The sequence below is a fragment of the Nonomuraea sp. NPDC005983 genome (assembly GCF_040614375.1).
In the GTDB taxonomy this organism is placed as follows: domain Bacteria; phylum Actinomycetota; class Actinomycetes; order Streptosporangiales; family Streptosporangiaceae; genus Nonomuraea.
Genome location: NZ_JBEXUP010000080.1, coordinates 1 through 41,611 on the forward strand (window position 1 = coordinate 1; position 41,611 = coordinate 41,611).

At 69.5% G+C, this 41,611-nt stretch carries 39 protein-coding genes and 1 pseudogene; 21 read left to right on the forward strand and 19 right to left on the reverse strand.

Annotated features, from left to right (window positions below; translation table 11 throughout):
• Nucleotides 1-25: 25 nt before the first annotated feature.
• The gene (locus tag ABZ297_RS29515; RefSeq protein WP_355352456.1) at nt 26-505 is read right to left on the reverse strand and encodes a hypothetical protein; all 480 of its coding nucleotides are present in this window, start codon (nt 503-505) and stop codon (nt 26-28) included.
• On the reverse strand, nt 502-1,026 hold the full coding sequence (locus ABZ297_RS29520; protein ID WP_355352459.1) for a sigma-70 family RNA polymerase sigma factor: 525 nt from the start codon (nt 1,024-1,026) through the stop codon (nt 502-504). The genes ABZ297_RS29515 and ABZ297_RS29520 overlap by 4 nt, the downstream gene beginning before the upstream one ends.
• 200 nt (nt 1,027-1,226) lie before the next feature.
• Between ABZ297_RS29520 and ABZ297_RS29525 the strand changes: the two genes are divergently transcribed.
• Genes ABZ297_RS29525 through ABZ297_RS29535 form a run of 3 tightly spaced genes read left to right on the forward strand, consistent with a single transcriptional unit; the run spans nt 1,227 to nt 4,293 of the window.
• The gene (locus ABZ297_RS29525) at nt 1,227-1,817 is read left to right on the forward strand and encodes a TetR/AcrR family transcriptional regulator (RefSeq protein ID WP_355352462.1); all 591 of its coding nucleotides are present in this window, start codon (nt 1,227-1,229) and stop codon (nt 1,815-1,817) included.
• Nucleotides 1,814-2,569 carry an ABC transporter ATP-binding protein gene (locus ABZ297_RS29530; protein WP_355352465.1) on the forward strand — a complete coding sequence of 252 codons (756 nt, stop codon included), beginning with the start codon at nt 1,814-1,816 and terminating at the stop codon, nt 2,567-2,569. Before ABZ297_RS29525 ends, ABZ297_RS29530 begins: the two co-directional genes overlap by 4 nt.
• A complete protein-coding gene (locus ABZ297_RS29535) occupies nt 2,554-4,293 on the forward strand; it encodes a hypothetical protein (RefSeq protein ID WP_355352468.1) in 1,740 nt (579 codons plus the stop codon). Before ABZ297_RS29530 ends, ABZ297_RS29535 begins: the two co-directional genes overlap by 16 nt.
• Nucleotides 4,294-4,298: 5 nt before the next feature.
• Here ABZ297_RS29535 and ABZ297_RS29540 read toward each other — a convergent pair whose 3' ends face one another.
• Together ABZ297_RS29540 and ABZ297_RS29545 are read right to left on the reverse strand one after the other, a co-directional pair.
• Complete coding sequence (locus ABZ297_RS29540; protein ID WP_355352471.1) at nt 4,299-4,961, reverse strand: response regulator transcription factor; 663 nt, start codon at nt 4,959-4,961, stop codon at nt 4,299-4,301.
• Nucleotides 4,958-6,139: a sensor histidine kinase gene (locus ABZ297_RS29545; protein WP_355352474.1), complete on the reverse strand. Its 1,182-nt coding sequence runs from the start codon at nt 6,137-6,139 to the stop codon at nt 4,958-4,960. The genes ABZ297_RS29540 and ABZ297_RS29545 overlap by 4 nt, the downstream gene beginning before the upstream one ends.
• 154 nt (nt 6,140-6,293) lie before the next feature.
• Here ABZ297_RS29545 and ABZ297_RS29550 point away from each other — a divergent pair, with 154 nt between their 5' ends.
• Nucleotides 6,294-7,361 carry an FtsX-like permease family protein gene (locus ABZ297_RS29550; protein WP_355352477.1) on the forward strand — a complete coding sequence of 356 codons (1,068 nt, stop codon included), beginning with the start codon at nt 6,294-6,296 and terminating at the stop codon, nt 7,359-7,361.
• Complete coding sequence (locus tag ABZ297_RS29555) at nt 7,358-8,032, forward strand: ABC transporter ATP-binding protein (protein ID WP_355352480.1); 675 nt, start codon at nt 7,358-7,360, stop codon at nt 8,030-8,032. The genes ABZ297_RS29550 and ABZ297_RS29555 overlap by 4 nt, the downstream gene beginning before the upstream one ends.
• Before the next feature lie 74 nt (nt 8,033-8,106).
• Here ABZ297_RS29555 and ABZ297_RS29560 read toward each other — a convergent pair.
• A pseudogene (locus ABZ297_RS29560) lies at nt 8,107-8,250 on the reverse strand (putative Ig domain-containing protein); the annotation flags it as partial.
• Nucleotides 8,251-8,388: 138 nt separating this feature from the next.
• A complete protein-coding gene (locus ABZ297_RS29565; protein WP_355352483.1) occupies nt 8,389-8,631 on the reverse strand; it encodes an extracellular solute-binding protein in 243 nt (80 codons plus the stop codon).
• Between the two features lie 371 nt (nt 8,632-9,002).
• Here ABZ297_RS29565 and ABZ297_RS29570 point away from each other — a divergent pair, with 371 nt between their 5' ends.
• Complete coding sequence (locus ABZ297_RS29570; protein WP_355352486.1) at nt 9,003-9,725, forward strand: FCD domain-containing protein; 723 nt, start codon at nt 9,003-9,005, stop codon at nt 9,723-9,725.
• A 27-nt stretch (nt 9,726-9,752) separates the two neighbouring features.
• Complete coding sequence (locus tag ABZ297_RS29575) at nt 9,753-10,793, forward strand: enolase C-terminal domain-like protein (protein ID WP_355352489.1); 1,041 nt, start codon at nt 9,753-9,755, stop codon at nt 10,791-10,793.
• 43 nt (nt 10,794-10,836) lie between these two features.
• Here ABZ297_RS29575 and ABZ297_RS29580 read toward each other — a convergent pair whose 3' ends face one another.
• Nucleotides 10,837-11,067 (reverse strand): hypothetical protein, encoded by a 231-nt coding sequence (locus tag ABZ297_RS29580; RefSeq protein WP_355352492.1) that lies wholly within the window; start codon nt 11,065-11,067, stop codon nt 10,837-10,839.
• 166 nt (nt 11,068-11,233) lie between these two features.
• Complete coding sequence (locus tag ABZ297_RS29585; RefSeq protein ID WP_355352495.1) at nt 11,234-12,364, reverse strand: NAD(P)/FAD-dependent oxidoreductase; 1,131 nt, start codon at nt 12,362-12,364, stop codon at nt 11,234-11,236.
• A gap of 110 nt (nt 12,365-12,474) precedes the next feature.
• Here ABZ297_RS29585 and ABZ297_RS29590 point away from each other — a divergent pair, with 110 nt between their 5' ends.
• Nucleotides 12,475-13,173 (forward strand): TetR/AcrR family transcriptional regulator C-terminal domain-containing protein, encoded by a 699-nt coding sequence (locus tag ABZ297_RS29590; RefSeq protein WP_355352498.1) that lies wholly within the window; start codon nt 12,475-12,477, stop codon nt 13,171-13,173.
• Between the two features lie 99 nt (nt 13,174-13,272).
• On the opposite strand, the gene ABZ297_RS29595 is transcribed toward ABZ297_RS29590, so the two are convergent.
• Nucleotides 13,273-13,869 carry a TetR/AcrR family transcriptional regulator gene (locus ABZ297_RS29595; protein ID WP_355352501.1) on the reverse strand — a complete coding sequence of 199 codons (597 nt, stop codon included), beginning with the start codon at nt 13,867-13,869 and terminating at the stop codon, nt 13,273-13,275.
• 127 nt (nt 13,870-13,996) lie between these two features.
• Between ABZ297_RS29595 and ABZ297_RS29600 the strand changes: the two genes are divergently transcribed.
• The 4 genes from ABZ297_RS29600 to ABZ297_RS29615 all read left to right on the forward strand — a co-directional run bounded on the left by ABZ297_RS29600 (nt 13,997) and on the right by ABZ297_RS29615 (nt 18,023).
• Entirely contained in the window at nt 13,997-14,380 is a 384-nt protein-coding gene (locus ABZ297_RS29600) for a hypothetical protein (RefSeq protein WP_355352504.1), read from the forward strand.
• On the forward strand, nt 14,377-15,297 hold the full coding sequence (locus tag ABZ297_RS29605) for an NAD(P)-dependent oxidoreductase (RefSeq protein WP_355352507.1): 921 nt from the start codon (nt 14,377-14,379) through the stop codon (nt 15,295-15,297). Before ABZ297_RS29600 ends, ABZ297_RS29605 begins: the two co-directional genes overlap by 4 nt.
• A 162-nt stretch (nt 15,298-15,459) precedes the next feature.
• On the forward strand, nt 15,460-16,968 hold the full coding sequence (locus ABZ297_RS29610) for an MFS transporter (protein WP_355352510.1): 1,509 nt from the start codon (nt 15,460-15,462) through the stop codon (nt 16,966-16,968).
• Between the two features lie 170 nt (nt 16,969-17,138).
• Nucleotides 17,139-18,023, forward strand: a complete 885-nt coding sequence (locus ABZ297_RS29615; RefSeq protein WP_355352513.1) for a DMT family transporter — start codon at nt 17,139-17,141, stop codon at nt 18,021-18,023.
• A gap of 20 nt (nt 18,024-18,043) precedes the next feature.
• Here the strand turns inward: ABZ297_RS29615 and ABZ297_RS29620 are convergent, their stop codons facing one another.
• The 3 genes from ABZ297_RS29620 to ABZ297_RS29630 form a co-directional block, all read right to left on the reverse strand.
• Nucleotides 18,044-18,850, reverse strand: coding sequence for an SAM-dependent methyltransferase (locus tag ABZ297_RS29620; RefSeq protein WP_355352515.1), 807 nt, complete (start codon nt 18,848-18,850; stop codon nt 18,044-18,046).
• Between the two features lie 34 nt (nt 18,851-18,884).
• The gene (locus ABZ297_RS29625; RefSeq protein WP_355352518.1) at nt 18,885-19,094 is read right to left on the reverse strand and encodes a hypothetical protein; all 210 of its coding nucleotides are present in this window, start codon (nt 19,092-19,094) and stop codon (nt 18,885-18,887) included.
• 132 nt (nt 19,095-19,226) lie between these two features.
• The gene (locus ABZ297_RS29630) at nt 19,227-19,652 is read right to left on the reverse strand and encodes a DoxX family protein (protein WP_355352570.1); all 426 of its coding nucleotides are present in this window, start codon (nt 19,650-19,652) and stop codon (nt 19,227-19,229) included.
• A 467-nt stretch (nt 19,653-20,119) separates the two neighbouring features.
• On the opposite strand from ABZ297_RS29630, the gene ABZ297_RS29635 reads away from it, so the two are divergent.
• The 3 genes from ABZ297_RS29635 (at nt 20,120) to ABZ297_RS29645 (ending at nt 24,176) form a co-directional block, all read left to right on the forward strand.
• The gene (locus ABZ297_RS29635) at nt 20,120-20,827 is read left to right on the forward strand and encodes a poly-gamma-glutamate hydrolase family protein (RefSeq protein ID WP_355352521.1); all 708 of its coding nucleotides are present in this window, start codon (nt 20,120-20,122) and stop codon (nt 20,825-20,827) included.
• Between the two features lie 109 nt (nt 20,828-20,936).
• The gene (locus ABZ297_RS29640; protein WP_355352524.1) at nt 20,937-22,052 is read left to right on the forward strand and encodes a sulfite oxidase; all 1,116 of its coding nucleotides are present in this window, start codon (nt 20,937-20,939) and stop codon (nt 22,050-22,052) included.
• A gap of 99 nt (nt 22,053-22,151) precedes the next feature.
• Complete coding sequence (locus ABZ297_RS29645; RefSeq protein WP_355352527.1) at nt 22,152-24,176, forward strand: hypothetical protein; 2,025 nt, start codon at nt 22,152-22,154, stop codon at nt 24,174-24,176.
• Here the strand turns inward: ABZ297_RS29645 and ABZ297_RS29650 are convergent.
• The 3 genes from ABZ297_RS29650 to ABZ297_RS29660 form a co-directional block, all read right to left on the reverse strand.
• Nucleotides 24,161-26,113 (reverse strand): hypothetical protein, encoded by a 1,953-nt coding sequence (locus ABZ297_RS29650; RefSeq protein WP_355352530.1) that lies wholly within the window; start codon nt 26,111-26,113, stop codon nt 24,161-24,163. The genes ABZ297_RS29645 and ABZ297_RS29650 overlap by 16 nt on opposite strands.
• Nucleotides 26,114-26,279: 166 nt before the next feature.
• The gene (locus ABZ297_RS29655; RefSeq protein WP_355352533.1) at nt 26,280-27,134 is read right to left on the reverse strand and encodes an SMP-30/gluconolactonase/LRE family protein; all 855 of its coding nucleotides are present in this window, start codon (nt 27,132-27,134) and stop codon (nt 26,280-26,282) included.
• Entirely contained in the window at nt 27,134-27,916 is a 783-nt protein-coding gene (locus tag ABZ297_RS29660) for an SDR family oxidoreductase (RefSeq protein ID WP_355352536.1), read from the reverse strand. The genes ABZ297_RS29655 and ABZ297_RS29660 overlap by 1 nt, the downstream gene beginning before the upstream one ends.
• A 251-nt stretch (nt 27,917-28,167) precedes the next feature.
• On the opposite strand from ABZ297_RS29660, the gene ABZ297_RS29665 reads away from it, so the two are divergent.
• Together ABZ297_RS29665 and ABZ297_RS29670 are read left to right on the forward strand one after the other, a co-directional pair.
• Complete coding sequence (locus tag ABZ297_RS29665; RefSeq protein WP_355352539.1) at nt 28,168-30,186, forward strand: beta-galactosidase; 2,019 nt, start codon at nt 28,168-28,170, stop codon at nt 30,184-30,186.
• A 129-nt stretch (nt 30,187-30,315) separates the two neighbouring features.
• Nucleotides 30,316-31,323 carry a LacI family DNA-binding transcriptional regulator gene (locus ABZ297_RS29670; protein WP_355352542.1) on the forward strand — a complete coding sequence of 336 codons (1,008 nt, stop codon included), beginning with the start codon at nt 30,316-30,318 and terminating at the stop codon, nt 31,321-31,323.
• Between the two features lie 7 nt (nt 31,324-31,330).
• Here the strand turns inward: ABZ297_RS29670 and ABZ297_RS29675 are convergent, their stop codons facing one another.
• The 3 genes from ABZ297_RS29675 to ABZ297_RS29685 form a co-directional block, all read right to left on the reverse strand.
• Complete coding sequence (locus ABZ297_RS29675) at nt 31,331-32,404, reverse strand: mannonate dehydratase (protein ID WP_355352545.1); 1,074 nt, start codon at nt 32,402-32,404, stop codon at nt 31,331-31,333.
• Nucleotides 32,401-33,243 (reverse strand): fumarylacetoacetate hydrolase family protein, encoded by an 843-nt coding sequence (locus ABZ297_RS29680; RefSeq protein ID WP_355352549.1) that lies wholly within the window; start codon nt 33,241-33,243, stop codon nt 32,401-32,403. Before ABZ297_RS29680 ends, ABZ297_RS29675 begins: the two co-directional genes overlap by 4 nt.
• 107 nt (nt 33,244-33,350) lie before the next feature.
• Nucleotides 33,351-34,088 carry a GntR family transcriptional regulator gene (locus ABZ297_RS29685; protein WP_355352552.1) on the reverse strand — a complete coding sequence of 246 codons (738 nt, stop codon included), beginning with the start codon at nt 34,086-34,088 and terminating at the stop codon, nt 33,351-33,353.
• A gap of 273 nt (nt 34,089-34,361) precedes the next feature.
• Here ABZ297_RS29685 and ABZ297_RS29690 point away from each other — a divergent pair, with 273 nt between their 5' ends.
• From ABZ297_RS29690 to ABZ297_RS29705, 4 genes are all read left to right on the forward strand, one after another.
• The gene (locus tag ABZ297_RS29690) at nt 34,362-35,678 is read left to right on the forward strand and encodes an extracellular solute-binding protein (protein ID WP_355352555.1); all 1,317 of its coding nucleotides are present in this window, start codon (nt 34,362-34,364) and stop codon (nt 35,676-35,678) included.
• Nucleotides 35,679-35,715: 37 nt separating this feature from the next.
• On the forward strand, nt 35,716-36,612 hold the full coding sequence (locus ABZ297_RS29695) for a sugar ABC transporter permease (RefSeq protein ID WP_355352558.1): 897 nt from the start codon (nt 35,716-35,718) through the stop codon (nt 36,610-36,612).
• Nucleotides 36,613-36,704: 92 nt separating this feature from the next.
• The gene (locus tag ABZ297_RS29700) at nt 36,705-37,535 is read left to right on the forward strand and encodes a carbohydrate ABC transporter permease (protein ID WP_355352561.1); all 831 of its coding nucleotides are present in this window, start codon (nt 36,705-36,707) and stop codon (nt 37,533-37,535) included.
• 30 nt (nt 37,536-37,565) lie between these two features.
• Nucleotides 37,566-40,907 carry a chitinase N-terminal domain-containing protein gene (locus tag ABZ297_RS29705; RefSeq protein WP_355352564.1) on the forward strand — a complete coding sequence of 1,114 codons (3,342 nt, stop codon included), beginning with the start codon at nt 37,566-37,568 and terminating at the stop codon, nt 40,905-40,907.
• A gap of 86 nt (nt 40,908-40,993) precedes the next feature.
• Here ABZ297_RS29705 and ABZ297_RS29710 read toward each other — a convergent pair.
• A partial coding sequence (locus ABZ297_RS29710; protein ID WP_355352567.1) for a phosphatidate cytidylyltransferase occupies nt 40,994-41,611 on the reverse strand: 618 nt, incomplete at its 5' end.

Consider the following 41,611-nt stretch of genomic DNA (forward strand, 5'->3'; position numbering starts at 1 on the left):
GCCGCCTCTACCGACCCGCCGTGGCCTAAGCGGCGCCGGCCTGTTCGCGCTGGGGGCCCCGCCGCGGGGCCTGGGGGGATGGGGCGGGCCGGCCCCGCCCCCCCGCCCCCGCGACGAACAGGCCGCCGACCGCCAGGGCCACGCCCAGGCCGGCGCCGCGCTGGACGGAGACGGCGCCCAGGGTCGCGGTGGTGGCGACGGAGGCGGTCACGGCGATCCAGGCGGCGATCACCCGGTCGGTGGCGAACAGCGGCACCCTGCGCGTCAGCAGCCAGCCGCCGTAGCCGGCCCAGGCCAGGCAGAAGACAGTGAACAGCCCGAACGCCAGGTGGGTGCGGCCAGGCAGCGGACCGGGCTCGCTCCACCACAGCGCGGCCACGAACACCGTGCCGGCCAGCCCGGCCACCAGCGCCACCACCGCCCGGACGCGCTTGCTCAACGACAGCGACGGTTCAAGCCGCTCGATCATCTCGCGGGCCGACAGGCGCGGCTCTTCCTCGGTCATGGCCGGTATCCCTTCTCCTCCAGGTGCTCACGCAGCAGCCGACGGGCGCGGTTGAGCCGGGACTTGACCGTGCCGGTAGGAATCCGGCAGATCTGCGCACAGTCCTCCACCGACAGGTCTTCCAGGTAGAACAGGACGAGGATCTCCCGCTCCGGCAACGGCAGGCCCGACAGGGCGCTCACCAGCTCGGCGCGGTCTACTGTGGCCTCGGCCGGGTCATCGGCGGCCGTGTCGCCCGCCGCGAGCTCCTCCCTCTCCCAGGCGTACTCGCTGCGCAGGCGGTCGGTCACCGATCGGCGGGCGATCGTGAACAGCCAGGGGGCGAAGCGGGCGGGCTCTCGCAGCCGGGGCAGGCCACGGACCACCGCCAGCCAGATCTCCTGGGTCACGTCGTCGGCCCGTTCGGCGTCCAGCATGCGACGCACGTACGTCCACACCGGCACGCGCCAGCGGGCCACCAGCTCGGCCACCGCCGCCCGCTCGCCCAGCTGGGCGCGCACCACCAGCAGCTCATCGGTCATCTCATCCTCCCGTCACCCTGCTCAGTCGGACGAGAAGCCGATCAGGTTCACCGCTTCATCATCGGACGCCGGCGAGAGGCTGCGCGTCGGGCTTCAGGAAACCGTGGCGCTCCGAGGCCTGGGGGCCGCCAACCGGATCGCGGGCCGCTCGCTTTCGGGGCTGTTCGTCGATTTCTGAATGGGCGTTTAAACTTCTGATCGTGGCATCAGAAAGTCGAACGTTCATTGAGGAGGCCCGGCGGGCGCAGATCATCGACTGCGCCATCGAGGCGCTCGCGACGCTCGGCTACCAGCAGGCGTCGATGGCGAAGATCGCCAAGCTGGCCAAGGTCACTCCCGGGCTGATCTCGTACCACTTCGGCGGCAAGGACGAGCTGATCGAGGCAGTCGTCGCCCACGTGGTGAAGCTCGCCACGGATCTGATGCTGCCTCGCATCCTGGCCCAGACCACCGCCACCGACGCGCTGCGCGCGTACTTCGAGTCGAACCTCGAGTTCATGCACCGGCATCGAAAGCCCCTGCTGGCGCTCGTGGAGATCATCGTCCACGACCGTGACGGCCCCTACGCAGGCCAGCAGGACACCGCGCTCACCGACATCGAGAAGGTGCTGGCATGGGGGCAGCAGACCGGTGAGTTCAGGGAGTTCGAACTGCGGCCGATGGCGATCGCGATCCGCGGCGCTATCGACGCCGTGCCCAGCTACCTGCTGAAGGACCCCGACTACGACCTCGGCGGCCTGGCCGCCGAACTGGCCACGATCTTTTCCCTCGCCACCCGGAGAGCACCATGACGCCAGCGCTGGAGATCAGCGGGCTGACCAAGAGATTCGGCGACAACCTCGCCGTCGACGCCATCGACCTCAGCGTCCCCCAGGGCTCCTTCTTCGGGCTCGTCGGCCAGAACGGCGCCGGCAAGACCACCACCCTGTCCATGGCCGTCGGTCTGCTGCGGCCCGACAGCGGCAGCGCCAGGATCTTCGGCGAGGACGTCTGGTCGGCCCCGGAGCGGGCCAAGGCCATGGTCGGGGTGCTGCCCGACGGGCTGGCCATGCCCGAGCGGCTGACCGGGCGCGAGGTGCTCACCTACCTGGGCCTGCTGCGCGGCCTGACCAAGGAGGTGGCGGCCCAGCGTGCCGAGGAACTGCTGGCCGTCCTGGAGCTGGACGGCGCGGGCAAGACGCTGGTCATCGAGTACTCGACCGGCATGCGCAAGAAGATCGGGCTGGCCACCGCGCTGCTGCACGCGCCGCGGCTGCTGGTGCTGGACGAGCCGTTCGAGGCCGTGGACCCGGTGTCGGCCGCCACGATCAAGACGATCCTGCGCGGCTTCGTCGCGGGCGGCGGCTCGATCGTGCTGTCCAGCCACGTGATGGCGCTGGTGGAGCAGCTGTGCGACCACGTGGCGGTGATCGACAAGGGCACGGTGGCCGCGGCCGGCACCTTGGACGAGGTGCGTGGCGCGCGCTCACTGGAGGACACCTTCGTCGCACTCGTCGGCGACCAGGACCACGGCGTCAAGGAGCTGTCGTGGCTGTCGCGCTGACCATGGCCCAGATGAAGGTCGCGGTGCTGCGCCACGCCTTCCGCGGCGGGCGCGCGCAGATGGCGGGCACGGGCGCCGCGCTGGGCGTGCTGCTCGCGGCCGGAACCGTCTACCTGGCCTTCGCCGGCCCCGACCTGTTGGCGGCCGGGTACGCGGTCTGGCTGCTCGGCTGGATGCTCGGCCCCGTCTTCATGGGCGGCGGCGACGAGACGCTGCGGCCCGAGTACTTCTCGCTGCTCGGCCTCCCGCCGCGCCGCCTGGCGGCGGGCCTGCTGGTGGCGGCCTTCGTCGGAGTCGCGCCGCTGGTCAGCCTGAGCGCCCTGCTCGGGCTGCTGGTCGCGGGGGTACGGCTCGGCGTCGCGAACGCCCTGGTGGCCGTGCCCGCGATGGTGTTGCAGCTGGCCATGTTCGTCCTGCTGTCGAAGGTCTCCGTGGCGGTGGTCGGGCTGGCACTGCGCTCACGGCTGGGCGCGATCGCCTCGGGGCTGCTCAACGGCGCGATCCTGGCCGCGCTCGGGCAGATCTGGGTCTTCTTCTGGGCCTTCGGCCAGACAGGCGTGCCCGCCGCGGTGTGGTACCTGCCCTCCGGCTGGGGCCTGCTGGCCGTCCAGGGCGACTGGTGGGCGCTGGCGGCGCTGGCCGTCCTGGTGCTGCTGCTCCTGGGGGCGTGGGCGGTGCTGCTCGGCAGGCGCGCGGGCGCGACGCGGGTCTCCGCGCGGAGCAGGCGCCCGATGACGGCGGCCACCCCCAACGGCGCGATCGTCGCCAAGGAGCTGCGCACCTGGTCGCGCGACCTGGTGCGCAACCACCAGGTGACGTTCGCGCTGTCGTACGGCGTCTGCTTCGCGGCCAGCCCGCTGATTCTCGGCTGGGACGGCATGCTGCCCTACGCCGGCCCGATCTTCATCGTGATGGCCGCGGCCATGTCCGCCAACCTGTACGGGACCGACGGGACGGCGCTGTGGCTGACACTGATGACGCCGGGCGCGAGCGACGTACGCGGCAGGCAGCTGGCCTGGCTGTCGGCGCAGGCGCCGGTGGCGATCGTGCTGACCGTGGCGTTCACCGCGATCACCGGCGGCCCGTGGCCGCTGATCCTGGCGCTGCTGCCCGCCCTGCTGGGCGGCGCGGCCGGGCTGGTGCCGCTGATCTCGGTGTACGCGCTGGTGCCCGGCACCGACCCGCACCGCCGCGCGGGCAACCCGTTGCGAACCAGCGAGGACGAGGGCGGCCTGACCGGGCTGGCCTACCTGATGCTCGCGCTGGTGCTGGTCACGGGCGCGCCCGCGACGCTGGCGGCGATCTGGTACGGCTGGGCAGGCGTGGCCGTCGGCGTCGCGACCGGCGTGCTGTGCTACTGGGGCTTCGGCCTGCTCGCCGAGCGGCGGCTGCGCTCGCACGGCCCCGAACTGCTGGACACGATGCGGACCGGCCGCAAGCCGCGGACGACGGTGAAGTCCCGCTTCGACCAGCTGTCCAAGACGCAGAAGACGATCGCCTGGTGGTGCTTCGGCTTCGGCGCCATCCCGCTGGTCCCGCAGGGCATCGTCGCCGCCGTCTTCGTGTCCAACGGCATGCTGCGCCACAGCTGGTTCCTGGCCACGTACATGCCGCCCGGGCTGCGCTATCCGGTCGCCGCGTGCTTCGTCCTGCTCGGGCTGGCGATGTACGGCACGGGCGGGTGGATCGTCAAGCCGCGGCCGCCTCGACCAGGCCGAACGTGATGATCTCAACGGCGGTTGCGGGCAGGCGGGTCGCCCAGCTGGCTTTCGTCGAGGCGGATGAGCCCTCGCTTGGTGGCCGCGGCGACGGCGGCGGTGCGTGAGTCGACGCCGAGCTTGGCGTAGATGTGCACGAGGTGGGTCTTGACCGTCGTCTCGCTGAGGAACATCCGCTTGCTGATCTCGCGGTTGGAGTGCCCGGCCGCGACCAGGCTGAGGACTTCCAGCTCCCGCGGGCTGAGCACGGCCGTGCGGTCGCGGACCCGGCCGAGCAGGCGGAAGGCGACGCTCGGAGCCAGCGCGCTGGCCCCGCCGGCCGCCGACCTGATCGCGGCGTGAAGCTCTTCCGAGGGAGCGTCTTTGAGCAGGTAGCCGGTCGCGCCGGCCTCGATCGCGGTGACGATGTCGGCGTCGGTGTCGAACGTGGTGAGCACCAGGACCTTGGGGCCGCCGAGTTCGACGATCCGCCTGGTCGCCTCGCTGCCGTGGATGCCGCTGCCCAGTTGCAGGTCCATCAGCACCACATCGGGGCGCAGCCGCCCCGCCGCCTCGACGCCGTCCTCGCCGGAGGCGGCCTCCCCGACCAGCTCGAAGTCGGGCTCTCCCGCGAGCATCGCCCGCAGCCCGGAACGGACGACGGGATGGTCGTCCACCAGCACGATACGGATCATGGGGCTTCCTTGACTGGCAGCGGCAAGGTGGCGGCGACGGCGGTGCCCTCGCCCGGCGCGGACTCGACGGCCAGGGAGCCGCCGAGCGCCGTCACGCGTTCTCGCATGGCGCGCAGGCCGTACCCTACGGCCTGGTCCGGCCGGAATCCGCGGCCGTCGTCATAGATGTCCAGCACCACCACGTCGTCCAGATAGGTGAGGGTCACGCCCGCGTGCCTGGCCTGCGAGTGCCGGGTGACGTTGCCCAGCGCGCCCTGGGCGATGCGCAGGAGCGCCAGCTCGTGCTCGGCCGGTAGCGGTACGGGGGTTCCGGAGATCTCGAAGCGCACCCCGGTGTCCGAGCCCGCGGTGGCGGTGTCGCCGATCCTGCGCAACGCGGCGCCCAGCGAGGACTGCTGGAGCGCGGGAGGCGCCAGGCCGCGGACGAAGTGCCGCGCCTCCTCCAGGTTCTCGCGCGCGGTCTGCTCTGCTTCGGCGATGTGCCGGGTGGCGCGCTCAGGGTGGTCGCTCAGGTTCGCGCGTACGGCGCGCAGCAGCAGGATGATGCTCGACATGCCCTGGGCCAGGGTGTCGTGGATCTCTCTGGCGAGCCGCTCTCGCTCGGCCAGGCGTGCCGACTCGCTCTCCGCGCGCAGGAGCATGTCCTGGGTGCGTACCAGGTGGTCGATCAGCTCGCGGCGCTGCTCGCTCTCGGCGTGCAGGACCTTGTAGACCAGCGCCATCAGCGTGGCCACGATCGCGCCGATCATCGGCCCCACCACCTGCGCCGCGCTCAGGCTTCCGGTGTGCCAGGCGTCGGCTGCGACGGCGCCTGCGGTGAGCAGCGTCACCGCAGGAAGGGCCACGGCGAGCGGCAGCAGGTGCAGACAGGCGAAGAACAGCGGGAAGGCCAGCCAGACGAAGCGCGGAGAGCTCAGCGCGAGGACGGCCCAGCCGGCTGTGACCGTCAGGAGCCAGACCCGCCCCAGCGCCAGGTGGAGCCGGCCGCCGAAGTGGGGGAGCCGGGCCTCGATCGTCAGCCCGATCCCGTACAGCAGCCCCAGCAGGAGGCCGCCCCAGGCGGCGCCCGCCCTGTCCTCCCGCATCGCGCCGGCGATCGCGATGGCCAGCAGGATCGCGAACGTGCCGTGGATCACCCATCTGAGCAGTCTGAGCGCGGGCGGGAACGGAGTGTTCATCGCTCACTAAGTGTAATGTCCGGTTTCTTCCGGCGGCATCGTTCAAAAGGTGTATTCGGGAGCGACCGAAGGAGCGACCCGCGTCGGTGCGTTCCCACGATGTGCCGGGTCACGGCGGCCGCGCATGATGACGCTCGTTCACTTTCGTTGACCCGTGACAGGGGGACGCGCCGTGTTCGTGGCGCTCAGAGATCTGCGATTCGCCAAAGGACGGTTCGCCCTCATGGGGGCGGTCGTCTTCCTCATCACCTTGCTCGTGACCATGCTGTCCGGGCTGACGGCCGGGCTGGCCAGGGAGAACGTCTCCGCGATAGAGCAACTCCCCGCCGACCACATCGTCTTCTCAGGGACGGGCAAACCGTCGTTCGCCGACAGCAGGATCGACCGGAAGACGTGGGACGGGTGGCGCAGCGTGCCCGGCGTCACCGCCGCGCGGCTCGGGATATCCATGGGCCGCCTCACCCGCGGAAACGACGGGACGGCCGTCGCCGTCTTCGGCGTGGACGCCGGAATCCAGCGGGTGAAACCGGGGACGGTCGTCCTGTCCTCCGCCCTGTCCTCCACTGTGGCCGCCGACCGGGGAAGCACCGTGACGATCCTCGGACACGACTTCGTGGTCGACGGCGTCGGGGGTGAGGCCGCCTACAGCCACGCGCCGGTGGCGTGGATCGGCATCGACGACTGGACCGGCCTGGCACGCCGCAGCGGTGCGGACGGCGAGGCCACGGCCCTGGCCCTGCGCACCCAGGACGAGCCCGACCTGGCGGGCACCGACCGCCGCCTCGGCACGACCGCCGTTCCCCTGGACGACGCGCCGTCGGCGATCGGCTCGTTCACGTCCGAGAACGGGTCGCTGCAGCTCATGCGCGGGTTCCTGTTCGCCATCTCCGCGCTGGTGATCGGGGCCTTCTTCACGGTGTGGACCATCCAGCGACGTGGTGAGGTCGCGGTGCTCAAGGCGCTGGGCGCCAGTACCGGTTACGTTCTGCGCGACGCCCTGGCCCAAGCCCTGCTCGTGCTCCTGCTCGGCGCGGGCGTCGGCGGAGCGCTGGGCACCGGCCTCGGCTTCGTGGCGCAAGACACCGTGCCTTTCGTCCTGTCCGCCACCACCACGCTGGTTCCGGTCGTGGTGATGATCGTGCTCGGCGCCGTGGGGGCGGCCCTGGCCATCCGAAAGATCACCTCAGTCGACCCGTTGACCGCCCTCGGAGCATCGCGATGACCCTCAAGCTCGCCGACGTCGTCCTGACCTACCCTGACGGTGACCGCACGCTGACCGCGCTCGACCACGTCGACCTCGCGGTCGCGCCCGGCGAGTTCACCGCGGTCGTCGGCCCGTCCGGCTCCGGCAAGTCCAGCCTGCTCGCCGTGGCCGCGACGCTGATCCGTCCTGACTCGGGAACCGTCGAGGTCGCCGGTCTGGACGTGTGCGAGGCCAGTCCGGCCACCAGAGCCCGCTTGCGGCGTGACCACATCGGCATCGTGTTCCAACAGGCCAACCTGCTGGCCTCGTGCACCGCGCTGGACCAGCTCCTGGTCATGGCGGACCTGGCGGGTCGCCCGGCCAGGAAGGTGCGGGCGCGGGCGGCCGAGCTGCTGGCCGCGGTGGGGCTCACGGGCAAGGAGCACAAGCGGCCGCACCAGCTGTCCGGCGGCGAGCGGCAACGGGTCAACATCGCCCGCGCCTTGATGAACGCGCCCGAGGTGCTGGTCGTCGACGAGCCCACGAGCGCCCTCGACCACCAACGCGGTGCGGAGATCGTCTCCCTGCTGGCCGAGCTCACCCGCCGCGACAACCTCGCGACTGTCATGGTCACGCACGACCTCGGCACCCTGTCCCTGGTCGACTCCGTGCTGACCATGACCGACGGCAAGCTCAGGCCGCGATCGTAAGGCCAGGGATCACGGCAGGGGAGCGAGGCTCCGGTCCCGACCACGTCGCCGGGACCGGAGCCTCGCTGGGGGAGTTAGGACGTCACCTTCAGCTTGTAGGTGATCGAAGCGTCTGCGCCGGCCCCACCGCCGCGGGCAGTGATCGTGAACCTGGTGACACCCCGCGCGGCCGGGATTCCGGTGATGGCACCGGTGTCCTTGTTGAGGACGAGCCCTCGCGGGAGGGCGCCGCGAACGCACGCAGGCGGGCCTGGCCAGGGGAAACGCGATGTGCCAGTAGACCCGAAGCGGGTTCGCGCCGTCGAGGCGGGCCGCCTCTTCGAGTCAGCTCTTTCTGTCGATCAAGAGCGGCCGGCTCAGAAGACGTCGGGCGCGCTGCCTCCCGTCGCGTCGGCCTGCAGCTTCGTCCAGAACTCCTGGCTCGCGGTGAGCTGGATGCTGACCCGGATGTTCGGATGCGAGGCCTGGAATCTGTCGACGATGCGCTGCATGGCCGGAAGCTGGTTCTTGTCCCAGATCGGGTAGCTGAGCTCGACCTTCCCGTCACCGGAGTCTCCCGCACCGCAGGCGGTGGCGCCGAGCAGAAGCCCCACCACCACGATCGATGACCTCCATCGCGGTTTTGTACGCGTACAGGCTTCCTTCCAGAGATAGGGCCTCGGGATTGATCTGATACTTCACAGCTGAGCTTGTAGGTCGGCGTGGACGGCAAAGGCGGGCGGCCATCGGGCCAGGCAACCGTTGAACCGCCTCGTTCTCGGGATATAGGCGGAGGACGAGCGGCATCGCGTGCTCCGTAGTCTGCGGAGTGAAACCCATCGCGTCAACCCTTTAGATGTGATTCACTGCGGTGTGACGGGTCCGATAGATCTGAAACATCTTCGGCTAGGATGGGCCCATCAGCGAATCCGACCAGAGATCGGGGAAGGGATTGAACCCACCATCGTCGCTCCCTCAGCAGCCAAGCTCAGTGGGCGGCTATCGGCCCGGATACGAGATCGCCGCGGAGCGCATCCTCGAGTACATCGTCCGGGAAGAGCTCCGGCCGGGAGCTCGTCTGCCAACGGAGAAGGACCTGGCAGATGCGATACAGATGAGCAGAACGGTCGTGAGGGAGGCGGTGAAGATCCTCTCCGCGCTCAAAAGGCTGAGCGTGCAGAAGGGCAGGGGCATCTACGTGGCCGAGCCCGAAGGGGCCCTCTGGCGGGAGTCGTTCGCGCAGTTCCTTCCGGCGGATCTCGGACAGGTTGATCAGATGTTCGAGTTCCGGCGTCACGTCGAGGCGGCCACCTCTCGCCTCGCCGCCCAGCGGGCCGTCCCCGCACAGGTGAAGGCGCTCCGTGAAGCGGCACAGCTCTCGGCGGACGCCGCGGCACGCAACGACATCGAGGGCTTCACCCAGGCCGACGAGCTGTTCCACGGGCAGGTCGGGGTCGCCGCGTCCAACATGTTCCTGTCAGCGACCGTCGACTCGGTGCAACGGCTCCAGCGACAGGTCAGCGTCATCGGGCTGGCGGGCGTGGCGGGCGGGTCGCTGGTCGTGGCCGCCGAGCAGCATCTGGCGATCGCTCAGGCCATCGCGTCCGGTGATGAGGAGCAAGCCGTCGCGTTCATGACCGAGCACATCGACATGACGATGCGGCAGTTTCAGCAGGAGATCCGTCACCGCCTCTTCCCCAGTGACGACGCTTGATCAATTTGTCTGGAGACGAAGGAATACATGCGAATCACTGATGTCACGGTCGAACTCGTCGATCTGCCCGCGCAGCCGTCGTTCCGATGGCGAGCCGGACTCCCGGGCTCGGAGGGGCCGGTGGTCGGCGGGGTCCTGCGCGTCCACACCGATGCGGGTCTGATCGGCGAGGCGCACACCCGGCGCGGAGTGATCGTCGCGGACCTGGTCGAGCGCCGGATTCGCGAGGACCTGCGGAACCGCGACCCGCTCTGGCGCGAACTCCTCTGGCAACGCCTGTGGGAACTCGACCGCATCGAAGAGCTCCCCATCTACGCGCTCGGGCTGGTCGACGTCGCGCTGTGGGATCTGGCGGGCAAGGCTGCGAACCTGCCCGTCCACCAGCTGCTCGGGACCTACCGGGACGCGATCCCCGCCTACGCCAGCACGGTGACCTTCGCCACGGTGGAGGAGTACCTCGACGTCGCCGACCAGTGCCTGGACCTCGGCTACAAGGCGATCAAGCTGCACGCCTGGGGCGATGCCCGCGCGGACGCCGAGCTGTGCCAGAAGCTGCGGGCCCACGTGGGTGACGAGGTTCCCCTGATGTACGACGGCTCCGCGGGCTTCGACTTCGCCGACGCCCTCTATGTCGGGCAGGCGCTGTCCGAAGCCGGCTACACCTGGTACGAGGAGCCGATCCGGGAGTTCAGCGTGACCGCATACCGGTGGCTCGCCGAACGCGTCACCGTCCCTCTCCTGGTCGCCGAGACCTCAGACGGCGCGCACATGAACGTCGCGGACTTCATCGTGGCCGACACGGCCGGGTACGTACGCACCAGCGCCCAGTACAAGGGAGGCATTACGGGCGCCATGCGGATCGCTCACCTCGCCGACAGCTTCCAGCTCCGGGCAGAGGTTCACGGGACGGGCATCGTCAACGCCCACCTGTGCATGGCCATCCCGAACACCTCCTACTACGAGTCCCTCGTCTACGCCAATCCGGTGGTTCGCGAACCCGCGATCGGCCCGGATGGCCTGCTTCGCGCTCCGACCGAGCCGGGGATCGGCTACGACACGGACGTGTAGGAGCAAGGGGTGCGAGGGCTTGAAAGGTAGTGAGCTCATTGCCCTACCGGATCGCCGAGGCGAAGGAGTCGCGGAGCGGTGAGTGGTGAGGCGGACGGCGGTGTCGTGGCCCCAGAGGGCCTGACCGCAGCCTGGCCGCCCCTCCCATCGCGGCCATCACCGCCGTGCAGGTGTACATGCCGCAGGCGCCTATCAGTTCGACGAAGCCGAGCAGCCGCAGATAGGAAAGGCGATCAAGGAGGCGGAGCAGGATCGGACCGGCGAACAGGCGCACGTGTATCTCGTGGTTCCGAGGGTGGACGAGGATGCTGTACGGCTATCGCGCGTAAGCATTCACGTCATGCGCGTTCGGTGACCGAGGGCTTGCTGGTGTGACGTTGCTCAGGTTGATCGTTCGGGGGTGCGATTCCCCCCCGGCGACCCGACCTGAGTTGGCCGGTTCAGTGATCCTGCTGGTTTTCGGGGAGCAGAGCGAGGAGGCCTTCGTAAGTCGTGCCGCCGAACATCTCCTTAAGGTGCATGGCCGTCTCGTCGTCAGCCTGGCTCATGCGGGTGAACATGGCCTGCTCGTATTCGGCGAGGCCGGCCTCGACGTCGTTGGGGTGGGCGGCGAGGGCCTTGCCGAGTTCGGCGCCGTCATACATGGCCAGGTTGGCTCCCTCGCCGTTGGGGGCCAGCAGGTGGGCGGCGTCGCCGACCAGAGTCACCCCGGGCGTCCGGTCCCACCGGTGCCCGTCGGGCAGGGCGTAGTGCGGGCGCAGGACCGGCGGGGTGTCGGTGTCGCTGATCAGTGCGGTGAGCTCGACCGCCCAGCCGTCGAACTCCGCCGCGACGCGGGTGGCGGCCGCGGCCGGATCGGAGAAGTCGATGCCGTCGAACCACTCCAGCGGCCTGGTGAGCTCGACATAGGCGTGCAGGGTGTCGCCGCGTTCGCAGTGAGCGGTGATCGCCTTCCCCGCTGCGGGGACGTACATCGAACCGCCGCCGACCGCCTTCGCGACGGCCGGGTGTCGCGTGTCGGCGTCGAACAGGTAGGTCTCGACGAATGACGTGCCGGCGTACTCGGGCACCGACTCCGACAGCAGCGGGCGGACCCGTGACCAGGCGCCGTCCGCGCCGACCAACAGACTCGTGGTGACGCTGCTGCCGTCGGCGAAGATCACCTCGTGGCGGACGCCGCCGAGGCTCTGGGCGCCGGTGACCTTGCGGCCCCACCGGACGGTGCCCTCCGGGAGCGTGTCCAGCAGCATCTGCCGCAGGTCCGCGCGCTGTGCCTCCGGACGGCCGCCCGTGCCGTTGTCGGCCTTCTCGAATAGGACGGCGCCGTCCGGCCCCAGAACACGTATCGCCTGGCGGCCCTCCAGGACGATGGCGCGGAACTCCTCCATCAGGCCGGCCGCCTCAAGGGCGAGCTGCCCGTTGTAGTCGTGGATGTCGAGCATCCCACCCTGCGCCCGTGCCTCCGGCGACGCCTCCGCCTCGTAGACCTCCACCGGGATGCCGTGGACGTGCAGGACGCGGGCCAGGGTGAGTCCGCCGAGCCCGGCGCCGATGATCGTGACGGGGTTCATGATGGCTCCTTCGTTCCGGGGTCGGCGAGGCCGACACTTATGGTGCGCTGTTCCATGTTGGAACAGTACTCCAAATTAGTTCAGTGCTCCAAGATGGCAGAATGCAGGACATGGCAACGCGTGCGCGCCGGACACAGCGGCGCAGGCAGGTGCTCTCCCGCGAGCAGATCATCGATACCGCCATCGAGCTGCTCGACGCGGGCGGCGAGGGCGGGCTGACCGTCCGGGCGCTGACCGAGCGCCTGGCCACCGGGTCCGGGGCGATCTACTACCACGTGGGCACCCGGGACGAGCTGCTGAATACTGCGACGGAAACCGTCATCGCCGCCGCCCTGGCGATCAAGCCTGCCCGGGCTCCGGCCACGCCCGAGAACGAGATCCGCGCCGTCGCACTGGGCCTGTTCGACGCGATCGCCGAACACCAGTGGCTCGCCACGCGGCTGGCCGTCCAGCTCACCCGAAACCCGTGGGGTCCGGTGATGGTGGGGATCTTCGAGAAGATCGGCCGGCAGGTGCGCGCCTTGGGCGTGCCGCAAGCCGCCTGGTTCGTCGCGGCCTCAACGCTCGTGCACTACATCCTCGGCGCCGTCAGCCAGAATGCCCGCATCGACGGGGACGCCTCAGGCGTCGAGGCCGACGTGGACCGCGAGAAGTTCCTCGACGCAGCGTCGACGGCGTGGCAGGAACTCGACCCCGCCGACTACCCGTTCATGCACGCCATCAGCGGCCAGGTGCGCGAGCACGATGATCGCGAGCAGTTCCTCGCCGGCATCGCCCTCGTCCTCGACGGCATTACCAACCTCCGCTGACCCGCCGAACTCGATGATGATCGTTCTAGGCTGTGTTTCAGGAGTGAGCGCGTCGGCTGCGGTGCGGATGAGCGCCAGGAGTGCGTAGACCGTGAATGCTTACTGTCGCGCCCGGAGTCCGTTCAGTGCCAGGTCGACGCAGTCTTCGAGGAATGCCTCGTCGAGGTTGTTCGGTGTGAGGAGTAGTCGCAGGTAGATCTGGCCGTAGAGGAGTTCGGCGCAGCGGTAGGGGTCGGCCTCGGCCGCGATCGCCCCTTGGTCCTGGGCCAGCTTGATGCGCGCGATCACCGGCTCGCTGGACGGGGCGATGAGCCGCTCCCATAGGCGGGTGGCGACATCCTCGTCGTGCTGCGCCTCCCCGATCAGGGCGGCGACCAGGGGGGCTGAGCCGCCCACCACCTCGATCCAGGCGTCCTTGACCATGCGGACCAGGTCGGCACGCACATCGGCGCTCGGCTCCGAGCGGGGGCGCATCAAGGGGCTGTCCCTCAGCCGCTGCACGTAGGCGTCGAGGACGACCGCGCCCTTGGAAGGCCACCACCGGTAGATGGTCCGTCTACCCACGCCCGCGCGGGCGGCGATGCCGTCGATGCTGACCTTGGACCAGCCTTCCTCCTGTGCCAGCTCGAGAGCGGCTCGCAGGATCGCCTTGGTCGTCTGGGGGTTGCGCCGCGCCGGATCCGGTTCCTTACGCATGCGCGCAGCTTACACCGCAAGAGGAGCCGAGATGGTTCGTGTTGACAGGAGCTGACCCCCATCGTTAACGTCCAGAATATCTGGGGAGCCGAGCCGACTCGGCTCCCCAGAACTCGAGGAGGATTTCATGCGAATCGTCAGAGCCGTCGTCGTGCTCACGGCGCTGTCCATGCTCGTCACCGGCTGGTGGGCGCGGCTGGACCCGGCAGGCTTCGCCGCGTGGGCGAACTGGCCGAATCACGTGCACTTCCTGCACGACGCGGGTGTCTTCCAGATCGGCATCGGGCTGATGATGCTGCTGGCGCTGTGGTGGCGTGATGTCGTCGCCGTCGTGCTGGCCGGCTTCATCGTCACCAACACGTTCCACGCCCTCAACCACGCTCTCGACCTGGAGATGGGCGGTAAGGCGGCTGACCCATGGGTGCTGCTGGCGGTGTCCGCGCTCGCGGTGGTGGGGCTGGTGATGCGGCTGCGTTCGGCGCGGCCGCGCCGTACGAAGGTCGTGGCATGAGGGTGCTGCTGGCCGGGGCCACCGGCACGATAGGAAGCGCGCTGGTTCCGCGGTTGCTGGCCGCCGGTCATGAGGTGCTCGGCCTGACCAGGTCCGATGGCGGCGCCCGGCGTCTGGCGGCGGCGGGTGCCGAGCCGGTGCGCGCCGGAATCATGGACGCCGACGAACTGCTGACCGCGCTCGACGGGCGCGCGGCCGACGCCGTGATTCACCAGGCGACCTCGATCACCGGCATGCCGATGTTCCATCGCAGTCTTTATGCCACCGATGCGCTGCGCGAGCAGGGCACGGCGAACCTGCTGCGCGCCGCCGCGCTCGTCGGCGCCCGACGTTTCGTCACCCAGTCGTTCTACCTGGGGTACGGCTATCGCGACCTTGGCACGGAACCGGTGACGGAGGACCGGCCATTCGCCGCGCTGACCGGGCATCGAGGGACCGACCGGCATATGCGCTCCTTGCGCGCCAACGAGGAGCAGGTCCTGGGCACGCCGGGCATCGACGGCATCGCCTTGCGCTACGGCATGTTCTACGGCCCGGAGCCTATGACGCGGCAACTGGCCGACCAGGTCAGACGCGGGCTGCTACCCGTGTTCCGTCCTTCGGGGATCACCTCGCCCATCCACATCCACGACGCTGCGGCCGCCGCGGTGGCGGCACTGGAGCGCGGCCGTCCCGGCCAGGCCTACAACATCTGCGACGACGAGCCGGTCGAGTTCGCAAGCTACCTCAGAGCGCTGGCCGCCTCCGTCGGCGCTGCGCCGCCGAGGGCCTTGCCGGCCTGGGTCCTGTCGGTTGCGCCGTACCTGAAAGCGTTCATGGTCACCAGCCGCATCCGGCTGTCCAACGCTAAGGCCGAGCGCGAGTTGGGCTGGCGACCGGACTATCCGTCGATTCACGAAGGGTTGAGGACACTGTGAACCTCTTCCAGCCTCCCCGGCGGGTGCTCTGGTCACAGCGTGATCAGTCGCTGACGTGAGAAGCCGAGTCCGGAGGAGGGCCGATGTCGCGAGCCGACCGGCTTGACCTTCTGCATCTGTGACCTCCTTTCTCGGGCATAGAGGCAGTAGGAGATGAGGTCGATGTCCGCGAATCCGGGGGACAAGCGGCACGGCGAGAGCCACGGCCCGGTGCGCGCCGTGGTCGACTGGGCCGCGCAGCGGATGATGGCCGTGGTGGGAGGGCCTGCGCGGTTCCGGGTCATCGTCCTGCTCGCGGGCGTTCTTGCGCTTGTGGCCGCCGACCAGGCAACCGTCGGGGCGGTGGGGATGGAGGTCAAGCAGAGTCTGGGCATCACGAACACCGAACTCGGGTCCCTGACCGCCGTGTCCTCCGGAGCCGGCGCCCTGGCCGTGTTGCCTGTCGGCGTACTGACCGACCGGACTCGGCGGGTGCGGATCCTGGCGGTGAGCATCGCCATGTGGAGCCTGGCCATGCTGGTCGGCGGCATGGCCGAGTCGATCCAGTGGCTCCTGCTCTCCCGGGTGGCACTCGGTGCCGTGACGGCCGCGTCCGGGCCGACGGTCGCCTCGCTCGTCGGCGACTTCTTCCCGACTGCCGAACGGGGCCGGATCTACGGCTTCATCCTGAGCGGCGAGATGCTCGGCGCCGGATTCGGCCTGCTGGTGTGCGGCAACCTCGCGCATCTTCTGTCATGGCGTTCCGCGTTCTGGTTCCTCGCGCTGCTCGGGATCGTCTTCTTGGTCGTCATCGTGCGAAAGCTGCCCGAGCCCAAACGCGGCGGCCAGAGCAGACTGCCCGCTGAAGCGGCCGACCCGGCCTCAGAACAGAGCGGAACAAGCGCGCCGGGTCAGGACGACGCGGCGCGTTCCGCGGTGCGAGATCGCGGAGTCGAACCCGATCCGGCGCTGGTGCTCCGCCGCGACCCGATGCGGATGTCGATGTGGCAGGCGGCGCGGTATGTGCTGCGCATCCCCACGAACGTCGTCTTGATCATCTCCTCGGCGATGGGATATTTCTTCTTCGCCGGTCTGCGGACCTTCACCGTCGTCTTCGTCGACCAGCAGTACGGCCTCAGCCAGGCGGCGCTGACGGCCCTGGCCCCGCTCGTCGGGCTCGGCGCCCTCCTGGGAGTGCTCAGTGGCGGACGGGTCGCCGACTGGTTCGCCCGTCGCGGACATGTCAGCGCCCGCATGGTGGTGCCCGCCGTGGCGTACCTCGCCGCCGCGCTCTTCTGCGCCCCGGCCCTGCTCACGACGTCGGTGGCGACCGCGCTGCCGTTCCTCTTCGTCTCGGCCGGCTCGCTGGCGGCGGCCAACCCCCCGCTGGACGCCGCCCGCCTCGACGTCGTCCACTTCCGGCTCTGGGGACGCGCGGAGAGTGTCCGGACGTTCCTTCGCATGGGCGCGGAGGCCGTCGCCCCCGTGACGTTCGGCTTCCTGGCCGATGTGCTCGGCTCAGGCGGGACGCGGAGCGCGCAGGGACTGCAGTACACCTTCCTGATCATGCTGGTGCCGTTGGTGGCGAACGCGGTCATTCTCCTGCACGGCCGCCGTACCTATCCCCGTGACGTCGCCACAGCCGCCGCCTCCGAACGAAGGACAGAAACAGGTCGTGGAAGGCCCCGCTAGCGATGGTTCGGTGGCACCTGTCGGCCGGAGCCGACGAGGTTGTGGGCGAGAGATGACGGTGTTATTGACCTGCCTTGAGGATGTCTCCGGGCGGCCGGGTATTGGGCAGGCGAACCTCGTGAGAAGAGTTGATAGATCATGATTGACGGCATCCCGCGCCGAGGGACTTCATGATCGCCACTGAGGTGCTCGTCCTCATGGCGGCCGCCCTGCTCGGGCTTGGATTCGTGGCCCAACAGCATGCGGCCTACGCCGAACCGCTCGGCGAGGTGCTGCACGTGAGCCTGTTGCTGCATCTGGCGCGCAAGCCGCTGTGGCTCTTCGGCATCGGCGCGATGGTAGGTGGCCAGATCCTTGCCTCGCTGGCGCTGCAGGAGGCCAATGTCACGCAGGTCGCGCCGCTCCTGGCTACGAATCTCATCTTCGCTCTCGCGCTGGCGGCCGTCCGCTACCAGGAGTTCCTGGGCCGCGCGGAGTGGCTCGGAGCCGTACTGGTCAGTGGCGGGGTGGCGGTCTTCCTGGCGTCCGGGCAGCCGCACGGTGGCGACCTGTCAGGACCCGCCGCCGTGGCCTGGATGGCGGCGGCGGGTGTGCTGGCGCTGGCGGGCGTGCTGGTTGTGCTGGCGCTTCGGACCGGCCTGAAGACGAAGGCGATGTTGCTGGCAGCGGCCGCCGGCGCGCTGTATGGGCTGCAGGACGCCCTGACGCGTGGCTCCCTGCTCACACTCGAGCATGGGCCGCGTGCCCTGTTCGGCTCGTGGTATCTGTACACGCTTCCGGTGATCGCGGTGACCGGCATCTGGCTGAACCAGAGCGCGTTCGACGCCGCCCCGCTGCGGATCTCGCTGCCGACCGCCACCGCGACAGAGCCGATCATCGGTATCGTGCTGGGAGTCGCGATCTTCAGGGAGCGCCTGCGCGTGGATCCTCAGGCTCTGGTGGGCGAGGTCGTGGGCCTGGTCGCGCTCGTCGTGGGGATCGTCATCCTGGGCCGATCGCCGTTTCTGGCCAAATCCGAGCAGGGCCCTCAACAACCGGACTCGCAACGCCAGTGACGCTCTTCGCGCTCCGGGCTTCAGGAGGGGTGTGCGACTCGGCCGACGCCGCCGAACAGGGAGTTGGTGCGGGGCGAGTCGTCATCGTTCGGGTGCCAGTCGTAGGGGCGCACCAGGCCGGGGTCGACGAGGTCATAGCCGTCGAAAAGGTGGTGGATTTCCTTTTTGCTCCTGAGCGCGAGAGGCACAGTCGCACCGGCGAACCCGGCATACCATCCCTCCTGCTCCTTCTCCGACATTCCGTCGGTGGTCAGGTGCGAGATCGCGACGTACGAACCCGGGGCCTGCCGTTCGCGGAAGGCCGCCACGATCCTGGCGGGGTCCTCGGCCGGGGTGACGAAGTGGAACACCGCGACGAACAGAACCGCGATCGGCTGGCTGAAGTCGAGGAACTCGTTGACCTGGGCGTCGTCCAGGATGGTCTCGGGCCGGCGCATGTCCGCGGTGACGATCCGGGTGGAGTCGTCGGCCAGCAACGCCCTGCCGTGCACGGCGACGATCGGATCGATGTCGACGTAGACGACCCGGGAGCCGGGGTCGGCCTCCTTGGCGATCTGGTGGGTGTTACGGGCGGTCGGCAGCCCGGAGCCGACATCGAGGAACTGGCGGATGCCGCACTCCCTCGACAGATATCGTACCGCGCGCCCGAGGAACCGGCGATTCTCCATGGCGGTGGAGCGCACCCGGTCTTCGCCGATCACCTTGTACAGCTTCGCGTTGGCCGCCCTGTCGACCTCGAAGTGATCCTTGCCGCCCAGCGCCTCGTCGTACATACGCGCGGCGGTGGGTGCACCGAGCGGGATGTTCGAGGCGCTTTCCGTCGTCATGTAGTCTCCTCGGCGCATCGGCACAGAACGAAGATCACCCTAGCAAATCGGGCAGCGTCCGTTGGTGCCGTCCGCCTGCCGGTCCAGCCGACGGGCCCTGCGGCCCTGCACCTGATCGTAGGAGCGCCAGGCCGTCGATCGCCGGCGGGGACAGCATCGCGTCGGAGAGCCCGGCCAGCGGCAGCCAGGCGGCGTCAGAGGTGGAGTCGTCGGTCTTGGTGACCGTCACGGGGCCGTCGTCCATGCGACCGTACGTCAGTGTGCACGGCGCTTGAGTGTACTCAGGAGACCGGGCGACGGATCGCGCGACACCTGCGGACGATCCGGTGCCCACCTTCGACGGCCAGATCCCGACAGCGAGGGACGAAGCCGCTGCTTACCCGGCGTAGGGGCCGAATCGGCCCCACGCGATGACCGCCGCCGCGAAGAACAGCACCACGTTGAGCACGATCGCGGCGGGCTCCTTACGCCGCAGGTGGGTCAGCGCGGCCAGCACCATCATCAGGGCCAGGCCGGACGCCGCCAGAGGGCTGAGGATCGGGGCGATCCCGGTGGCGGCGGGCAGGACGAGCCCGAGCGCGCCGGCCAGCTCGGCGAGCCCGATGAAGCGGACGGTGCCGGCGGAGAAGTCGGCCGTCCAGGGCAGCTTGGGTTCGAGCTTCTCCTTGGACAGGGTGGAGGTCAGCGCACGCTGCTGAAAGAGCTGGTCGACACGACCATCGCCGGCGACGACGAGCCGGTCGCCACCATGGACCGTCCCTGGTTCCGCGCGGCGTGCGCCGCCGAGACGGCCACGGACCAGCTACGCCGACACGTCCACGGCACCCGGCGGATCCTCGACCGGTTCGCCTCCATCGCCAGGGTCGTCGAGACCGCCGCCACCATGGATCCTGAGATCGCCGCGATGTGGCCGAACGAGGAGGATCCGCGCGTCACGGTGCACTCCGCCGCCGCGCGGGCCCTCGTCACCAAACCTGGCGCCCGCCCCGGCCTGTCCGCGGAGCTGGCGGCCGACCTGCTGTACGGCCTGCTCAGCCCCGGTCTGTACGTCACCTTCGTCCGCGACCGCGGCTGCTCACCGGCGACGTGAGAGAGCTGGGTCAACGACACCCTGCGTCGCCAACTGTGCGACGACCTGGACGAGGCGGACCTCGCCTCGGGGTCACACGACGCCGGCCGCGTGCGTTGAGGGCGGGCCGACGCGGCTCCAGGAATGGAGATCACGAGTAGGCGGCATGATGGCGATCAAGAATCGTCGAAAGGTGTCATGTGAAGACAATCCTGGCCGCCGTCGTCGCGAACCTGCTCGTGATGGGCCTCGCCCCCACAGCGCACGCAGTGTCCGCGGAGCCCGCGAGCGTGCGCGATGTCTACGCAAACTACGCCGGCCTCTCCGCCCATGAGGTCGAAGGCAGAGACTATCGCCGTGTTCAGCGCGTCCCCCGTGGAGCGAAGGTGGCGCACATCGCCATCCACGGCGGCGCCATTGAGGCGCCGACGTCGCAGCTCGCTGACCAGGCCGCGGGCCGCAGGTACGCCTACTCCTCGTTCGAAGGCATCAAGGCTGCGGACAACAGCGATCTGCACATCACCTCCACGCACTTCGATGAACCCAGGGCGCTCAAGGTGGTGGCGGCGGTCGACTACACCGTCTCTTGGCACGCCGCGGCAGGCACTGCTGTCACCACCTATGTGGGCGGACGAGACACGACGTTGATCAAAAAGGTGACTGCCGGGCTACGCGCTGCCGGGTTCCCTGTCTCGGCGTCCGTGCCTGAGGAGATCGGTGGTGACAGCCCCCGCAACATCGCGAACAGAAACCGCAGAGGCATGGGCGTGCAGCTGGAGATCAGCCGTGGCCAGCGGGAGCTGTTCTTTGCCGGAGGGAAGCTGAATCGCGCCTGGATCGAAAACCCCGCCAACCGCACGAAGGCCTTCTATCGGTACGTCGCGGCCGTCAACCGTGCCCTTGGCTGAGCGTGACGCCTGGCCGGGGCGGCTGGGCGCTCTGCGCCGACCAGCGCTGAACCGCATCGGCGCTGGTCACGCCGGGTTCGCGCGCCCCCCTCTCGGGTAACCGGCAAGCATGACGAAATGGAACAAGAGGGACGGCATGCTCGTCCATGAAGAGGAGCCGTTCAACGCCGAGCCGCCCACCTGCGCCCTGGCGGAGCAGATGCTCACGCCTCTGGACGCTTTCTACAGCCGCAACCACGGCCAGATCCCCCAGATAGACGCGGCCACCTGGCGGCTGGTAGTGGACGGGCTGGTCGAGCGGCCGTTGCGACTCTCGCTGCAGGAGTTGCGCTCCCGCTTCCCGGAACGGGAGGTGATCGCGACGCTGCAATGCGCGGGCAACCGCCGTGCCGAGCTGATCCAGGTTCGTGACATTCCAGGCGAGGATCCCTGGGGGTCCGGTGCCATCTCCACGGCTTCCTGGATCGGTGCGAGCCTCGCCGACGTGCTTGCCGAGGCAGGGCCACGTGCCGAGGTCGCGCACGTCTGCTTCGCGGCGCCGGACGTGGCGCAGGAGACGGACCCGCCCCAGCCCTTCGGCGGCTCCATCCCGATGGCCAAGGCCACCGCGGGCGAGGTGCTGCTGGCGTGGGCGATGAACGGCCGCCCGCTGCCCGCGGCCCACGGGGGCCCGCTGCGCGTGATCGTGCCGGGCTGGATCGGCGCCCGCAGCGTGAAGTGGCTCGAACGCATCACCGCCCGGGCCGAACCCTCGGACAACTACTTCCAGGCCGTGGCGTACCGCATGCTGCCTCCCGGCGCCGACCCGTCCCGGTGCGGCCCGGGGTCCGGCATCTCCCTCGGGCCGCTCGCCCTCACCTGCGACATCCTGCGCCCGGAGCACGGCTCCCGCGTGCCTCCCGGACCGGTCGAGATCACCGGCTACGCGCTCGCGGGCGACGGTCGCAGCGTCGCGCGAGTGGACGTCTCCCTGGACGCCGGGCGCACCTGGACCCAGGCGAGGCTGGACACGCCGGTAGGGCCCTGGGCCTGGCAGTACTGGCGCACCACCGTCGTCCTGTCCGAGGGCGAGGCGGACATCGTCGCCCGCGCCTGGGACTCGGCGGGCACCACGCAGCCCGAATCACCGGCGACGTTGTGGAACCCCAAGGGCTATGCCAACACCACTTGGGGCCGCCTCCACCTCACCTGCCGCCTGGGCGGGAGTGGCGAGAAACGGCAGTAAGAGCAGGGATAAGAGGAGCAGACGCACGAGGCCTCAAATTTCGGCCTCGTCCGTAATTTACCCTTGACGCCAACGGGAGCGATTCCTAGGTTTCCGGTCATGACCTTAATGAGAAGAATCTTCGCGGCCGGGGTGGCGGCCGCTGCCGTGCTGGCCCTGGCGGCACCGGCGGCACCGGCGAGCGCCGCCGGTGCCGCCAGAGGCGCGATCGAAGAGCTCGGCGTTCCCCTCCGGGACGTCCTCCTGATCGGCGGCACGGTCGCGCCGGGTCCCAGCGGCGCCACCGTGCTGTGGGGGGCCTCGTCGGGCGCGCCCGCTCACCTCAACGCCGTCGACCCCGTCACCGGCGCCGAGGCGGCTCGTTACGACCTGCCGGGTGCGGGCGGCTCCTGGGCTGTGGAGGCTGCGCCCGACGGCAGCGTCTACGTCGGGACGTACGGCGGCAGCCGCCTGTTCCGCTGGACGGACCAGGGCGGCGTCAAGGATCTCGGCAACCCGATCCCCTCCGAGACCTTCATCTGGTCGCTGGCCGCAGGAGAGGGCGCCACCGTCTACGGCGGCACCTCGCCAGGCGGTCGGCTGTTCGGTTATGACCCGGCGACCGGCGTGCGCGACTACGGCAGGCTGTCGTCGTCGCACGCCTACATCCGCAGCGTCTCCTACACGAACGGCAAGATCTACGCCGGGACGGAGGCGCCCGCCAAGGTGTTCGAGGTGGACGCGGTGAGCGGGATGGTCAGGGAACTGCCCGCCCCGCCCGAGGACACCACGGGCAAGTGGGCCTATGACGTCAACGCCGCCGCCGGTTACCTCTATGTCAGGCTCGGCGGGGCTTCTCCTGGCCCGCTGCACGTGTGGGACATCGCGGCGGGCGCCTGGGTGGACAAGCTGGACGCGGCCCACGGCCTGGACGTGTCGCCTCCGGACGAGGAGGGACGGGTCTACCTGGTGAAGGCGGGCGAGTTGATCCGCTATGACCCCAGGACCAAGACCATCACGCCGACGGGTCTGCCCATCACGGGCCGCGTGGCCAACACCCGCGGCATCGGCTGGGCCAGGCTGGGCCTGCCCGACTATCCGGGCATGAGCGTCGTGGGCCTGCTCTGGCGCGGCCTGATGTTCCGCTACAACCCGCAGACCGGCGCGAGGTCGTTCGTCCAGACAGGCGTCAAGGGCGAGCCGATCGACGTGACCGCTCTGTCCGAGGGGCCGGACGGCCGCATGTACGCGGGCGGCTTCCTCAACGGCGGCTTCGCCGGGATCAACGCCACCACGGGCAAGGTCGAGGAGTTCCATACGTTCTCGCAGAGCGAGGACATGACCACGCACGACGGCAAACTGTACGTTGGCGCCTACCCCGAGGCCCGGGTCTACTCCTACGACCCGAAGCTGCCGTGGAACAGCACCGAGTACTCGCCCAGCCCGGAGCCTGGCCCTGCCCCCAACCCGGCCAGGCTCGTCGACTTCGCGGCCGACAAGCAGATCAGGCCCCGCGCCATCGTCTCGGCCGGCCGCTACCTGGCCGTCGGCACCATGCCCGACCTCGGCCACCTCGGCGGCGTCCTGGCCATCTGGGACCCGGAGACCAGCACGCTCAAGCACAGCCAGCGCAACGTGATCAAGGACCAGTCGATCGTCTCGCTCGCCTACCGCGACGGCATCCTGTACGGCGGAACCTCGATCTACAGCGGCCAGTCCGCCACACCGCCCACGCAGCCGGAGGCCAAGCTGTTCGCCTGGTCCGTCCGGGACAACCGGCTGCTGTGGGAGATGACGCCCGCGCCGGGTAAGCCCGCCATCCCCGCGCTCACCTTCGACGCGATCGGCAGGCTGTGGGGAATCGCCGGCGGCGAGGTGTTCGCGGTCAACACCGCGGCGCGGAGGGTGACCCAGCGGGTGAGGCTCTCAGAGAGTGCGAGCGCGAGCGGTCAGCTGGCCTTCAACAACAAGGACTTCCAGTTGTACGGCGCGCACGCCGGCAAGGAGGTGTTCACGCTCAACCCGCTGACCGGGCGGCACGCCGTACTGAAGGAAGGACCTGTGCACCAGCTCGCGGTGCACAGGTCAGGTGACGTCTACTTCGCAGAGGGTTCGACGCTGTTCAGGTATCAGCAGACCCGGTAGGTGTAGAAGTTCTCGAAGCGCGACAGGTACAGGTGCCCGTCGGCGCCCTTGAGCAGGATGGAGATCGGCCGGGCGATCACGGACAACCTCATGGCCGCCCGGTCGATCTTGAATGCCTTGGCCTGCGTCTTGCCCCACAGGTAGCCCTGGTGGAACTCGAGGTTGGCGTCCAGGAACACCCCGGTCACCGTGGACCACTGGTAGGTCTGGTGCTTGACAGAGCGGAGCGTCTGTCCGGTGGCCGGGTCCATCTCGAAGAGCGCGTCCGGGGTCAGGCCCCACAGCTTGCCCTGGTCGTCGAAGGTGATGGCGCCCAGCGCCAGGTCGCCCGCGACCGGCTCGGTCAGCCAGAGCAGCCTGTCTGTTGCGATGTCGTAGGCGAAGACCTTGGCGTCGCCGCCGCGCGGGGCGCCGATGCCGCCGAAGGCGGAGGTCGTCCCGTAGATCACCCCATCTCGGTACGCCAGGGCGATGATCGACTGGTCGGGGACGAGATTCCGCTTGATCACCTTCTCGCCGGTGGCCGGGTTGAGCAAGCCGAGCACGCCGCCGACACTACCGGCCTTGGGTACGGTGCCGAAGGCCAGCCAGTCGCCCGCCGAGATCATCGCGAACGGGCGGTCCTGCTGCTGCTCGGTCAGGCTGAGCAGCAGCTTCGCCTCGCCGTCAGCGAACTCGTAGATCCGGGCCCCGGGGTAGACGCCCAGGTAGAGCTTGCCGCGATGGGTGGTGATGCCCTCGCTCTGCCCCACGTTCGGCCAGAACTGCTTCTCGCCGGTCGCCGGGTCGAAGGAGGCCAGGCCGCCGGTGAAGAAGCCACCGGCGTAGACGCGGCCGTCGGGGCCGTTGCCCATGGAGCGGATACTGACCGGCTGGCCGGTGAGCGTGGAGTCGAACAGCCGGCCCTTGCCGGTCTTGCGGTCGTACTGCCACATGAGGCCGGTCGATGCGGTGCCGACCAGGATGTGGTCGTCGTCGCCCGGTAGCCAGCCGAGCGGGCGGGCGGCGCCACCGCCGAGGTCGGTGAAGCCCGTCTTCGCGATGCTTCCGGACTTGAGGTCGTAGACGACGAGCTCGTCGTTCTGGACCAGATAGACCTGGTGGCCGTGCGCGCCGCCACCGACGGAGAGGCTGTCCACGTCCGGCACGATCTCCCAGCGTCCGGTGGTCAGGTCGTAGACTCCCATCGGGTTCGTGCCGGTCGAGGTGGTGTAGCGCACCATCAGCCGGTGGCCCACCACGTCCAGGTCGTAGGCCCAGCTCGCGTCCTGCACCGGTGAGTCGAGCGTCTTGATCAGGGTGCCGTCCGGGCGCATGACCGCGATCCTGCCCCAGCGCGCGCCGGTGCCGACGTAGATGGTTCCGTCCTCGCCGACCGCGAGGTCGCGCACGTACAGCTCGCCCGGGACCGGGCTGCCGAGGTCGGTCAGGGTGCGCGTAGCCGTGTCGTAGCGGACGAGCTTGCCATTGGGCGAGGTGCCCGCGTAGATCGCGCTGCCGTCCGGGGCGGCTGCGACCGTCCAGACGAAGGTCTCGCCGGGAGCGGCCATGCCGATCTCGGTCACCCGGTCGGCGGCGGGCTCGTACCGGAACAGCCGGCCCATGGCGCCGCCGGTGGCGTTGTAGGAGCCGACGTAGACGGAGTGGTCGGGGGCGATGGTCACTGCCCACGAGCCGAGCGCGAGGGGAAGCGGACGCTCGGCGATCAGGCTACCGTCGCGCGCGTCGCGGACGCCCAGCAGCGCGGGGCCGGACGCGCTGGAGGTGACGGTGTAGAGACGGTCGCCGTCGAGCGCGGCGCCGGCGGTGGTCGCTCCGGTCAGCGGCATCGTCCCGAGTGCCTGGAAGCCGCAGCCAGTTGGGGGTGTGGCGGATTCGGCCTGGACCGGAGTTGCTAGCGGTATGAGCAGCAGTAAGGCGGCGATGATGAAGCGCACGGATCCTCCAATTCAATTGGTTATCGGTCTTGACCGTAATTAGCCGCCCGGTTTTTGGCAAGATCGTGCCTGCTGCGTGCGCCGCATGTCCGCAGCGGCGGCGGTGCCCGTTCTCCTGGAGGGACCGTGATCCGAGGTCACCCTGCTTGGGCGCGAAGCGTCCCGCTCATCCGGCGAACGCCGTCGACGGCGTGCCCACGGCGCCCACCTGGTCGATGGCGAAGACCGACCCGGCGGGGTCGTCGCCGGAGAGGTCGAGCCCTTCACGGGCCGACGTGACGTACAGAACGTCGAGGCGGGAACCGCCGAACGCGCAGGACGACGGCTGGTGCACGGGCATCGGGACCTCGCCGAGCAGGTCTCCGTCCGGGGAGATCCGTGCCAGGCGGTCGCCGCCCCACACCGCGACCCACAGGCACCCTGCCGCGTCGACGGTCAGTCCGTCCGGCATGCCGGTGTGCGCGGGGATGCGGAACAGCGTGCGTCGACGACTGATCCTGGTGGACCCGGGATCGGTGTCGAACGCCGAGATCTCGCCGGCGATGCTGTCGGCGAGGTAGAAGGTGCGTCCGTCGGGGCTCCAGTCGAGCCCGTTGGGCAGGGCCAGATCGTCCAGGACGACGCGGCTCGTCCAGTCCGGCATGAGGACGTGCAGAGCGCCTTTGCCGGGTTGGAAGTCCATCGTGGTGCTGCCGGCCCACAGCCGTCCGTGCCTGTCGCACTTCGCGTCGTTCATGCGCTCGCCGTCGGGCAGGATCGCGCGCCGGATGGTCAGCGATCCGTCGGATTCGACGGTCGCGAACCCTTCGGCGGTAGCGGCGACGAACCCTCCGCCGCGTCGGGGGAGCGCGGCGCCGACGAGCGTCGGCAGCTCGATCCTGGCGGTCTCACCGGTGGCCGGGTCGCTGGTGTGGATGTGTCCGGCGGGGATGTCGACCCAGTGCAGGCGGCCGAGCTCGGCGTCCCACACCGGTCCTTCGCCGACTCGGGCCTGGCCGGGAATCGCAACCTCAGCTGTCATCATTCGGGAAGCACCACCGCGGCGTTGGCCAGCAGTCCGCCGTCGACGGGGAGCGCGATGCCGGTGATGAAGCTGGCGCGGTCACTGGCCAGGAAGGCGACCGCTTCGGCGACCTCATCCGGTCGCGCCACCCGTCCCAGCGGGTGCATGCGTCCCCAGGACTCGACCAGTGCCTGCGTGGCTTCGTCGCTGCCGTCGGAGAAGGTGCGGGCCGAGAACCGCAGCATCGGGGTGTCCACCGACGCGGGACAGACGGTGTTGACTCTGACCCCGTTCTTCGCCTCGTCGATCGCGATCGATCGGGCGAGTGCGTTGAGCGCGCCTTTGCTGGTGGTGTAGGCGGCGACGGCGCTCTGCGTGACGAAGGCTTGGACGGAGGAGACCAGCACGATCGACCCCGCTCCGCGAGCGCGCAGGTGGGGCAGCGCGTGTTTGACGGTGTGGAAGGCGCCGGTCACGTTGACGGCGAGCACCTCGTTCCACTCGTCGGCGCTGGTCTCCGCCGCCGTGCCGTAGCGCTGGATTCCGGCGGCGGCGACGACGATGTCGAGGCCTTCGTGTGCGGCGGCGACGTGTGCGACGAGTTGCGCGGTGGCGCTCTCGTCGGTGACGTCGACGTCGACGTGCTCGACACCTGGAAGCGGCGCTTCGGGGTCACGTTTCGGCGGCACACCGGCGGCCACGACCGTCGCGCCGCGCGCCGACAGTACTTGGGCTGTCGCGCGTCCAATACCGCTGAGACCACCAGTGACGATGGCGACCTTGCCGTCGAACTCGGCCACGCTGCACTCCCTCGATGTCGTCCACGGGCTCCGCGCCGTGAACGGCGCTGGGGGTCAGCCGCGGTGGGCATTGTCGTTGAACGATCGCCGCAACTGTCGTGCCGGGACGGGCTGTGAGCCGGTTGCGCGAAATCACTCTAAACAACGTTGTCTCAAGCCGCTAGTCTGTCGTCCCGGATCAGGCATACCGCTGGCCGGCAGGGCGGTCTTCGCGTGGGTGCTCGTTCGTCGGGCAGTGAGGAGAAGAGTTCGTGACGGCAGAGTGGATTCGGTGGCCCGCCAACGTCGTGGCCCGGTTCGGCGGCGAACCCGTGGCCTTCGGCGGCGACTACAACCCCGAGCAGTGGGACGAGAGCGTGTGGCACGAGGACGCGCGGTTGATGCGCGAGGCCGGCGTCAACCTCGTCACGGTCGGCGTCTTCGCCTGGTCGACGCTGCAACCGGCGCCTGATCGATGGAACTTCGGATGGCTCGACCGCGTGCTCGACCTGCTGCACGCCAACGACATCGCCGTCGATCTCGCCACGGCCACCGCGTCGCCTCCGCCGTGGCTGACCACCCGGTTTCCGGAGGTGCTGCCCGTCGATCGACACGGGCGGACGATGGCGCAGGGCGGACGCCAGGCCTGGTCACCATCGTCGCAGGTCTATCGCGAGCACTCGCTCGCGCTGGTGGAGAGGATGGCGGAGCGCTACGGCGAGCACCCCGCACTCGCGCTGTGGCACGTCTCCAACGAGCTCGGCGGCCACAATTCGCGGTGCTACGACGACGCCAGCGCCGCGGCCTTCCGGGCCTGGTTGAAGAAGCGGTACCGGGGCTCGATCGACGAGTTGAACGCCGCGTGGACGACCGCCGCGTGGAGCCAGACCTACTCGGCGTGGGAGGAGATCCAGCCTCCGCGGGTCACGTTCACCGACTCGAACCCCACCCAGGTGCTGGACTTCGACCGGTTCAGCTCCGACCAGCTGCGCGAGCAGCTGCGAGCGGAGAGCGCCGTGCTACGGCGGGTCACCCCGGACGTGCCGATCACCACGAACCTGGTGCTCTTCGACGCCGGAAAGAACATGGACTACAGCTCGTGGACCGACGACCTGGACCTCATCGCGAGCGACCACTACCTACGGCCGACGCCCGACGCCCACGTTGAGCTGTCGTTCTCGGCCGACCGGGCACGCGGCCTGTCGAAAGGCAGGCCGTGGCTGCTCATGGAGACGGCCACCAGTGCCACGAGCTGGCGCCCTGTCAACCCCGCGAAGCGCCCCGGGCAACTCCGGCGGGACGTGTTCTCCCACGTCGCCCGCGGGTCGGACGGGATCTGCTTCTTCCAGTGGCGGGCCGCCAAGGCGGGCGCCGAGCGCTTTCACTCCGCGATGCTCCCGCACGCCGGTGCCGACAGCCGGAAGTTCCGGGAGGTGACGGCGCTCGGCGCGGAGCTCAGCTCCTGTGCCGAAGTACTCGGAACCCGGGTGGTCGCGGAGTGCGCGTTGCTGTTCTCCGAGGAGTCGTGGTGGGCGGCCGAGCGAGAGTCGCATCCGCACAACGGCCTGTCGTACACCGACTCCGCCCTCACGTGGTACCGGAGTCTGCGGGACGCGGGCGTCACCGTCGACGTCCTGCCGCCGTCGGCCGACCTGTCGGGTTACCGGCTGATCGTCGTGCCCATGCTCTACCTGGTCTCCGACCGCGACGCGGCAGCCATCGCCGCCGCGGCAGAGGCGGGGGCGACCGTGATCGTCACCTACTTCTCCGGCATCGTCGACCCGCTCGACCAGGTGCGGCTCGGCGGTTACCCCGGCGCGTTCCGCGAGCTGCTCGGGGTGCGCGTGGAGGAGTTCGCGCCCATGGTGGAGGCGCACTCCGTGGAGATCGACGGGGTCACGGGGCCCGCCCGGGTCTCGACCTGGCACGAGGAGATCGATCTGACGGATGCGATGGCCGAGGCCCGGTACCTCAGCGGCGACTTCGCGGGCGCGCCGGCGATCACGCGCGCGGCCCGAGGCGCGGGGGAGGCCTGGTACGTGGGCGTGGAGCTGCCCGCCGACGCCCGCGCGCGTCTGCTGGGGGCGATCGCGACGACGACACCGACAGACGGCGGACTCGAGGTCGTGACGCGCCGCTCGGCCGATCACGACTACGTCTTCCTCATCAACCACGGCGACTCCGAGACCACCGTTGCGGGGTCGGGAGCCGACCTGCTGGACGGGTCCGTGCACGAGGGAAAGATCACGGTTCCCGCGGGCGGGGTGCGGGTCGTCAGACTGGCCCGCTGAACGAAGCAGGACACCAGCCGCGCCGCCGGAACTACACTGCACCTGCCCGCCGGGCACGGTGGCGCGGCAGAGCACGACCGGGCGGTAACAGTCGTCGACTGGAGAGACCAGGTGCTACGCAACCCCACGATGAAGGACGTCGCTCACGAGGCGCGAGTCAGCCTGAAGACCGTCTCGCGTCACGTCAACGGGGAAACGAACATCGATCCCACCCTCGCGGAGCGCATCAGCGCGGCGATCGTGAAGCTCGGCTACCGGCGCAACCTCTCCGCGGCGAGCATCCGGCCCGGTCGGACGAGCAAGACCATCGGCCTGGTCATCAGCGACCTCGCCAACCCCTACTACTCCACGCTCGCCCGAGCCATCGAAACCGTGGCGGACGCGGCCGGATACCTCGTCACGATCGCCAGCTCCGAAGAGGAGGGGCTGCGGCACGACCGCCTGGTCGATCGGCTCATGGAGCAGCGGGTGGACGGCTTGATCGTGGTGCCGCCGCGGAACGCCGCCCGCGACTGGTCCGACGTCGCCGCGCCCATCCCTCCGCTGGTCTTCCTCGACCGGCCCGTGCCGTACTCCGCTGCCGACGCCGTACTCGCCGACAACGCGGGCGGGGCGCGCGAGGCCACCCTCGCACTCGCCTCCGTCGGCGCGCGGCGCATCGCCTTCGTCGGGGACTCGCTCGACATCTACACGATGCGCGAACGTCACGCCGGATACGCCGCCGCGCTCGCCGAGGCCGGGTCCGGCGTCGACGGCTCGCTCACGATCACGACGGCGCACACCAGGGAACAGGCGGAGCACGAGGTCGGCGTCGTGCTCCGCGACGACTCGGCCGACGCCGTCTTCGCGGCCAACAACCGCTCGACGATCGGTGCGTTGCTCGCGTTCCAGAAGGCCGGCCGGCGGCTGCCCCTCGTCGGCTTCGACGACTTCGAGACGGCGTTGCTCGGCAGCCCTCCGGTGTCGGTGGTCAGCCAGGACGTCGAGCTGATGGGGCGCACGGCCGCCGAGATCGTGCTCGGTCGCCTGAACGGCGACACCGGCGATACCGGCGATACCAGGGCGTTCGCCACCTGGACGCTCCCCACCCAGCTCATCCTCAGGGGCTCAGAGAAGCCGGAGCCGCAAAGGCTCTAGCCCGGCGTCAGGACCCACGCGGCGAACGGGCGCGATCCGCGAGCGCCGATGGCTCGTCGAGCGCCAGGCCGTTCAGGACGCCCTGCAGGTATCCGATCGCGTGCGCCCGGCCTCGGCTGCAGTAGGCCTCGGATGACGTGTCGCCCCAGGTGTCCAGGTCTCCGATCATCGCCGGTACGTGGTCGTCGATGAGGAATCCGGTGAATCCGGAGTCGTGGAGCCGGCGGATCACCCGTGCCGGGTTGAAGTTCCCCTCGCCGATGAAGCACTCGCTGAAGCGCGGCACGGTACCGCGTACGTCCCGGAAGTGGACGTAGAAGATGGCCGGCCCCAGGAGGTCGATGACCTCGTTGACGCTCTGCTCGCCGGCCATCTCCGACACCGTTCCGAGGCAGAGGTTCAGCCCCCATGACGGACTGCCGCCGGCCTGCTTGCGCGCCTGCCCGATGGCGGCCGGGGAGGTGAAGATCCGGGCCACGCCGCCCAGGGGCTCGTCGACGGGTGGGTCATCGGGGTGCAGGGCGAGCCGCACGCCGACTTCCTCGGCGACGGGCAGAACAGCGTCGAGGAAGTACTGGTGGTTGGCCCACATCTGGTCGGCCGTGATCGGCTCGTCCACGGGCTGGTCCGGGGTCAGCCGGTACCCGGCGAGCGCGTTGCCGCGGTGCACGTCGGCCAGGTCGAAGGCGGTGACCTTCGCGCCGCCGCGTCCCCTCGCGGCCATGTCGGTGCGCCAGACGTAGGTGGCGAGGAAGTTGTAGCCGAGCAGGTCGATGCCGACGGCGGCGAGGTTGCGGATGGTCCTCTGGTAGTTCTCGATCTGCTCGTCCCGGCCGGGCAGCCCGCGTTGGATCTTCCAGAAGTGGGCGAGCGGGACGTTCTCCAGGCCGTCGATCGCCAGCCCGTCAGCGTCGCAGCGTTCCCGGAGGGCCCGCAACTCGGCCAGGCTCCAGCAGCCGTCGACTCCGGGCAGCAGGTCGGGGGTGTGCAGCTGCACGCCGGTGAGTCCGAGCTGGTGGGCGAAGGTCGCGACGCGGGAGTCGTACTTGTCGATGTGGCCGAGGGAGAGACGGATGGTCATGCCTGCCCGACCTGCTGCCGCTGCCGGCCCAGCCCGTCGATCTCGAGATCCATGACGTCACCTTCCATCAGGTAGGGGAAACGGCCGGACAGCGCGACACCCTCGGGCGTGCCGGTGTTGATGACGTCCCCCGGTTCGAGGACGGTGACCTGGCTGAGTTCGTAGATCAGCGTGGCGACGTCGAAGATCATGTCCTTGGTGCCGGACGCCTGCCGGGGCTCACCGTTGACCCACGAGCGCAAGCCGAGGGCCTGGGGGTCGGGAATCTCGTCGGGAGTGACCAGCCAGGGGCCGAGCGGATTGAACGTCTCGCAGCTCTTGCCCTTCGACCACTGCCCGCCGCTGGTTTCCAGCTGCAGGGCTCGCTCGGACACGTCGTTGGAGATGGCGTAGCCGCCGACGTGAGCCGGCGCGTCGGCAGGGGAGTCGAGGTACCGGGCGCGGCGCCCGATCACGACCGCGAGCTCGACCTCCCAGTCCGTCTTCGCCGACCCGCGTGGCAGCAGCACCTCGTCGTACGGCCCGACGACCGTGTTGGGAGCCTTGTAGAAGATGACCGGCCACCGCGGCGCGTCGGAGCCCGACTCGGCGGCGTGCGCGGCGTAGTTCATGCCGATGCAGAGCACCGCCCCGGGCCGGGCGACGGGAGCGCCGACGCGCCGGCCGACGACGTCGATCTCCGGCAACCTGCCCCCGGCGACCGCGTCGCGCAGCCGGCTCGGGCCGTCACCGGCGAGAAAATCGCCGTCGATGTCGTCGGTAAGCCCGGAGATGTCGAGGTGACGGCCGTCGGGGAGCAGGACGACGGGCCGTTCGGCGCCGGGCGTGCCGATACGCATGATTCTCATGGTGATCCGTTCGTGGTAAGGACTGTCAACCGGCGAGCAGGCCGCTGCGACCCACGTCGCAGCGCACGCCGGTCCCCGGCGTCTCCCTGACGTCGCGGTCAGTCCGTGAAGTAATCCGGGTACTTGGCGCGCAGCGCCGGGCCGAGTTCGAGAGCGCGCCGGGCGTGCCGGCTGATCAGGGCGCGGCCGGCTGACACATCAGCGGCCTCCAGCGCGTCCACGATCAGTCTGTGCTCGTCGATCAGCTCGCGCACCGCGGCGGAGTCGGGCAGGGCGAGCCGCCGAAGCCGGTCCAACTGCAGCTTCATCCGTTGGACGGCCTGCCAGGCTCGCGGATAGCCGCTGAGCGAGAAGATCTCGCTGTGCAGCGCCTCGTCGGCCGCGAAGAAGGCGTCGAAGTTCTCCGTGCGGTAGCTGTGCTCCTGCCGCTCGAGCAGTTCGCGCAGCACGGTGACGTCCGGCGCCGGATCGGCGCACACCACCTCGAACGCCGCAACCTCCAGATTCTCGCGGACGAAGCGCGCCTCTTCCACATCACGCAGGCTGATCAACCCGACCCGGGTGCCGACCTGCGGCACGACCCGCACGAGCCCCGCGTCGACGAGCCGCGCGAGGGCTTCGCGCACCGGCGTGCGACTGACGTGCAGCCGCTCGGCCAGGTCCGTCTCGGACAGGGACGCTCCAGGGGCGAGTCGCAGCTCGCGGATCCCGGAGACCAACTCGTCGTAGACGCGATCGGATGTCCGTGCCCGCGCACGGTCTCGGACGACCGGGGACAGCATCGGATCGCGTCCGGCGGGTGTGGGCTCAGGGACGCGCGCTTGATGGGGACTCACAAAATTGATCGTTGCATGCCCGCAAGCTTGTATGCAAGTATCCCAGCATTAACCTGATCGTCGCAAAGGGGAAACACAAGCCCGCCGACCCGCACAGCTCGTCGGCGGGCACGCCGCCGGTGAGTCCGTGATCACCTCCCGGAAGCCGTAGCAGCTCGCGCCCGGGAACGCGCTGAAGGATCTCAACGGCGACAGGAGCGTCCCGCAAGCCCAGCCGTGCATGCCCCCAGCGACACGCGACGCGCTGTACAAGTAACAGTCGAGAGGTAAGTCATGCTCAACCGAAACGCGCGACTCACTGCGGCCGCAGCCATCGCCGCCACCGGCATCGCGCTGACGGGGTGCTCCGGCACCACAGGGGCGAGCACCGGGGCGAGCACCGGGGCGAGCACCGGCGGCCCGGTGAACATCACTTTCTGGGGCTGGGCCTCGGGCTATGAGAAGTCCGTCTCGCTGTGGAACGAGTCTCACCCCGACGTCCAGGTGAAGTACGAGGCCATCACCAACGGCGGCGCGGGCGGCTACGACAAGATGTTCACCGCCGCGAAGGCGGGCACGGCTCCGTGCCTGGCGCAGATCGGCTACGAGACGTTCTCAAGCTTCCTCGCCGCCGGCATGCTGCAGGACGTCAGCCCGTACGTCAAAGCACAGCGGGCCGAGTTCGCCGACTGGGTGTGGGGCAACGTCGGCATCGACGGTGCCGCCTACGGAGTGCCGGTCGACACCGCGCCGATGGGCATGTTCTACCGCTCCGACCTCTTCACCGCCGCGAAGATCACGGTTCCGAAGACCTGGGAAGAGTTCAGGACGGCCGCCACCGCGGTGAAGGCCGCCGACCCGAAGGCCCGCATCATGAACCTGCCCACCGACCCCTACCTCTACGCCGGTTTCGCCTGGCAGGGCGGTGCTCCCTGGTTCGGAGTCAACGGCGACGCCTGGACGGTCTCCCTCGACAGCGCCGCCAACAGCAAGGTCGCCGGCTACTGGCAGGGGCTCTTCGACCAGGATCTCCTCACGTCCTATCCGGCCTTCGACGCGGCGCTCTACTCCGCGTGGAACAGCGGCAAGGTCTGGGCGGAGGTCGGTCCGGTCTGGTCGGCGTCACTCATCCGGGACAACGCCGCCGGCTCCGCGGGCAAGTGGGCCGTCGCGCCCATGCCCCGGTGGGACAGCACAGACGCCGTCGGCAACTCGGGCGGGTCGGCCACGGCCGTCATGAAGGGCTGCGCGAACCCCAAGGAGGCCACCGAGTTCGCCATGTGGATGTCGACCGACGACAAGTCCGTGTCGAACCTGATCAAATCCGCGGCCATCCTTCCGGCGTCCACCTCCGGGCTCGCCAACGCGGCGCTCGACACTCCGGAGAGCTACTACGGCGGCCAGCCCATCTACCAGCTGTTCCGCACGGAGTCGGGCAAGGTGAACCCGAACTGGCGGTGGGGCCCGGTGATGTCCACCACCGCCGCGGCGCTCGGCGACGGCCTCGGCAAGGTGCCCACCAAGAGCGCGACCTTCCAGGACGCGCTGGGCGGCGCCCAGAAGGGCACGGTCTCCGCACTCGAAGCCCAGGGCTTCTCCGTCAGCAAGTAGCGCCGGTACTTCGACAGATAAGGTCACCGTGTCCCCTGTGACGATTCAGCGCCGGAGCCGGCTTCGCGAGCTCCGGCGAGCCGCGCCGTTCGTTCTGCCGTTCCTCCTGCTCTTCGTCGTCGTCTACCTGGTGCCCACCGGGTACTCCGTGGTTCAGAGCTTCTTCGCGGTGAAACGCTCGGGCCTCGGCCTCGGCGGCGCCGAAACCGTCTTCGCGGGCCTCGGCAACTACGTGCGGGTGTTCCAGGACGGGGACTTCATCGCCTCCTTGGGCCGGGTGGGCTTCATCGGCGTCATCCAGGTGCCCGTGATGCTCGGCGTCGCGCTCGTCCTCGCCCTGCTCATCGACTCGTCCGTGTCGAGGGGGCGCAAGTTCTTCCGGGTCGCCTACTTCGTCCCCTACGGGCTGCCCGGCGTGATCGCGGCCCTGGTGTGGTCGTTCCTGTACGCACCCACGCTGAGCCCCATCACCCGGCTCTTCGCCTCGATCGGCGTCGACGTCAGCTTCGTCACCGACGGCGCCCTGCCGTTCTCGATCGCGAACATCCTGACCTGGGCGTGGACCGGCTACAACACGATTCTGATCTTCGCGGCCCTGCAGGCCATCCCCGAGGAGACGATGGAGGCCGCCGCCCTCGACGGCTGCTCCGGCTGGAAGGCCGCGCTGCTCATCAAGGTCCCGCTGATCCGGCCGGCCCTGCTGCTCACCCTCGTCTTCTCCATCATCGGCACGTCCCAGCTCTACAACGAGCCGGTCACCATGAAGTCCGTGGCGCCGAACCTGCCGTCCACCTACACCCCGATCATGGCCGCCGTCCGTTCGCTCTCGGCCAACGACTTCAACTACGCGGCCGCGCAGTCCGTGGTGCTCGGCGCCATCATCTGCGTGCTGTCCGTTCTCGTCTTCCGCGCATCGGCCAGGAGAGTCGACTGATGACCGCCGCACTGCAATCGCGCCCACGAACAGCGCCCGTCGCCCCGGCACCGAGGCGGCGGCGCCCCCGGCGGGCGCATCCGCTCACGACGGTGAGCCCGGTCTCGCGCTCGTTCGTCCTGGCCGTCATGATCCTCTTCGCCGTGTACTTCCTGCTCCCGGTGTGGTGGCTGGTGGTCTCCTCCACCAAGGGCAGCGGAGAGATCTTCTCGGGCAACGGCTTCTGGTTCGGCGAGCGCTTCGCCCTGGTGGAGAACATCCAGACCCTGTTCCAGGCCCAGGGCGGCATCTACTCGCGCTGGCTGCTCAACTCGCTGCTGTACGCGGTGGGCGGCGGAGTCGTCTCCACGCTCCTGGCGTCCATGTGCGGGTACGCGCTCGCGAAGTTCTCCTTCCCGGGACGCGAGGCGGTCTTCGGCACCGTGCTCGCCGCGGTGCTCCTGCCCGCGCCCGTGCTGGCCATCCCGCTCTACCTCGTGTTCAGCTTCACCGGAACCGTCAACACCTTCTGGGCCGTCTTCATCCCGAGCATCGTCAGCCCGTTCGGCGTATACCTCAGCCGGATCTACGCCGCGTCGTCGATACCAGACGCCCTGCTCGAGGCCGGCCGCATCGACGGCGCGGGCGAAATGCGGATCTTCGCGATGGGCGTCCGGCTCATGGCGCCCGCGATGGTCACGATCTTCCTGTTCCAGTTCGTCGCGATCTGGACGAACTTCCTCCTGCCCTCGCTCATGCTCGCCGACACCACCCTCCAACCGGTGACCGTCGGCCTCGTCGGCTGGCGCGAACTGCAGGGCTATCCCATCGGCTACAGCACCGTCGTCACCGGCGCGTTCATCTCGGTCGTGCCGGTCGTCGCGATGTTCCTGTCGCTGCAGTCCTTCTGGAGCAAGGGCCTCGCGACGGGGGCCGTCAAGTAGCCGGCCCGTACACCACCGAAAGGGTGAGCCATGACCATCCTGGCCGGGACACTGACCTCCTTATGCCTCGCGGCGCTTCTCGTGGCACCACAGGGAACCGCCGCCGCGGCAGCCGACCCCCCGCCGACCAACCTCCTCGCCGCGGACATGGACACCGGGTTCGACAGCGGCAAGAGCTCGCTGACCGTGGCCAACGCGGCGTCGGGAGGCACGCAGCAGATCGTGAGCGTGGGCGGGAACAACGCCGTCGAACTCCGTGACGCCGCCCAGGGCACGAACCTCTCGAGCTACTTCTACCAGCGGTGGTCCGCCGGTGCGCTGAAAGACCGCATCAACGCCGTCTACAGCCAGCCGGTCGGCAGTCCCGCCCAGCAGTTCGCGCTGCGCTACGACCTCAAGCGGAGCGCGGCCAGCGACAAGCCGGTCGCGAAGGACATCTACGCGCAGATCCAGTTCGGCAACTTCGACAACAACCTGGTGCCGCGGTTTCCCGTTCCGGCCGTGAGCGTCACGACCACCTCCGCCTACACCGGCACCTCCGGCGCCCTGTCACGCGTCGACGAGACCGACATCCCGCAGTACCGCTTCACGATCGTGCCCAACGGCGGGCAGCGGGTCATCTCGACGGTCGAGCTCGGCTTCTCGGTACGCGTCGACACCGGTGGCACCGACGAGGCGATCACGATTGACAACCTCGGAATCTACGAGCTGGGCAGCGTCTCCGACGCGGGGCCCCCGACCGCGCCGACGGCGCTCACCCGCGCGGGCGTGTCCGCGAACGGCGTCTCGCTCAGCTGGACGGCGTCCACCGACGACGTCGGCGTGACGGCATACGACGTCTACCGCGACGGCTACCTGGCCGCGTCCGTCGGTGGGAACGCCACCTCCGCGGTCGTGGTCGGCCTGGTGCCCGCGACGAGCTACGACTTCACGGTGCGGGCCAAGGACGCGAGCGGCAACGTCAGCCCGCCGAGCGCACCGCTCACCGTCACGACCGGCCCGTACGTGCCCGAGGCGCCCGCCCCGTTCCCCGGCACCCGCGAGACCCGGACGCAGTGGCTGTGGGACAAGACGAAGGCCATGAAGGAGGAGAGCGGCGCCGTCAACGTGGCGCAGTACACGGCGCAGCTCGCGGACCACGCGAACGTGGCGGCGAACCTCGCCAAGCTCGACACCCTCTTCCAGAGCTACGACTACGAGCAGTACAAGACCATGGCGAAGATGTACTCGTACCTCATGGTCGGAGATCAGTTCAGCGCCGCCATGCTCGCGCACGTGCGGAGCTACTTCGCCTCGTACGCCTATCAGAAGCTCGCGCAGACCGAGAACCTCCGGATGAGCAACTACGCCACCGGCTACCTCGTCGGCCAGTACTTCCCCGACCTCGCCGACCTGAACGGCAACTCCGGGGCGCAGCTGAAGAGCATCAACAAGGCCAACATTCTCGAGATGGTGAACGCGGGCGTCCGGCGCGGATGGGCGGAGTACCAGAGCCCTGAGTACACCTTCATGACGTACTTCTGCCTCAACGCCCTCTACCAGTGGGCCGACGACGCCGACCTCCGTCAGCGGGTGAAGATGGCGATGGACGTCATGTGGTTCGAATGGGCGAACGACTGGATCAACGGCTACATGATCTCGTCGGAGAGCCGAGCCAAGGGCGACGCCCACGCGGCCAACGATCCGACCTGGCGGGCCGCCGACCACTCGACGTTCGCCTGGACGTACTTCGGCGGCCACCGCGCGCAGCAGGGGGTCGGCGAATCGGACAACCCGGCGCCGGCGGCGTACCGCCCGAACCTCGAGTACGCCGGCCTCGCCGCCTGGAAGGGGATGACGTACTCGCCGCCCGAGCTCGCGGTGCAGATCGGCAGGATGACCGACAAGTCCTACACCTCGCACAAGACGAACCTGCAGAACTCGAGCGGACGCGCGATGGACATCTACCGCACGAGCTACGTCCGCCCCACCTGGGGTCTCGGCACCGAGGTCCAGTACCGCCGGGTCGACAACTGGATCGAGGACCTGCCCGTCGTGCTCCGCTGGCATTCCGACGCCGCGAATCCGCTCTTCCGGCTGTCGGTCGACCAGGGCAACGCGCCGATCGGCACCTACAACCAGCCCGCCAACCAGCGGGTGATGCAGAACGGCCCCACGGCGGTGGGCGTCTACCAGTCGTCGGGCGACCAGACCTCGAACTACATCAACGCGCTGTTCCCCGTCTCCGGGTCGATTCGGGAACGGCGTGAGGTCGACGGATGGACGGTCGCCGACGCCGGGTCGATGTACTTCGCCTACAAGCTGGCGAAGCCGGGAACGTGGCACCACCAGACGCCGAACGACCCGGCGAACAAGGTGAAGACGACGTCGCAGACCCACCCGACCGCCGGCCTCAGTTACAGCTACGACATCCTGCGCAGCCAGGCCGACAAGAACGGCTGGGTGCTGGACACGGCCGACGCTTCCGCGTACGCCGACCTCGACGCGTTCGCGAGCGCGCTGGTCCGTACGACCAGCATGGACGTGAGCCATCTCGAGGATGCCAATCCGCGGCTCGTCTACCACAGCCTCAGCGGGGACGACCTCGACATCACCTTCGACTCGGCGTCGCAGGCGCCCGGCGCCAGCCATCTCGTGAACGGCAAGGCGATCGACTACGACTCGTTCAAGTTGTTCGACACGCCGTGGCTGCAGCAGGACAAGCTGGGCTCCACCTTCACCGCCACGGTCGACGGCACGTCCGTCGTCTACGACTTCGACCAGTGGACGGTGACCGCCGTCAACGACGGAGCCACGACCATCCCGGCCACCGCCCGTCTCACGTCGAACAACAAGTGGGACACCGGGCTGCTCGACGGCGACTACACGATCTCGATGGACCTGTGGTGGGGCGAGAACGCCACCCAGTTCCGCCTCTTCGAGAACGGCAAGCCGCTCAGCAGCACGCGGCTGACGATGGGCTCGCCCGCGGCGCAGCACGCCGCGGTGGAGATCTCAGGGCGGCGGAACGGCACGTACGTGTACACCGGTGAGCTGGTCAACTCGAAGGGCGTGCGCACCGTCGATCCGCTCGTGGTCACGGTGCGGGACGCGAGCCCCGGAGTGCCTGCGCTCAGCGACGACAACCGGGACCACGACGGCACCTTCACCGTCCGCGCCAACCTGTGGTGGGGCACCAACGCCACCCAGTACCGCTTCTTCGAGAACGGCGAGCAGGTGGCGCAGGGCGACCTCGTCGCCGCGACGCCGGGGGCGCAGCAGGCATCGCTGGACGTCACGGGCAGACCGGCGGGGCAGTACGAGTACGTGGTGGAGTTCGTGAACGCCCTCGGGTCGACCAGGAGCACGCCCTTGTCGGTGGTCGTTCGATGACGGCAGGGCGGCGGCGGTTCACCCGGCTCGGGTGATCAGCCGCCGCCTCTGCGCGCACCGCCGTCGGCTCGGCGACGAGCTGCGATTCACCGGCTGAGCAGCAGGGCGAGCAGAAGGGCGAGCAGGAGGGAGTCGAGCCGGTCGAGCAGCCCACCGGCGCCCGCCAGCCAGGAGGCTGAGTCCTTGGCCTCGACGCCTCGCTTGACCATCGACTCCAGCAGGTCCCCCAGCGGCGCACCGACCGTCACCGCGACGGCCAAGGGCGGCGTGAGCGCACCCAGTACGGCCAGCGTGCCCAGGCCCGCGGCGGCCCCGGCCAGCAGCCCGCTCCAGCGCTTGGCCGGCGACAGCGGGGAAAGGGGCGGCCCGCCCAGCAGCCGGCCGCCGAACGAAGCGGCGATGTCGGCGATCGACACCGCCGCGAACAGCGCCAGGACGGCCGGGCCGAGCAGGACCACGCCGATCAGCGGCGCGAACCAGATCACACCGAGCACGCCGAAGCACAGCCGGGACAGCCCGCCGGCCGCGTCACCGACCAGCACCGGGACCAGCGCAACGGCCACGATGGCGAGCACGAGCACCCGGGGCAACTGGGCGGGGGCCAGCCAGGCCGCCAAAGGCGCCATGGGCACGACGACGGCGAGCACCGCGCGGTCCGGCCGGGGGAGCCGGGTCAGCCCGCCGTACTCGAGGGCGCACGCGAC

Excerpts from the sequence above, each read along its gene's own strand:
- ABZ297_RS29515 (WP_355352456.1), bottom strand. The coding sequence starts at position 505 with ATGACCGAGGAAGAGCCGCGCCTGTCGGCCCGCGAGATGATCGAGCGG.
- ABZ297_RS29520 (WP_355352459.1), bottom strand. The coding sequence starts at position 1,026 with ATGACCGATGAGCTGCTGGTGGTGCGCGCCCAGCTGGGCGAGCGGGCG.
- ABZ297_RS29530 (WP_355352465.1), top strand. The coding sequence starts at position 1,814 with ATGACGCCAGCGCTGGAGATCAGCGGGCTGACCAAGAGATTCGGCGAC.
- ABZ297_RS29540 (WP_355352471.1), bottom strand. The coding sequence starts at position 4,961 with ATGATCCGTATCGTGCTGGTGGACGACCATCCCGTCGTCCGTTCCGGG.
- ABZ297_RS29545 (WP_355352474.1), bottom strand. The coding sequence starts at position 6,139 with ATGAACACTCCGTTCCCGCCCGCGCTCAGACTGCTCAGATGGGTGATC.
- ABZ297_RS29555 (WP_355352480.1), top strand. The coding sequence starts at position 7,358 with ATGACCCTCAAGCTCGCCGACGTCGTCCTGACCTACCCTGACGGTGAC.
- ABZ297_RS29575 (WP_355352489.1), top strand. The coding sequence starts at position 9,753 with ATGCGAATCACTGATGTCACGGTCGAACTCGTCGATCTGCCCGCGCAG.
- ABZ297_RS29585 (WP_355352495.1), bottom strand. The coding sequence starts at position 12,364 with ATGAACCCCGTCACGATCATCGGCGCCGGGCTCGGCGGACTCACCCTG.
- ABZ297_RS29590 (WP_355352498.1), top strand. The coding sequence starts at position 12,475 with ATGGCAACGCGTGCGCGCCGGACACAGCGGCGCAGGCAGGTGCTCTCC.
- ABZ297_RS29595 (WP_355352501.1), bottom strand. The coding sequence starts at position 13,869 with ATGCGTAAGGAACCGGATCCGGCGCGGCGCAACCCCCAGACGACCAAG.
- ABZ297_RS29600 (WP_355352504.1), top strand. The coding sequence starts at position 13,997 with ATGCGAATCGTCAGAGCCGTCGTCGTGCTCACGGCGCTGTCCATGCTC.
- ABZ297_RS29605 (WP_355352507.1), top strand. The coding sequence starts at position 14,377 with ATGAGGGTGCTGCTGGCCGGGGCCACCGGCACGATAGGAAGCGCGCTG.
- ABZ297_RS29610 (WP_355352510.1), top strand. The coding sequence starts at position 15,460 with ATGTCCGCGAATCCGGGGGACAAGCGGCACGGCGAGAGCCACGGCCCG.
- ABZ297_RS29615 (WP_355352513.1), top strand. The coding sequence starts at position 17,139 with ATGATCGCCACTGAGGTGCTCGTCCTCATGGCGGCCGCCCTGCTCGGG.
- ABZ297_RS29620 (WP_355352515.1), bottom strand. The coding sequence starts at position 18,850 with ATGACGACGGAAAGCGCCTCGAACATCCCGCTCGGTGCACCCACCGCC.
- ABZ297_RS29625 (WP_355352518.1), bottom strand. The coding sequence starts at position 19,094 with ATGGACGACGGCCCCGTGACGGTCACCAAGACCGACGACTCCACCTCT.
- ABZ297_RS29640 (WP_355352524.1), top strand. The coding sequence starts at position 20,937 with ATGACGAAATGGAACAAGAGGGACGGCATGCTCGTCCATGAAGAGGAG.
- ABZ297_RS29645 (WP_355352527.1), top strand. The coding sequence starts at position 22,152 with ATGACCTTAATGAGAAGAATCTTCGCGGCCGGGGTGGCGGCCGCTGCC.
- ABZ297_RS29655 (WP_355352533.1), bottom strand. The coding sequence starts at position 27,134 with ATGACAGCTGAGGTTGCGATTCCCGGCCAGGCCCGAGTCGGCGAAGGA.
- ABZ297_RS29670 (WP_355352542.1), top strand. The coding sequence starts at position 30,316 with ATGAAGGACGTCGCTCACGAGGCGCGAGTCAGCCTGAAGACCGTCTCG.
- ABZ297_RS29675 (WP_355352545.1), bottom strand. The coding sequence starts at position 32,404 with ATGACCATCCGTCTCTCCCTCGGCCACATCGACAAGTACGACTCCCGC.
- ABZ297_RS29680 (WP_355352549.1), bottom strand. The coding sequence starts at position 33,243 with ATGCGTATCGGCACGCCCGGCGCCGAACGGCCCGTCGTCCTGCTCCCC.
- ABZ297_RS29690 (WP_355352555.1), top strand. The coding sequence starts at position 34,362 with ATGCTCAACCGAAACGCGCGACTCACTGCGGCCGCAGCCATCGCCGCC.
- ABZ297_RS29705 (WP_355352564.1), top strand. The coding sequence starts at position 37,566 with ATGACCATCCTGGCCGGGACACTGACCTCCTTATGCCTCGCGGCGCTT.